Below are 44,708 nucleotides of genomic sequence, written 5' to 3' on the forward strand. Positions count from 1 at the left end.
CGCGGCGATGGCGAGCATCGCGGTGGCAGCGACGGGGCGGTTAAGGCGCACGGAATCCTCCGGAAGATTTTAGGTAAGGATGCCCTTATTCGGGCGCAGTAAGGCCAACCTTACCCAGCCGTTTTCCAGAATGCCAATCCGATCCGACACACACCGCTCGCAGACGACAGCCCCGGCCGATACGGCCGGGGCTGTCGATCACGGATGCCTCGTGAGGCGGCATCCGCTCACTCCTTGGTCTTGTCCGCCTTGCGCACGAGAGCCCAGGCGCCGGGGATGATGGCTGCGGCGAGTGCAGCCTTCACCAGTCCGCCCACGATGAACGGCAGCAGGCCGGCCCCCAGCAGAGCGGAGAACGAGTAGTCGAGGCCCATCACGACGTTCAGGATGAACGCCATGTACGGGATGCCGAAGAGGAACGGCACGGCGCTGGCGGCGGCGAAGCCGAGGAACGCGAGCCCAGGGCGGCGATCCCATGCCCGCTCGGCGAACCAGCCGGCGACGAACGCCGAGAAGATGAAGCCGATCACGAAGCCGAAGCTCGGCTTGCCCACCGCGGCGAGGGTGCCCGTGAAGCCGGCGAAGACCGGGAGTCCCGCGAGGCCGACGAGCATGTAGGTGGTGAGCGCCGCCGCTCCGCGCCAGGCGCCGAGGGCGGCGCCGACGACGATCACGCCAAGCGTCTGACCCGTGATGGGGACCGGCCAGAGCGGGATCTCCACCTGGGCGAGGAGGGCCACGATGGTCGCGCCGGCGATCACGAGACCGGCGTCGAGGGCGAACGCGCGAACGCGCGAGGAGGGGCGGGCGATGACGTCGGCGAGCACGCGACGGGTCCCCGCGGGATTCAGGGGGGCGGAGGGGGTCGGGGCGGCGGCGATGGATGACATGGCACTCAGCCTAGGGGGCGTCGGAGAGGGGTACTTGGACGCCGTCCACCAATGATCGGGCGATCCGCTGTCCGCGTTCTACGACAGCGGTGACGCGCCGTCGAGGCGCGGGACGCCGTGTGACCGATCATGCAGTGCGACGCGGGGCACGCCCACCACCGGCCCGCGGGCAGTCCCCAGGGCCACGCCCAGCAGCGCGACAGCGATCGCGGCGGTGACGACGGAGGTGCCTGCGACCAGCAGCATCGCGACCGCCGCCGTGCCCGCGACGGCGGCCATCCCCACCCGCCAGGCGGCACGCGCGGGCGCCGGTGCCGGCAGCGCCTCGATCGGAGCGAGCCGCCGCGCGACGAGAGCGGTGACGACGAGCGCCACCGCCAGCCACAGCGGCCGGGTGAGCCACCACGAAGGACTGTCCAGAGCGGGCAGCGGCATCCCGGTCATCATCGCGCCCGCGGCGCTCAGCCCCGCCAGGCACAGCAGCACCGGCATGTGCCAGAGGTACACCGTCATCGCGCGGGGGGTTACGAACTCGGTCAGCGCGGACGGCAGGCGCCGCGCGGCGAGCCGACCCAGCGGGCGGCGGAACAGCGACAGCAGGGTCGTGTGCGCGACACCGACCAGCAGCAGCGCCGTCGTGGGCGGGTTGGTGTTGGCGACCAGATCGGGGGAGTGGATGCCGCTGGTGAACGAGAGCACGAGAGCCGCCACCGCTCCGGCGAGCCAGAGCACGCGTGCGCGGCGCGACAGGCCGTCGATCCGACCATCGGCGAGGAAGAACCCGAGCTGCTGCATCGCCAGCCACACGAACGCGAGGTTGAGGAAGCCGAGCGCCTCGACTCCCGTCGTGATGCGAGCGACATCGACGGCGGCGGCCGCGGCGGCGAGCGCCGCGATGCTGCGCAGCGGCGCATTCTCGTGGAGGCGCAGCAAAGCGGGGAGCAGCGCCTGGCAGATCAGGAAGACGCCGAGGAACCACAGCGGCTGCGCGAACCGGAAGCCGGCCAGCGTCACGAGGTCGGAAGGCGCCCCCGCCGCAGCGAGGAGTGCCAGCATCGCTCCGGCCGCGCCGATCGTGACGAGCGCCGGAAGGAGCAGACGGTGGATGCGGCCGGCGACGAAGCCGACGCCGTCGACGCCGCGCGTGCGGGCCCGGCGGAAGGCGGTGGCACCCGAGAATCCGCCGATCACGAAGAACAGCGGCATGACCTGCAGCGCCCAGCTGAGCGGCACGACCCACGCGGTGCCGTCGCTGGCGTTGACGAACGACGGGCCGGCATCGGTCACAGTGACGCCGACCATCATCGCGTGCAGCACCACCACCGCGCTGATGCACAGGGCGCGGACCAGATCGACGGCGCGGTCTCTGCCCGCCGGGATGGTCGGGGTGACCGCGGCGGCGGTGGGGCGGACGATGGTCATGAGGCCTCCTCGGGGGTGCGTCCCGGAAGGCTATGGAGACGGCGACCCCGAGGGCATCGCTCCGTGGTGCTGTTGTCGTCTCACCCCGTGGGGTGATCAGGAGGCGGGCTCGACCAGCCCCGCGTCGTAGGCGAAGATGACGGCCTGCACGCGGTCACGGGCGCCGAGCTTGGCGAGGACCTTGCCGACGTGGGTCTTCACGGTCTGCTCCGAGATGAACAGTTCCGCGGCGATCTCGGCGTTCGCGCGGCCCCGGCCGATGAGCGTGAGCACCTCGCGCTCGCGTTCGGTGAGCTCTCGGAGTGTCGCGGTCGCGCGGCCGGCACGCGGCCGGCGCGCGGCGAAGTGCTCGATCATGCGGCGGGTGACGCTCGGCGCCAGCAGCGCATCGCCCGCGGCGACGACGCGCACTGCGTGCACGAGGTCCTCCGGCAGTGCGTCCTTGAGAAGGAAGCCGCTCGCGCCGGCTTCGAGCGCGTCGTAGACGTAGTCGTCGATGTCGAACGTGGTGAGCATGAGGATGCGCGGCACGCGAGCGGCGGGATACGTCGGGCCCAGGATGCGGCGGGTCGCGGCGATGCCGTCGAGCTCCGGCATCCGCACGTCCATCAGTACGACGTCGGGGTCCAGCCGCGCCGACAGCGAGACGGCCTCGGCGCCGTCGGCCGCTTGGCCGACCACGCGGATGTCCTCCTGCGCGTCGAGCAAGGCGGCGAAGCCGGCTCGCACCATCGCCTGGTCGTCGGCGATGAGCACGGTGATCGTCACTGCAGGCCTCCTCGGGCGGAGTCGATGGGGCCGATGGCCGTGGGGTCGCCGGCGGGGGAGTCGATCACCGGTCCGGTGAGGGGGAGGACCGCACGGACGGTCCAGCCGCCGTCGTCGTCGCGCGCGGCACTGACAGTCCCGCCGACGAGTGCGGCGCGTTCGCGCATGCCCAGTAGGCCGTGCCCGCGCTGCGGCGGAAGGCCTGAGGCGGTCTCAGCGGCTTCAGGCGGATCGTTGCGGACCACGACGCGGACGGCCGCGGCATCCGCCTGCATCGAGAGCAGGATCCTCGTGTGCGGGGCGTGGCGCACCGCGTTGCTCAGCGCCTCCTGCACGATGCGGAAGGCGGCGATGTCGACCGCGCCCGGCACGCCTTCCGGCGAAGGCGCGAGGTCGGCGTCGATCTCGGCACCTGCGCGGCGCAGGGCCCGGACGAGATCCGGGATGTCGCGCAGCCCCTGTTGCGGGGCGAGGTCGGCCTGCTGATCCTCGGTGCGCAGCACGCCGAGCAGTCGTCGCATCTCGGTCAGGCCCTCACGCGCCGTCTGAGCGATCTCGTCGAACTCGTGCCGCGCCTCGTCGGAGAGCCCCGGCACGCGGTAGCGCGCGGTCGACGCCTGAACCTGGATGAGCGACATCCCGTGCGCCACGACGTCGTGCAGTTCCCGCGCGATGCGGGTGCGCTCCTCGACCAGCACCCGCCGGGACTGCTCGATCGCGCTGAGCTCCCTTTCGCGAGTGAGCTCGGCCCCGACCCGCAGCCGGCTCGCCACCAGCACCGCGACCAGGAGCGCGGCACCGGATACGGAGGTCACGATCACGAGGTTCACGATCCCCGCGACCACGGGCACGGTGCCCGACCATGCGATGACCACGATCAGCGTGCCCGCGATGGCCAGCAGCCACGCGGCGAGCGCAAGACGCCAGCCGTGCACGATCGCGAGCACGCCGACGAAGACGATGAGCACCAGCATCGCCGGGACCGACCACGGCCACGGCCAGACGGCGGCACCGGCTTCGGCGACGGGAAGCGGCAGCGCGACCGCCGACACGATGAACAGCGCGATCGACCACCGCGGGAGACGCACCGCCAAGAGGGGAGCCGCGCAGAGCATCGCCCCGAACAGGAACGCGAGGGGTGCCGGCTGCAGGTAGAGGGTGATGTGAACCGGCACGAGCACCGAGAAGAGCGCGACCAGCGTCAGCGCGAGAGCACCGAACGCGAACGTCCGCGGGTTCAGCCGTCGGCCGGTGCCCGGAGCGGGCGGAGCAGGCGGTGCGGGCGGGGGAGTGTCGTGCACGGTGTCATCCTGTCAGCCGTCGGCCGTCAGACGGATGCCGCGACACGGCGCGTGCGCAGGGCGACCACGCGATCGACGGCCAGCCCGATCGCGAGGGCGAGGAGGATGCCGAACCCGGCGCTCAGGAGCGGCTGGTCCTTCAGCCATGCCCCGGCCAGAAGGCCGATCGCGATGCTGTACGCCGACCAGCACAGGCCCGCCGCCACGGTCAGGGGGGCGAACCGCCGCCACGGATAGTGCAGCGCACCGGCCGACAGATTGACCGCCACCCGCCCGACAGGGATGAAGCGGGCGCCGAGGATGAGGCCGGCGCCGCGCCGCTCCAATGCCGCGCCCGCCCACGCGAACGCCCCCGTCACCCGGGCGCGCCGCATCCACGCGAACCTGGTGGTGCCGGTGCGTCTTCCGATGGCGAACGCGATGTTGTCGCCGACCACGGCTCCGGCAGCGGCGACGACACCCAGCAGTGCCAGATCGGGTCCGCCGGTGGATGCCGTCACCGCCGCTGCCGCCACCAGCACGGTCTCGCTGGGCACCGGTGGGAAGAAGCCGTCGATGACCGCCACGACGAACATGGCGAGGTACAGCCATGGCGACGAGACGGCGTGCAGGACGAGGTCGGTGATGAGATCCACTCCCGCAAGCTATGCGGCGGGTGCGGGGCGAGGCATCCCTCTGCGGTATCGACCGTGTCACCCCGTGGAGGTATCCCTGACGAGAACTCGGGCTGCCCTGGGCGGACGACGACGCCCCGTATACTGGATGGCTGGCCACTCGGCCATTCCCCCACTCCACCGACGGAACGGACATCCGCTGTGCTCGCCGTGCACGACCTCGAGATCCGCGTGGGCGCTCGCGTGCTCATGACGGACGTCTCCTTCCGCGTGTCGGACGGCGACAAGATCGGACTGGTCGGCCGCAACGGCGCCGGCAAGACCACACTGACCAAGGTGCTCGCCGGAGACCTCATTCCGGCCGACGGCAGGGTCGATCGCTCGGGAGAACTGGGCTACCTGCCGCAGGACCCGCGCTCGGGCGACCCGGAGATGCTGGCCCGCACCCGCATCCTCGACGCGCGTGGACTGGGCACCCTCGCGATCGGCATGCACGACGCCTCGCTCGCGATGGCGAGCGAGGACGAGGCGGTCGCCGCACGCGCGATGCGCAAGTACGCCAACCTGACCGAGCGGTTCGAAGCGCTCGGCGGTTACACGGCCGAGGCTGAGGCGGCCTCGATCGCGCACAACCTGTCGTTGCCCGACCGGATCCTCGACCAGCCGCTGAAGACGCTGTCAGGCGGTCAGCGGCGTCGCATCGAACTGGCTCGCATCCTGTTCTCGGACGCCCAGACGATGATCCTCGACGAGCCGACCAACCACCTCGACGCCGACAGCGTCGTGTGGCTGCGTGAGTTCCTCAAGGGCTACAAGGGCGGCCTGATCGTCATCAGCCACGACGTGGAGCTCGTCGGCGAGACGGTGAACCGCGTGTTCTACCTCGACGCGAACCGCCAGGTCATCGACGTCTACAACATGAACTGGAAGAACTACCTGCGCCAGCGGGTCGCCGACGAGGAGCGCCGCAAGAAGGAGCGCGCCAACGTCGAGAAGAAGGCGACCGTCCTGCAGCAGCAGGCGGCGCGGTTCGGGGCCAAGGCGTCGAAGGCCGCTGCGGCGCACCAGATGGTCGCGCGCGCCGAGAAGATGCTGGCCGGCCTCGACGAGGTGCGCCAGGAGGAGCGCGTGGCCAAGCTGCGCTTCCCGAAGCCGGCACCGTGCGGCAAGACGCCCCTCATGGCGTCGGGGCTGTCGAAGTCATACGGCTCGCTCGAGATCTTCACCGACGTCGACCTCGCGATCGACCGCGGATCGAAGGTCGTCATCCTCGGCCTCAACGGTGCCGGAAAGACGACGCTGCTGCGCATCCTGGCCGGCGTCGACCAGCCGGACACCGGACAGCTGGAGCCCGGCCACGGCCTCAAGATCGGCTACTACGCGCAGGAGCACGAGAACCTCGACGTCTCCCGGTCTGTGCTCGAGAACATGATGTCGGCCGCGCCCGACATCACGGCGACCGAGGCGCGCAAGGTGCTCGGCTCGTTCCTGTTCACGGGCGACGACGTGCTGAAGCCCGCCGGTGTGCTCTCGGGTGGCGAGAAGACCCGCCTCTCGCTGGCCACGCTGGTCGTGTCGTCGGCGAACATGCTGCTGCTCGACGAGCCCACCAACAACCTCGACCCCGCATCCCGCGAAGAGATCCTCGGTGCGCTCGCGCACTACGAGGGCGCCGTCGTGCTCGTGTCGCACGACGAGGGCGCGGTCGAGGCGCTCAACCCCGAGCGCGTGCTGATCCTCCCCGACGGCGTCGAAGACATCTGGGGCCGCGACTACGCGGACCTCATCGCGCTCGCCTAGCGCCGGCGAGCGCAGGTTCGCGCACAGAACCGGAGATACTGGGCAACGCGCTGCAGACGGATGCCTCGCCCGGCGTTTCGCCGAGGATCTCCGATGCTCGGTTCTCGGCGGTCATCCCGCAGTCAGCGGCAGGCGGCGTCGAGGAGTGCGTCCTCGTCCTCGGCGTCGCGGTCGCGGCCCCTCCGGGGTGCCGGAGCGGCCCCTGGAGCGGCATCCGTTCCCTCCGCCGCGGTCTCGGCGGCCAGGGCATCCTCGGCGTCTTCGCGGCGGTGCCGCCGCTCGGTGCGTATGACGTAGCCGATGAAGATGAAGCCCATCACGGCGAAGAGGATCCACTGGATCGCATACGAGAGGTGCGGGCCGGGGTCGTCGGAAGGCGGCTCGAGGGCGCTCGGCGCGGTCGCCGGCGCCGGGGCCTCCGAGACCATCACGCCGTAGGCGCTCTGCTCGAGGGCGTCGCCCGCGTCGGGGAGTGCGTCGGCGACGAGGCCGAGGTTGATCGTCGGCACCTGACCTTCGGGCGCGGAGCGTCCCGATGACGGCAGCGCCTCGCCCGGTCGCAGCCGGACGATGACGGTCGCCTCGCCGGACGGGGGAGCGGGCACCGCATCGGGTTCGGGCTGGTCCTTCCCGGGCGCCACCCAACCGCGGTCGACGAGCAGCACGCGGCCGTCGTCGAGGCGGAACGGCACGAGCACCTCGAACGCCGACGTGCCGCCGTGCGGACGGTTGCGGGCGAGAAGCTCGTCGTCGGCCAGGTAGGTGCCGGTGAGGACCACCGGACGCCACTCGTCCTGCGGATCGAGTTCGCCGCCGGCAGGGATGAGGTCGGCGAGGGGCACCGGCGGGGCATCGTAGTTCTCCGCGACCAGCGCGAGCTGCCCGGAGCGCTCCTGATTGCGCGTGAACTGCCAGTTCGACAGGAACGCGCACGCGATGGCGAAGACCACGGCGAGCGCGATGTAGATCGCCCAGCGCCCCGCGCGGGGAAGACGCTGCATGCTGACCGAGCGGCCGCTCATCGCGTCGTCTCCGTCTCCGCAGTCGTATCCGACTCCATAGGGGCCAGCGGCGCCACCGAGACGGGAAAGTCGCGGGCGGAGAGGAAATCGCGCAGATACCCGACGTGCTCGTCGCATGCGACCCACGTCTTGCGTCGATCGGCGGCGTGGATGCGCGGGTTCCGCCAGTCGATGCGCCAGCCTGCCGCGGCGCGGCATCCCGCCCGCGAGCAGGTCGCGTCGACGCCCTGCTCGCGGTGGACGTCGCTCATGCGGCCCCATCCCGGGTGCCGTCTGTGGCCGGCCGCGTCTCATCGATGCGGATCACGCGTGCCTCGGGTGCGGCGGCCGCCGAGGGAGCCGAGGGCGCGGCGGGAAGAGCCGCCTCGGGATCCTCGCGCCGGTTGCGCCGGCCCTCCTGGCCGACGTTCGCCGAGACGACCGCGACGTAGGGGAGGAAGATCGCCGCAGCCGCGAACACCCACGTGTACCAGCCATAGGGAGTGATGACCACCATGAGGACGAAGCACGCGATGCGGATGCCCATCGTCACGAGATACCGCATCGACCGCGCGTCGACGTCGTCGCGCGGTGCGCGCGGCAGGGACGTGGCCGATGGGGCGTGGCTCGAACTCTTCACGGTACTTCCAGGGTACGCCGCTTGCACGGCGTAGGCGCCCCGGAATCGTGTCCGGGGCGCCGGGATTCAGTACGTGCCGCCGGTCTCCTGGTAGACCGCGAAGAAGAATCCGAAGAACGCGATCGCCGCGATGATGCCGAGGAGCGCCAGGCCGAGACCGACCCAGCCGACGATGGTGCCGGCCAGCGCCATCCCGCGGCCCTGCTCACCGCTGGTCTTGAGCTGGTTGAGCGACATGTGGCCGGTGATCACGCCCACGATCGACCCGACGAAGGGCACGATGACGAAGGCGGCGATCGACGCGATGAGCGAGACGATCGCGAGGGTGTTGGTCTTGGTCTGCGCTCCGTAGCCATAACCCGCTGCGGTGCCGTAGGCGGGCGCCGCACCGTACGCGGGGGCTGCGCCGTAGGAAGGAGCTGGAGTCGACGCGGGCGCGCCGTAGGCGGCCGGGGGATAGGCGCCCTGCGCGGGCGGCGGGTACGCGCCCGCGGCCGGCTGCGCCGCTGCCGGAGCCGGCGGAACCGGCGGGTACGCGTCGGGCTCGGGTGCGGGGTTCTGGGGGGTGGGGTCGCTCACGGCGGGCCTTTCGTCGATGTCTGTGCCCAGCGTCCCAGCGGCGCACCGAGGGTGTCAAACGGGCCGGGTGCGCAGTTGTGCCGCCGATAGGCTGGTGCTGATCCGTCACAACCCCGGGAGTGCCACCATGTCCACCGATCGCGTCGTCCTCGTCACCGGCGGAAACCGCGGCATCGGCCGTGCCATCGCGGAGCGTTTCGTCGCCGAGGGCTACAGGGTGGCGGTGACCGCGCGCTCTGGAGAAGGTCCCGCGGGCACCCTCACCGTCCGGGCGGACGTGACGGATGCCGCAGCCGTCGACGCGGCGTTCACCGAGGTCGAGAGCGCCCTCGGCCCGGTCGAGATCGTCGTCGCGAACGCCGGCATCACGAAGGACACGCTCCTACTGCGCATGACGGAGGACGATTTCGACAGCGTTGTGGCGACGAACCTCGGCGGCGCGTTCCGCGTGGTCAAGCGCGCGTCGAAGGGCATGCTGCGCGCACGGTGGGGCCGCGTCGTGCTCATCTCGAGCGTCGTCGGCCTGTACGGCTCCGCCGGCCAGATCAACTACGCCGCCTCGAAGAGCGCGCTCGTGGGCTTCGCCCGCTCACTCACACGCGAACTCGGCGGACGCGGCATCACCGCCAACGTCGTGGCACCAGGCTTCATCGAGACCGACATGACCGCAAAGCTCTCAGACGACACGCAGGCGGAGTACAAGAAGAGCATTCCGGCCGGACGGTTCGCCTCGGCGGAGGAAGTGGCCGGCGTCGTCACCTGGATGGCGTCCGACGACGCCGCCTACATCTCGGGCGCCGTCATCCCGGTCGACGGCGGCCTCGGCATGGGTCACTGACCCCGCGCGTCTGCGCTCGACAGGCTCAGCGACCGGGCCAGGTGGTCCCTGAGCCTGTCGCAGGGTCAGCCGATCGCACGCAGGATCGCCTCGGCGACCGCGCCGGGTCGCGAGAACTGCGGCCAGTGGCCGGTGGCGTCTCCGGGTGCTCCGAGTTCGATCACGTCGAGATGCTGCAGCGCGGCGAGTTCGGCCGCCCACGGCGGGGCCTGCTGGATGATCTCCCTGATGTGCGCCTCGGGCACCGTTGCCGTGATGATCGTGGCGGGCACGGCACGCCGTCGCTCGTCGGAGAGTCGGATCGGGTCCGTCGGCACCCTCTCCGGCACGGACCGGGCGCGCGCGGCGACTTCGGCACGTGTCTGCGGGTCGAGGTCGGCGACGTCGGACTCGTCGAAGAAGTCCCAGCCGGGGAACGGAATCACCCCGTCCACGACGGGGAATTCCGAGATGGAACCGCCCTCGCCCGGCGGGAAGGTGTCGAGGAACACCACGCGCCCCACGCGGTCGGGACGCGCGTCGACCGCGCCGTAGGCGACGTTCCCGCCGCCGGAATGGCCGACGATGGCCACGTCACCGTCGAGGCGGTCGAGTTCGTCGACCGTCGCGGCGACCCAATCGGAGATGCCGATGCCGGCCGACTCGGCGCCCGACGCGCCGACGCCGGGCATCGTCAGCGCGTGGGTGCGGTGGCCGGCGGATTCGAGGGCAGGGGCGACCTCGCCCCAGGAAGACGCGTCGAGCCACAGCCCGGGTACGAGGATGATGTGCATGACTCGACGCTAGCGACGGCAGCCGACATCCGGAGCCCCCTACGGCAGCCGATGACGTAGCCGAGATGCGGCCTACGGCAGCAGCGGGATGACCTCGGCGAGGTCGATCGGCCCGACGACGAGGTCGGCGCGGGCGCGCACCGCGGGCTTGGCGTTGAAGGCGACCCCGAGCCCGGCGACGGCCATCATCTCGAGGTCGTTCGCCCCGTCACCGATCGCGATCGTGCGTGCAACGGGCACGCGGCGTTCGGCAGCCCACTCGCGCAGCGCAGCGGCCTTGCCCGCGGCATCCACGATCCCGCCGTCCACGAGGCCGCTCAGCGCGCCGTCCCGCGTCGCGAGGCGGTTCGCACGCCACACGTCCACGCCGAGGTCGGGTGCGACGGTGTCGAGGATCTCGTGGAATCCGCCCGAGACGACTCCGACGGCACCGCCGCGCTCGTGCACGGCCGCGATGAGCTCGCGCACCCCGGGGGTCGGCTCGATGCGCGACAGAACGCGTGCGAACGCCGCGAGCGGCACGCCTTCGAGCGCCTCGACGCGCGACCGCAGGCTGCTCGCGAAGTCGACCTCGCCGCGCATGGCGGCCTCTGTCGCCGCCGCCACCTCGGCCCCGCGCCCCGCCTCGTCGGCGATGAGCTCGATGACTTCGTTGCGGATCAGGGTCGAATCGGCGTCGAGCACCACGAGGAAGCGGGCGGGGGCAGCGGGCATCCCTCCACGCTAGCGAAACCTGGAAGCCCCACCCGACCGTTGCGTCATCGCTCGACGCGGAACCCCTTCCCGACCACGGTGATGCCGCTGTCGGTGATCGTGAACCCTCGGGAGAGGTCCTTCTCCCGGTCGACGCCCACGGTCGCGCCCTCATCGAGGACCACGTTCTTGTCGAGGATCGCGCGGTGCACCCGCGCGCCCGCGCCGACATGCACGTGGTCGAAGAGCACCGAGTCGGTGATCGTCGAGCCGCCGCCGGCGAGCGTCCACGGGCCCACCACGCTGCGCTCGAGGTGCGTGCCCGACAGGACGGACCCGAGCGACACGATCGAGTCGATCGCATTGCCGATGCGGCCCACCGAGTCGCGCACGAACTTCGCAGGCGGGGAGTTGACCGCCTGGGAGTGGATCGGCCAGTCCATGTTGTACAGGTTGAACACCGGCAGCGTCGAGATGAGGTCGCGGTGCGCGTCGAAGAACGAGTCGATCGTCCCCACGTCCCGCCAGTAGTACCGGTCGCGCGGAGTCGACCCCGGCACGTCATTGCGGTTCATGTCGTAGACGCCCGCCTCGCCCCGGCCGACGAAGTAGGGGATGATGTCGCCGCCCATGTCGTGGTTCGAGGTCGGCAGCTCTCCGTCCGCCTCGACCGCCTCGATCAGCGCGTCGGTGTCGAAGATGTAGTTGCCCATCGACGCCAGCACCTGATCGGGCGCATCGCCCAGGCCCACGGGGTTCTGCGGCTTCTCGAGGAACTCGCGGATGCGCATCGGGTCCTCGGGGTCGACGTCGATGACGCCGAACTGGTTGGCGAGCGAGATCGGCTGACGGATGCCGGCGACCGTCGCCCGCGCGCCCGACTCGATGTGCGCCGCGAGCATCTGCCGGAAGTCCATGCGGTAGACGTGGTCGGCGCCGATCACGACGACGATGTCGGGCTGCTCGTCGTTGATGAGGTTGAGGCTCTGCAGGATGGCGTCCGCCGATCCGGAGAACCAGCGCTTTCCGAGTCGCTGCTGCGCGGGAACCGAGGTGACGTACGAATCCAGGAGCGCCGACATCCGCCACGTCTGCGAGATGTGCCGGTCGAGGCTGTGCGATTTGTACTGGGTGAGCACGACGATCTGCCGCAGGCCCGAGTTGATGAGGTTGGAGATGGCGAAATCGATGAGCCGGTACTGCCCGCCGAAGGGAACGGCGGGCTTAGCGCGATCCGCGGTCAACGGCATCAGCCGCTTCCCTTCGCCGCCGGCGAGGATGATTCCGAAGACCTTGGGTGCAGCTGGCATGGCCCCCACACTATGACGCGTTCCGGGCCGTGTACTAGCGTTCGAGACATGCGAGTCGACATCGTCACCAAGGAGTACCCTCCGGAGATCTACGGCGGCGCCGGCGTGCACGTGACGGAGCTCGTGAAGGCCTTGCGGTCGACGATCGATGTGCGCGTGCGCGCGTTCGGGGCCGAGCGCGACGAAGAGGGCACGACGTCGTACGGCGTGCCGGCCGAGCTCTCCGGTGCCAACGCGGCGGTGCAGACGCTCGGCACGGACCTCGAGATCGTGTCGGATGTCGCCGGCGCCGACGTCGTGCACAGTCACACCTGGTACGCGAACCTCGCCGGCCAGCTCGCCTCATTGCTCCACGGCATCCCGCACATCGTGACCGCTCACAGCCTCGAGCCGCTGCGGCCGTGGAAGGCCGAGCAGCTCGGCGGCGGCTACGCCGTCTCGAGCTGGATCGAGAAGTCGGCGTACGAGGGCGCCGCGGCGATCGTCGCGGTGAGCAACGGCATGCGCGAAGACATCCTGCGCAGCTATCCGGCGCTCGATCCGGAGCGGGTGCGCGTGATCTACAACGGCATCGACGTCGAGGCCTGGCACCCGGTCGAGGATCCGGCGCTGCTGGCCGAGCTCGGCATCGATCCGGCGAGGCCCTCGGTGGTGTTCGTCGGCCGCATCACGCGGCAGAAGGGTCTGCCGTACTTCCTCCGCGCCGCCGAGCGACTGCCCGCCGACGTGCAGGTGATCCTCGCCGCCGGTGCTCCCGACACACCCCAGATCATGGCCGAAGTCGAGGGCCTCGTGCGCGGGCTGCAGGACACCCGCGCGGGTGTCGTCTGGCTCGATCGGATGCTGTCGCGCCACGAGCTGTGCACCATCCTCAGCGCGGCCACGACGTTCGTCTGCCCGTCCGTGTACGAGCCGCTGGGCATCGTGAACCTGGAGGCGATGGCCTGCGGTGCGGCAGTCGTGGGGACGGCGACGGGCGGCATCCCGGAGGTCGTCGTCGACGGCGTCACCGGGAGGCTCGTCCCGATCGAGCAGGTGCAGGACGGCACCGGGACGCCGACCGACCCCGAGCGGTATGTGGCAGATCTTGCACGCGTGCTCACCGAGGTCGTGAGCGATCCGGACCGCGCGCGCGAGTACGGCGCCGCCGGACGGCGTCGTGCGACGGAGGATTTCAGCTGGCAGCGCATCGCCGATCAGACGGCCGCGCTCTACGCGGAGGTGGCCGCCGGCGGCCGTTAGGCTGGTCGCATGCCACAGGTGCTCGAGTTCTCCGACGTCGTCGTCCGCCGAAACGCCAGGAACATCGTCGACCACCTGAACTGGACCGTCAACGACGATGAGCGCTGGGTCGTACTCGGACCCAACGGTGCCGGCAAGACCACGGTGCTGCAGATGGCCGACACGCTCCTGCACCCCACCTCGGGAACGGTGACCATCCTCGCGGAGCGGCTGGGCCGCACAGACGTGTTCGAGCTGCGCCCCCGGATCGGATTCGCGTCGTCGGCGATGGCGCGTCGCGTGCCCCCCGAGGAGACCGTGCTGAACGTCGTGCTCACCGCCGCCTACTCGGTGCTGGGCCGCTGGCGCGAGGACTACGAGGACATCGACGAGCGCCGCGCGCTGCGGGTGCTCGCCGAGTGGAAGCTCGACCACCTCGCTGACCGCACCTTCGGCACGCTCAGCGACGGCGAGCAGAAGCGGGTGCAGATCGCGCGAGCCGTCATGACGGACCCGGAGCTGCTGCTGCTCGACGAGCCGACCGCGAGCCTGGATCTCGGCGCGCGCGAAGAGCTCCTCATCCTCCTGGGCGGCTACGCCCAGGCGCCCACGACTCCCGCGATGATCATGGTCACGCACCACGTCGAGGAGATTCCGGTCGGCTTCACCCACGTGCTGCTGCTCCGCGATGGACAGGCCGTGGCATCCGGTCCCATCCGCGAGACCCTCACGTCCGAGACGCTCACCGACACGTTCGGCGTCCCCATCCGCCTCACCGAAGACGGCGGCCGCTACGCCGCACGGGCGACGCACTGACGCCCGCGGAGGGCTGGTTCGGCAACCGGCCGGGAGCCTGGTAGAATTTCTCTTTGGTGCGCTCGCACCCCAGACTTTGACCGCCCTGGCAAAATCCAGGGCATCACCCTCAAAGGACCATCATGAAGACTGACCTCCACCCGGACTACCAGGCCGTCGTGTTCCGTGACCTCGGCTCGGGCGAGACGTTCCTCACCCGCTCGACGGTGAGCAGCGACAAGAAGATCGAGCTCGACGGCGTCGAGTACCCCGTCATCGACGTGGAGATCTCGTCGGCCTCGCACCCGTTCTACACCGGCAAGCAGCGCATCATGGACTCGGCCGGTCGCGTCGAGAAGTTCAACCAGCGCTTCAAGAACTTCGGCGGCGCTTCCAAGTAAGCCCTCCGCGCGTTTCGACGGCGCTCGACGACCGGTCAGCGGTCCGCCTCGGATCAGAAGACCCCGCCTCGGCGGGGTCTTCTGCGTTCCAGCCGCTCAGCGGATCGGCCAGCGGCCGTCGAGCTGCTCGTCGGGATCGAGCCGGCCGATGCGGACGAAGTACTCGGTGAGGCTCTCGGCCTGCGCGCGCGCCCAGCCGATCTGGCGGGTGTGGAGTTCGTGGACGGTGTCGGGCAGCCACGGCGCGAAGCGCTCGGCGAGGGCCTGGGCGACCCGGCCCGCTGCCACCGCGTCGGCGGAGGCCTCGTGGGCGGCGTCGAGCCTCACGGCGTAGTGCGCCGCAACCACTTCCAGCGTGCGCTTGCCCTTGCGCCAGCGGTCGTACGCCTTGTCGACGACGAGCGGGTCGATCACCGGTGACGGCTCGTGGATCGGCGTGATGTCGTGACGAAGCGACTCGTACTTCAGCAAGGAGAAGTCGAAGGGCGCGTTGTAGGCGACGACGGGGATGCCGGCGTCCAGCAGCGCGCGCACCGCCTCGACGACCTCGCTCACGACCTCAGCCGCCGGTCGCCCCTGCGCGCGGGCATGCGCGGTCGATATGCCGTGGATCGCACTCGCACCCTCGGGGATGTCGACGCCGGGATCCGCGAGCCAGTCGCGCGCGCGGATGACCCGGCCCGCGGCGTCCAGCAGTCCGACGTGAGCCGTGACGATGCGGTCGGCGGTGACGTCGATGCCCGTGGTCTCGAGGTCGAACACCCCGATCATGCGCACCCAGTCCGGCACGTCCCACAGCGGCAGCTGTTCGGGACGCGGGCGGCTCATGCCGATCACGGTATGCGCCGCTTCCGACATCGCGGCGCAGGCGCTCCGCGCGCACCGGAGGCGGAGCCGCGCCTCGTAGACTCGACGGGTGACCGCCCCGAATCCGTACGCCCCGCTGCTCGACGCGATCCCCGTCGAGCGGCGCGAGGTCGGCGTGCTGGGCGGCGTGACGGCGTACTGGGTCTACGGCCCGGCCGATGCGGCCGTCACGGTCGTGGCGGTGCACGGCTTCCGGGGCGAGCATCATGGGCTCGAGCCCGTGGTGGCGCACCTCCCGTCGGTGCGGGTGATCTCGCCCGATCTGCCGGGATTCGGCGAGACGGCGCCGGTGCCCAACCGCCGGCACGACCTCGACCTCTACGCCGAGTGGCTGCGCGAGTTCGCCGCCGCCGTGGCACCGGGGGCCGTGATCCTCGGCCACTCGTTCGGCTCGATCGTGGTGGCGGCCGCCGTCGCCGGCGGGCTCGCCACGCCCCGCGTCATCCTGGTGAACCCGATCGGCGCACCGGCGCTCGAGGGACCGCGCGGCGTGCTCACGCGACTCGCCGTCTTCTACTACTGGGTCGGGACGAAGCTGCCGAAGCGGCTCGGCGATGCGCTGCTGCGCAACGGCCTGATCGTCCGGGTGATGAGCGTGTCGATGGCGAAGACCAAGGACCCCGGCATCCGTCGATTCGTGCACGATCAGCACGACACGTACTTCTCGCGCTTCGCCGACCGGGATGTGCTGCACGACGCGTTCCTCGCCTCGGTGTCGAACGACGTGCGCGCGTTCGCTCCGCGCATCGCGCAGCCGACGCTGCTCGTCGCCGCGCAGCGCGACGACATCACGCCCATCGAGGCGGAGCGGCGACTCGCCACGATGTTCCCGGATGCCGAGCTGGTGGAGATCCCCGACGTCGGGCACCTGATCCACTACGAGACGCCGGCTCCCGCCGCCGACGCGATCACGCGCTTTCTCGCGCCTTCCGACGCCGATACGCGTTGACGTTCATGCGGTTGCCGCAGTTGCCGATGTCGCAGTAGCGCTTCGAGCCGTTCTTCGAGAAGTCCACGTAGACGCCGTCGCAGTCGTCGGCGGCGCAGATCCGCACACGGTCGTACTCGTCGGCTCGGATGACGTCGACGAACGCCAGCGCCGCCTCGACCATGATGCGGGTCGCGAGCGGGGCGTCATCGCTCGTCGCATGGATGTGCCAGTCGAATCCGTCGTGAATGACCAGGCGGGGGAGTGCCTGGCCGTCGCGGAGCATCTCGTTGACGAGCGGCACGGCACCGTCGCGGTCGACCTCCCACAGCTGTCGCAGCCGTCGCCGGACCGCGCGGATGGCCGCGAGCTCGGCATCATCACGCCGGATGAGCCCGGTATAGGGGTTGACGCGGAGATAGTCCTCGAAGTCCTCGAGGGTCGAGAGCGTGTCTTCGTCGTCGTAGCCGGGCAGCGTGTTCACCAGGTACGACGCCGCGCGCAGATTCTGCTCGGTGTCATGAATGAAAACCACGTTGACTCCTGACATGCTGGTCCGGTACTGTCACCAGTGTAAGCACGTTTCACCCCTGACAGACGGACGTCGCCATGACCGCCCCGACCGCATCCCCTTCGGTTGCGCTGCTGGGCGCGGCTCCCCGTTCGAGCGCGCGGCTGCGCACCAGCGGATTGTTCATGGGAGTCGCCTCCGCTCTCGCGTTCTCGTCGAGCGGACCGTTCGTCAAGCCGCTGCTCGAGGCCGGCTGGTCCCTCGGTGCGGCCCTGCTCGTGCGCATGGGCGTCGCCGGACTGGTCTTGTCGCCGGCGCTGTTCCTGGCGATGAAGCGACAGCGCGGCTTCCTGCGCCGGCACTGGCGCCTCATCGCCGGCTTCGGCCTCATGCCCGTGCTCGGCTGCCAGCTCTTCTTCTTCTCGGCGATGCAGCGGATGCCCGTCGCCGTCGCCCTGCTGATCCAGTACCTCGCCCCGGTCATGCTCGTCGTGGCGGTGTGGGTCCGGACGCGCAAAGCTCCCTCGGCGCTCGTGCTGTGGGGGTCGGTGGTGGCGATCGTGGGCCTGGTGCTCGTCGTGGACATCTCGGGCGCGTCGTTCGATCTGATCGGCACCCTGTTCGCCCTCGCCGCAGCCGTCTGCGTGTGCGCCTACTTCGTGATCTCGGAACGCGCCGGCGACGATCTGCCGCCGCTGGCGCTCGCGGCGAGCGGGCTGCTGACGGGCGCGATCGTCATGGGGATCCTCTGCGCCACCGGCATCATGCCGTTCCAGGCACCCGCGGTGTCGGTGGTGCTGGCCGGGGTATCGGTGCCGTGGTGGATGCCGCTGCTCTGGGTCGCCGGCATCGCGACGACGCTCGGCTACGCGCTCGGCGTGATGGCGGTTCCGCGCATCGGCTCGCGGGTCGCGTCGTTCGTGGGGTTGTCGGAAGTGCTGTTCGCCCTCATGTTCGCGTGGATCTTCCTCGCCGAGGTGCCGGCGCCCGTGCAGTTCGCGGGGGGCGCGCTGATCCTGGTGGGTGTGGTGCTGGTGCGCGCCGACGCCTCGTCGACGGGCAGCCTCCCACCTACTCCTCCCGCGCCAGGCCCATGAGCGGAGTGACGCGATGGGGGATGACCTCGCCCATCACAAGGGATGTCTCGGTGCGCTCGATGCCTTCGATGGCGAGGATGCGGGCGTCGGTGTCGAACAGGTGCTGCGTGTCGCGGCAGGCCACCCGCACCAGCAGATCGACCTGACCTGACAGGCCGTGCGCCTGCACGACCTCGGGTACACGCGCGAGCTCGATCGCGATGCGGGGGAGATCCGCCTGCCGCACGATGACGCTGATGAACGCCTCGATCGGGAAGCCCAGCGAAGCGGATGAGATCGCCCGTTCATACGACAGGAACACCCCCGCCTTCTCCAGGCGCGACATGCGCGCCTGGACCGTGTTGCGCGAGAGGCCGAGGCGCTCCGCGAGTGCGACGACGGTGGCTCGGGGATCGGCGGAGAGCGCGGCCAGCAGTTCCAGGTCGACATGATCGAGGGCACTCATAGTGCCAAACGTTAGCACGGTATGGGTGGTCGTGACTTATCAACATGCTCAAGCAGAGCGCGAATGCTTGAGCGAGGTGCGATACGGACGTAGCCTCGACGTAGTCGGCGACGAAGCCGGCGCACGCGAAGCGGCTCCTCACGAGGGGGCCCGCAACGAGGAGTGATGACGATGACGCACACCCTGACACCGACAGCGGATCTCGCCACCGACATCGACGATGTCGCGCGACTGCTGACGCCTGACGGCGAGCGCATCGCCGACCCCGAGCTCGATCGCTGGGTCGCCGACGTCGACGCCGCGACGCTGCGCGGCCTGTATCGCGACATGGTGCTCCTGCGACGCATCGACACCGAGGGCGTCGCCCTGCAACGACAGGGCCAGCTCGGCCTGTGGCCGCCCTGCCAGGGGCAGGAGGCGACCCAGATCGGCACGGCGCGCGCGCTGCGTGCCGACGACTTCGCGTTCCCGAGCTACCGCGAGACGGGCGTGGTCTACGCGCGCGGCGGCAAGCCCTCGGACTTCGTGCTCGCGTGGCGCGGCGAGGAGCACTCCACCTACAACCCGTACGACATCAACACCGCGACGCAGCAGATCATCATCGGCGCGCAGGCGCTGCACGCGGTCGGCTACGCGATGGGCGTGCAGCGGGACGGCGGCGACCAGGTCTCGGTCGCGTACTTCGGCGACGGCGCGTCCAGCCAGGGCGACGTGAACGAGGCGATGGTCTTCGCCGCCTCCTTCGGCGCACCGGTCGTCTTCATGTGCACCAACAACCAGTGGGCGATCTCCGAACCCGTCTCCGTGCAGGCGAAGTTCCCCATCGCCGGGCGGGCGCCGGGCTTCGGCATCCCGAGCATGCGCGTGGACGGCAACGACGTGCTCGCCTGCTTCGCCGCGATGCGCTGGGCGCTCGACAACGCGCGCCGCGGCAACGGGCCGGCCTTCATCGAGGCGGTCACGTACCGCATGGGCCCGCACACGACCTCGGACGACCCCACGCGCTACCGCGACAAGGAAGAGGTCGAGAAGTGGCGCCGCCGCGACCCGATCGCCCGCCTTGAAGCGCTGCTGCGCGCGCGTGGCGAGTTCGACGAGGCCTTCGTCGCCACCGTCGAGGCGGATGCCGATGCGCTGGCCTCCGGCGTCCGCGAGGCCGCGATGACCGCCACGACCCGCGCGCCGCTGACCGTGCTCGACAACGTCTACGCCGAGCCGCACTCCGGTCTCGAGGAGCAGCGCGCGTGGTTCGGCGCCTACCTCGACGGATTCGCTCCCGCGACCGAGGGGGTGTGACGATGGTGCAGCTCACGATGGCGAAGGCCATCAACGAGGGACTCCGCCGCGCCATGGCCGACGACCCGAAGGTGCTCGTCATGGGCGAGGACATCGGCAAGCTCGGCGGCGTGTTCCGCATCACCGACGGGCTGCTCGATGAGTTCGGAGCCCAGCGCGTGGTCGACACGCCGCTCGCCGAGGCGGGCATCATGGGCACCGCGGTCGGGCTCGCCTTCCGCGGGTACCGGCCCGTCGTCGAGATCCAGTTCGACGGCTTCGTCTACCCCGCGTTCGACCAGATCGTGTGCCAGGTGGCCAAGCTCCACTACCGCACGCGCGGCAACGTGACGATGCCGATCACCATCCGCATCCCGTGGGCGGGCGGCGTCGGCGCGGCCGAGCACCACTCCGAGTCTCCGGAGGCCTACTTCGTCCACACGTCGGGGCTCCGCGTGATCGCGGTCTCGAACCCGCAGGACGCGTACATCATGCTGCGGCAGGCCATCGCCTCGAACGACCCCGTGGTGTACTTCGAGCCGAAGCGCCTCTACCACTCCAAGGGCGAGGTCGACCTCGACGTGGCGCTGGCGGACGCGCCGCCGATGGGTCTGGCGCGCGTCGCCCGCGAGGGAAGCGACGTGACGCTCCTGACCTACGGCTCGCAGGTCGCGACCGCCATGGATGCCGCCACCGCCGCCGAGGACGACGGCGTGTCGATCGAGGTCATCGACCTGCGATCGATCTCGCCGGTCGACTACCGCACCGTCACGGCATCCGTCCGCAAGACCGGCCGCGTCGTCGTCACCCACGAGGCGGCCCGCGAGGCGGGCGTCGGCGCCGAGCTCATCGCCAGCGTGACCGAGCGCTGCTTCAACTACCTGGAGGCTGCGCCGCAGCGCGTCACGGGGCACGACATCCCGTACCCGCCCGCGAAGCTCGAGAAGCACCACCTGCCCGATCTCGACCGCATCCTCGACGCCGTCGATCGCGTCATGGACCGGCCGAACAGCCTGAGCGGGGTGCTCGACTGATGGCGCAGGACTTCCACCTCCCCGACCTCGGCGAAGGGCTTCCCGAGGCCGAGCTCGTGCAGTGGCAGGTCGCCGTGGGCGACACCGTCGCACTCAACCAGACGATCGCCGAGGTCGAGACGGCCAAGGCCGTCGTCGAGCTGCCCTCTCCGTATGCGGGCACGGTCACGGCGCTGCACGCCGAGGCCGGCGATGTCATCGCCGTGGGCTCGGTGCTGATCTCCTTCGATACGGGGGGAACGGCCCCCACGCCCTCACCGGCCGCATCGGTCGAGGCATCCGCTCCCGACACCGCCGCGAGCGCGCCCGCACCGCCGGCCACGGCATCGGAGCCGAACCTGGTCGGCTACGGCGCCGCGCCGCGCGGAACCGGGCGGCCGCAGCGTCGCGCCCGCGTCGCCGCGTCCCCTGCGCCGGCAGCCGACACCGCGGTACTGGAAGCCGCGCCGCACGACGCGATCCAGTTCGCCGATGTCGTGGAGCGTCCGCTCGAACGTCCGCGGTCGACGCCGCCGGTGCGCAAGTTCGCGAAACAGCTGGGCGTTGATCTCGCCCTCGTCGAGGCATCCGGCGCGTCCGGCGTGATCACCCGCGCCGACGTCGAGGCGTACGCCGAGCGGGTGGGAGCGGTCGCCGCCCCGGTGGTCGACTCCGAGTCGCGTGAGCCGGTCGAGCGGTTCGAGCTGCCCGCACCGGACAGCGCAGGCGAGCGCACGACCCGCACGCCGATCCGCGGTGTCCGGCGCATGACGGCGGAGGCGATGGTGCGCAGCGCCTTCACGGCGCCGCACGTCACGACCTTCCTGACGGTCGACGTCACCGCGACGAGCGAGCTCATCGCCTCGCTGCGAGCCGACCGCCAGCTGCAGGACCACCGGATCGGCGTCATGGCCGTCGCCGCGAAGGCCGTGTGCCTGGCGCTGGCGCGCCACCCCGGCCTCAACTCGAAGTGGGACGAAGACGCCGGCGAGATCGTCGAGCACCATTATGTGAACCTCGGCATCGCCGCGGCTACGGGGCGCGGGCTGGTCGTGCCCAACATCCGCGACGCACAGGAGCTGAACCTGGTGGAGCTGGCCGACGCCATCCGCGGTCTCGCCGAGACCGCGCGCGCCGGCAAGACGGCCCCGGCCGACATGATGGGCGGGACATTCTCGATCACCAACGTCGGCGTGTTCGGCGTCGACGCCGGCACGCCGATCATCAACCCGGGGGAGGCCGGCATCCTCGCGATCGGCGCGGTACGACGCCAGCCCTGGGAGCACCGCGGTGAGATCGCCCTGCGCGACGTGATGACGCTCGCGCTGTCGTTCGACCATCGACTGGTCGACGGGGAGCAGGGCTCCCGCTTCCTGGTCGACGTCGCCGACATCCTCCGCGAGCCCGGGCGGGCGATGCTGCTGCGCTAGCAGGCCACTGACCGGCCGGCACCTTGGGGGTCGGCCGGTCAGCTCCTCTTCGGGTAGAAGAGACCGAGGCCGTGCTGCTGGAGCACGTCGTACGCCTCGGCGTACGACTCGGGCTCCGGTGCGTCCGGCGGTCCGTACCGCGCGAGCAGGAGGCCCAGCAGCCCGCGCCCGGGAGGACTGAGCGGCTTGGCCTGGTGCGCGCCGTCACGGAGGTCGATGCGCTCGTCCTCGTGCGGATTGGGCGGCACATACATCGGGTGCACGAGCGGCCAGGTGGACGGGTCTCGCGGGACGTCGAGGTTGACCACCGAGAACAGGTCGCGGGCGGTCGCGTCGCGGCGCGTGAGCGGGCGCAGGCCGTGCAGACGTGCGAGGGTCGCGATCACGGCGCCGTGGTGCATCTCGTCGTGCACGATGGTGCCGCTGCGCGTGTACGCCGAAACGGCGATCGCGGGAACGCGCACGCCCAGGCGTTCGAACGTGAAGCCCATCTCACCGGGTGCGTCGTCGGCGACGGGCGGCACGGCGACCGGGGGAGGGACGTGGTCGTACGTGCCCCCGTGCTCGTCGAACGTGATCAGCAGGAGCGTGTTCAGCGCGTTCGAGCCGTCCGGCGTGGTGCTGGCCCTGACGGCGTTGTAGACGTCGGCGACGAGCTTCTCGCCGGCGCGCACATCCGAGACGGCGGAATCGAGCACCGGCGCGCCGTCGACCTCGCTCTCGCGGTACACGCCGAAGGGCGGGTGGAAGTCGTTGTGGTTGTAGACCATCCGCGGCTCGATGAACGCGTACGCGGGCAGCCGGCCTGCGGCGGCATCGTCGAAGAACTCCGACATGTGGCCGAAGCGGCCGGTGCGCCAGTACTGCTCGACAGCCGGCGCGTGCATCATGCCGGTGAGCGAGACGAGCTGCATCTCGTCGAAGTACACCTTCCACGGGATCCCGGCCTCTTCGAGGCGGTTGAAGATCGTGGGCGCCGCAGGCGCGTCCAGCCATTTGTCGTAGCCGCCGCCGTGCTTGTTCGTGACGAATCCGTGCGACGTGGAGGCGTGGAAGAAGGACCGGTTGCAGTAGGTCTGCGAGGGCACAGCGGCGAACCAGGCGTCGAAGACCGCGAAGCCCTTCGCGAGAGTGGAGAGCACCGGCAACTGCTCGGGCGAGAAGCCGCCCATGATGTGGGAGGCCTCCTCCAGCGTCGGCGCCTTCCCGCGACGCAGCCGCTCGACGTTGTTCCAGTAGTCGCGGACGAAGCCATCCATCGTCGGGACGGTGCCGGCGGGCGGTGCGTTGAAGGGCGCCGCCATGTCGCCGACCTGACTGGTCGCATTGGTCGCGGGCGTCACGGTGTCGAACAGCTGCGTGTTGACGTGGGGGAACTCCTCGCCGGGATCCGGGTTCGGGCGGCCCATCACCTCATCGGTGGGGCCGCTGTAGGTGTGTGCGGCGATGCGCTCGCCGCCGGGCGCCGAGTTGGCGTAATCGCCGAAAGCGAGCCCGTCGAACGTCTCGCCGTCGGGGACGGTGTCGGGCGTGTAGAGCCACCCGAGCAGGTTGTCGAACGAGCGGTTCTCGCCCATCACGACGACCACATGATCGAAGCCGGGTTCGGAGCGCGCGGGCATGGCGGCCAGGTCGAGCGAACCCTCGCGCACACCGAGCTCATGCCCGATGGCGGCGCCTGCCGCCGCTCCGACCGCTCCACCGACCACGAGCCCGGCCGTCGCGATGCCGCCGAGCTTCAGGAAGTCGCGCCGCGAGCTGTCGATGCCGTCGGAGTGCCGGCGTGCGACGTCGCTCGCCTCGCCGTGAGCCGCCGGCTGCGCGTCGTCCGTGTGGCCATCCCCCGCCATGGTGGGTCCAGATTAGGGCACGCGGGCGGGTCAGGCGGTCAGCGAGGCGTGGGCCATCGAGTGGAGGATGCCGCGCAGGTCGCGTTCGCCGGGGCGCGAGCGTGACGCGTGCACGGTGTGGGGCGTCGAGTTGATGAGCCCGAAGCACGCGTGCGCGCGCACGCGCAGATCGTCGTCATCGCGGTCCGGATGGATGGTGGAGAGGATGCCGATCCACACCTCGACGTATTCGCGCTGGAGGCGCCGCACCGTGTGCCGGTCGTCGTCGCTGAGGCTGGCCAGATCGCGATCCTGGACCCGGATGACGTCGGCGTCACGGAGAGCGAACTCGACGTGGAACGCGATGATGGCCTCGAGCTGATCGGCCGGCTGGTCGAGCGAGGACAGCACGGCCCGTCCGCCCGCCAGCAGCCGCTCGCTCACCTCGAGGAGGATGGCACCCAGCAGCGCCTGCTTGTTGGCGAAGTGACGGTAGAGGGCGGGCCCGCTCACGCCGACGGCGCCGCCGATGTCTTCGAGGCTGACGCCGCTGAACCCGCGCTCGGCGAACAGGGTGGCCGCCTCACGGAGGATGGCGGCGTGGCGGTCCGCCTTCGCGCGGTCGCGGTCGGTGCCGGCGTTCGTCATTTCCGTACTCCGCTTGTCGGTTCCGTCAGGGCTTGTCATTTCAGTTAAGGATCGCTAACCTGAACCTCAGTTAGTGAACACTAACCAATCCGATCGCGTTCCGACAACGGGCGTGATCCGATCGTGACGTCGACGCAGATGACACGGGAGGCGCAGATGAGCGTGCTGAGCACCGCGGCGGTGCGCGACGACGCCTTCGCACGGGCGCATGCCGCCCAGCAGGAGCTGGCACAAGCGCTCCGCGAGCGGCTGGCCGCGGCATCCCTCGGCGGGCCCGCGGCCTCACGCGAGCGCCACGTCGCCCGCGGCAAGCTGCTGCCGCGTGACCGTGTCGCGCGGCTGCTCGACGAGGGGAGCCCGTTCCTCGAGGTCGCGCCCCTCGCCGCGGAGGGTCTGTACGGCGGGGACGCGCCGGCGGCCGGTGTCATCGCGGGCATCGGGCTGGTCCACGGACGCCAGGTGATGGTGGTGTGCAACGACGCGACGGTCAAGGGCGGCACGTACTATCCGCTCACCGTGAAGAAGCACCTCCGCGCGCAGGAGATCGCGTTCGAGAACCGCCTGCCGTGCGTCTATCTCGTCGACTCGGGCGGCGCGTTCCTGCCGATGCAGGACGAGGTCTTCCCCGACCGCGACCACTTCGGGCGCATCTTCTTCAACCAGGCACGGCTCTCGGCCGCCGGCGTCCCGCAGATCGCCGCGGTCCTGGGTTCCTGCACCGCCGGCGGTGCGTACGTCCCGGCTATGAGCGACGAGACGGTCATCGTCCGGGGCCAGGGCACCATCTTCCTGGGCGGCCCGCCGCTCGTCAAAGCCGCGATCGGCGAGGTCGTCACCGCCGAGGAGCTCGGCGGGGGAGAGCTGCACGCCCGCCGCTCCGGCGTCGTGGACCACCTCGCCGAGGACGACGAGCACGCCCTCGAGATCGTCCGCGACATCGTCGCCACCCTGCCGCTGCCGGCCGCGCCCGCATGGGACGTCGTGCCGAGCGTGCCGCCCGCGGTCGACCCGTCCGACCTGTACGGGGTCGTCCCCGTCGACGTCAACCAGCCCTACGACGTGCGCGAGGTCATCGCGCGCCTCGTCGACAGCAGCGAGTTCCACGAGTTCAAGCGCGAGTACGGCGACACGCTGGTCACCGGCTTCGCCCGCCTCCACGGGCATCCCGTCGGCATCGTCGCCAACAACGGGGTGCTGTTCAGCGAGTCGGCGCAGAAGGGCGCGCACTTCATCGAGCTCTGCGACCAGCGCGGCACGCCGCTGCTGTTCCTGCAGAACATCTCCGGCTTCATGGTGGGACGGGATGCCGAGGCCGGCGGTATCGCGAAGGACGGCGCCAAGATGGTCACAGCCGTCGCCACCACGCGCGTCCCGAAGCTCACCGTCGTGATCGGCGGCTCATTCGGCGCCGGCAACTACTCGATGTGCGGCCGGGCGTACTCGCCGCGGTTCCTGTGGACCTGGCCCGCGAGCCGCATTTCGGTGATGGGCGGGAACCAGGCCGCCTCGGTGCTCTCGACCGTCAAGCGCGACCAGCTGGAGGCCCGCGGCGAGGACTGGTCGCAGGCGGACCAGGCGGCGTTCGAGGCGCCGATCCGTGCCCAGTACGAGGAGCAGGGGAGCCCTTACTACGCCACCGCCCGGCTCTGGGACGACGGCGTCGTGGACCCGCTCGACACCCGCGACCTGCTCGGACTCGCGCTGGACGTCGTCTCGCGCACACCGCTGCCCGAACCGCGCTTCGGCGTCTTCCGGATGTGATCCCCGTGACTCCTGCCCCGACCATCGAGCCTGCCGACGGCCCGCCCTTCTCGACCGTGCTGGTCGCCAATCGCGGCGAGATCGCACGCCGGGTGATCCGCACGCTGCGGCGGCTCGGCATCCGCTCGGTCGCCGTCTACAGCGATGCGGACGCCGACGCGCCGCACGTGCGCGAGGCCGACGTCGCGGTGCGGATCGGGCCGGCTGCGGCATCCGCGTCCTATCTCGACATCGCCGCGGTGATCGCCGCCGCCTGCGAGACGGGTGCCGAGGCGATCCATCCCGGCTACGGGTTCCTCTCCGAGAACGCGGGTTTCGCGCGCGCCTGCGCCGACGCCGGGATCGTGTTCATCGGTCCGGGGGAGCGCGCCCTCGACGTGATGGGCGACAAGATCCGCGCGAAGGAGCACGTCACCGCGCACGACGTGCCGACCGTCCCCGGCTTCAGCGCCCTGAGAGACGACGGCACTGCGATGACCGACGCCGACATCGCCGCGGCGGCGGGCGAGGCGGGGTACCCGCTGCTGGTCAAGCCTTCAGCGGGCGGGGGTGGCAAGGGCATGCAGGTGGTGCGCGCGGCGACCGAGCTGCCGGAGGCGCTGGCCACGGCCCGGCGGGTGGCCGCCGCGGCATTCGGCGACGACACGCTGCTGCTGGAGCGTCTCATCGAGCGCCCGCGTCACATCGAGGTGCAGGTGCTCGCGGACGCGCACGGCACCGTCATCCATCTCGGCGAGCGCGAGTGCACGCTGCAGCGCCGGCATCAGAAGGTCATCGAGGAAGCGCCTTCGCCGGTGGTGGATGCCGCCACCCGCGCGCGCCTCGGAGCCGCTGCCTGCGCGGCTGCCGCCAGCGTGGACTACCGGGGCGCCGGCACCGTCGAGTTCCTCGTGGCGGGCGACCGCCCCGACGAGTTCTTCTTCATCGAGATGAACACGCGCCTGCAGGTCGAGCACCCGGTGACCGAGCTCGTGACCGGCGTCGACCTCGTCGAGCAGCAGCTCCTGGTCGCCGCGGGCCGCCCGCTCGCGCTCGCGCAGGACGACATCCGCCTCGACGGGCACGCGATCGAGGCCCGCGTGTACGCGGAGAGTCCCGAGCGCGGCTTCCTGCCGGCGACCGGCGACGTGCTCGTGTGGCGTGAGCCCCGCGGGGTGCGGACGGATGCCGCGGTCCAATCGGGCAGCGTCGTGTCGTCCGACTACGACCCGATGATCGCCAAGGTCATCGCCCACGGCGGCGACCGCACCGAGGCGATCGCGCGGCTGGACGCCGCGCTCGCCGAGACCGTGCTCCTCGGCGTCGACAGCAACCTCGGATTCCTGCGAGCGCTGCTGGCCGATCCCGGCGTCCGCGCCGGTGACATGGACACCGGACTCATCGACCGCCTGCCCGCGTACGCGGCCCCGATGCCGGGTGAGGCGGCGCTCGCCGCGGCAGCCGTGGCGGGGGAGCTCGCTCGCGTGCGGGGCGCGGAGCCGGTCCGATCGGCGGCCGGCCCGCTGTGGCTCGCCGGCACCGGTTGGCGCGCGGGAAGCGCACCAACCGGCCGAACGGTCGCGATCGAGGAGGAGAGTGGTGCCGTGGTCGCCGTCTCCGCTCCCGACCTCGGCCCCGCGTCGTTCTCCGCCATGGATCCGCGGCGGGTGAGCGCGTCGCCGGAGGGTGCCGGCGCCGACGCCGCGCACCGCGTGCCGTCGCACGCCGCCTCGACGGGGTACGCCACCGTCCCCGGCGTGACGGTGGCGACAGATCCGACGGGGTGGATCTGGGTGCACGCCGACGCCGCGACTCACCGGCTTCGCCCCCTCACCCGTCGCCAGGCGATGGAGAAGCGCCTCGCCGCACGTGAGCGCGATGCCGCCGCCACCGATCCCGAGCTGCGTGCCCCGATGCCTGGCGCGGTCGTCGCGCTCCACGTCGCCGACGGCGCGACCGTCGCTTGCGGCGACCGCATCGTGACCATCGAGGCCATGAAGATGGAGCACCCCGTCGTCGCCCCCCACGCGGGCGTCCTGCGCCTCGACGTCTCGACCGGTGACCAGGTGCGCCGCGACCAGGTGCTCGCGCACGTCACCGCCGCAGAACCCGCCCACGAGGCATCCGACACCCCCTCCTGAAACCGAGGAACCCATGGACCACTCCAACCTGACCGACGACGAGCGAGAGCTCGCCCGCATGGTGCGCGACTTCGCCGACCAGGTCGTCGCGCCGCAGGCCTACGAGGCCGACCGCACGAAGACGCTGCCGATGGACGTCGTCGCCCAGATGGGGGAGCTGGGCCTGTTCGGCCTGCCGTTCCCCGAGGAGTACGGCGGGCAGGGTGGCGACTACTTCGCCCTCTGCCTCGCGATCGAGGCGCTCGGCCGCGTCGATCAGTCCCTCGCGATCACGCTCGAGGCCGGCGTGAGTCTCGGCGCCATGCCGGTGTTCCGCTTCGGCACCGAGGAGCAGAAGCAGGCGCTGCTGCCCGATCTGCTGGCGGGCCGTGGGCTCGCCGGCTTCGGGCTGACCGAGCCGGAGGCGGGCTCCGACGCGGGCGCGACCCGCACCACGGCGATGCTGGAGGGCGGGGAGTGGGTGATCAACGGCTCGAAGCAGTTCATCACCAATTCGGGCACGTCCATCACCCGGTTCGTGACCGTGACGGCGGTCACGGGGGAGCAGGACGGCCGCAAGCAGATCTCGACGATCATCGTGCCGTCCGGGACTCCGGGGTTCACCGTGGAGCCCGGCTACGACAAGGTCGGCTGGCACGCCTCCGACACGCACCCGCTGACCTTCCAGGACGCGCGGGTGCCCGAGGGGAACCTCCTCGGCGAGCGCGGTCGCGGCTTCGCGAACTTCCTGCACATCCTCGACGAGGGACGCATCGCCATCGCCGCGCTGTCGACCGGTGCCGCGGAAGGATGCCTGGAGGCCGCCGTCGACTACGCCAAGAAGCGCACGGTGTTCGGCGACGCGCTGGCGACGCGACAGGGCATCCAGTTCCTGCTCGCGCGCATGCAGCTGCGCGTGCACAACGCGCGCCTGGCCTGGCACCACGCGGCCCGGTTGCGCGACGCCGGCAAGCCGTTCAAGACGGAGGCCGCGATCGCCAAGCTCACGGCGAGCGACGCCGCGATGGACAACGCCCGCGACGCGACCCAGGTGTTCGGGGGCAACGGGTTCATGAACGAGTACCCGGTCGCGCGTCACTACCGCGACTCGAAGATCCTCGAGATCGGCGAGGGCACGAACGAGGTGCAGCTGCTCGTGATCGCGCGGGCGCTCGGAGTGGCGTGAGGGTAGCGTGACAGGCGTGACCGAAGAGACGCGGGCGATCATCCAACGCGGCCTGTACTACGACGAGCTCGAGCTGGGCGCCCGCTACCTGCATCGCCCCGGCCGAACGGCCACCGAGGCCGACAATGTGCTGTTCTCGTCGCTGACCATGAACACGCAGGCCCTCCACCTGGATGCCGCGTTCTCCGAGTCCCAGCCGTTCGGTCAGCGCCTCATGAACTCGATGTGGACGCTCGCGACGATGGTCGGGGCATCCGTCTCGCAGATCACGCAGGGCACGCTGGTCGCCCAGCTCGGGCTCTCCGACATCTCGTTCCCCGCACCGCTGTTCCACGGCGACACGCTCTACACCGAGACCGAGGTCGTCGACAAGCGGCTGTCGGCATCGCGGCCGGGGCAGGGCATCGTCACCCTGCGCCACACCGGCCGCAACCAGCGCGACGAGATCGTCGCCGTCGCCACGCGGACCGCCCTGATGTGGTGCGCGCCGTCGACCCCGGAGAGGACCCCATGAGCTTCGACCTCGGCCCCGCACTGCTGTTCTGCCCGGCCGACCGTCCCGAGCGCTACGCCAAGGCCTTCGATCGCGCCGACGCCGTCATCCTCGACCTGGAGGACGCCGTCGCACCCGGCGACAAGACGGCGGCACGCGGCCACCTCATCGAATCGGAGCTCGACCCCGCGCGCGTCGTCGTGCGGGTGAACCCGCCGGAGACGGATGCGTTCATCGCCGACATGGCGACTCTTTCGCAGACCGACTACCGGCGCATCATGGTGGCCAAGTCCGAGTCGCCCAAGCGGATCGCCCGCATCGATGCGCGCTTCGAGGTCGTCGCCCTCTGCGAGACCGCGAAGGGCGTCGCCCAGGCCGACCGCATCGCTGCGCTCGACAACGTCGTCGCCATGATGTGGGGTGCCGAAGACCTCGTGGCGAGCCTGGGCGGCACGTCCAGCCGTAAGCCCAACGGCCGCTATCGCGACATCGCGCGCTACGCACGGTCGCGCGTGCTGCTGGCGGCGGGCGCACGCGGCAAGGCGGCGATCGATGCCGTGCACCTCGACATCGACGACGTGAAGCGCCTGGCCATCGAGGCAGCGGATGCCGCGGCATCCGGATTCCGTGCCACCGCCTGCATCCATCCGAGCCAGGTGCCGGTCATCCGCTCCGCGTACCGTCCCGATGAGAAGACGGTGGCGTGGGCGCGCGCGGTGCTCTCGGCCGCCGAGCGCGAACGAGGCGTGTTCTCGTACGACGGGCGCATGGTCGACGAGCCGGTGCTGCGGCACGCGCGCGGCGTGCTGGCCCGCGCCGACTCATGAGCGCCGAATCCGAGCTCACCCCGCGCCTCGGCAAGGTCGCGCGACGAGAGCTCGCCCTTCACGGCATCACCCGGTACGACCAGCTCGGCGCCCGCTCGCGCGCGGAGATGCTGGCGATCCACGGCGTCGGTCCCAAGGCGATCCGGATCCTCGACGAGGAGCTCGCCGCCCGCGGTCAGTCCTTCGCGGACTGACGCACCCGCTCGTCGGCGACCTCGCGTGCCACACGGCCGATGAGGTCGTACGGGATGTCCTTCGCGTGCGGGAAGACGACCGAATCCTTCTCGGCGCGGTAGGGGGCGATCTCGGACTCCATCGGCTCCGGGAGGCGCGGCACGGGGTACAGGCCGATGTGCTTCTTCCAGCCGGCGAAATGCAGCGCATAGCGGCCGCCGAGCATGATGGCGGCGATGCCGTAGCGCATCTTCTCTTCAGGCCTGCTGCCGGATGCCGCCGTGACGGCGTCGACGATCTCCGTGCGGATGCGGGCCAGTCGTGCCGAGACGTCGGGCGGGAAGCCCTCGATGTACTCGTCGACGGTGGCGGGAGCGGCCATGGCGCCGAGCCTAGGCGATGAGCCCGGCGTACGCGACGAGCCGGAGGTGATCGCGCTCGTAGACGAAGTCGTGGGCGGATCCGTTGAGGAGCCGCTCGCCGGCAGGAGGCAGTTCGTCGGCGGTGGCGTGGCGGATCATCTCGCGGATGAGCGCGCCGTGGCTGACCACGATCAACGATGACGCGGCGGGTGCGGTCGCGCGGCGGTGATCCCGCACGGCGCGGCCGAGCGCGGCGATCCCGCGCGTGCGCAGGTCGGTCCACGGCTCCGCGCCGGGCACCTCGGCGGTGTACGAGTCGCCCCACCGCTCGCGGAACTCGTCGAGGCCGACGCCTTCGGCCTCGCCGTACGAGCGCTCCCGGAGCCCGCGGTACGCCCGCGGAGCGGCCAGGCCCAGGTCGGCGGCGATGATCTCGGCCGTCTCGCGGGCCCTCGCGAGATCGCTCGACACGATCGTGGCAGGGACGCCAGGGTCGAGGCGATCGCGGAGCAGCGCGGCGGTCGCCCGCGCCTGGGCGCGCCCGGTGTCGTTGAGGGGGATGTCCGTCGCGCCCTGAATGCGCCGGTCGCGGTTCCAGTCGGTCTCGCCGTGGCGGATCAGGATCAGGGCGGTCACCCTCCGAGCCTACCCGGGCAGGATCAGGCGAGCTCCGGCAGCCGGTCGGCGAGCGCGCGGAGCACCTCGCTCGTGCCGGCGTCGATCTTGACCGTCGCGCGGGCGTCGGCGCGCGTCGCGCCGCGGTTCACGATGATGACGGGGAGGCGGCGACGTCGCGCGCGCTCGAGGAGGCGGATGCCCGAGTTGACGACGAGCGACGACCCCGCCACGATGAGCGCCTCGCTGGTGTGCACGAGCTGCTCGGCCTCGCGGAACTTCTCGGCGGGGATGAACTCGCCGAAGAACACGACGTCGGGTTTCAGCATCCCGCCGCAGATGCTGCAGGACGGGATGCGGAAGCCGTCGGTGCTCTCGGGGAGCACATCGCCGTCGGGGCCGAGCGGGACGTTCTCCGGCACCCGGATCCACGGATTGTCGTCTTCGACGCGACGTGCGAGATCACGCCGGTCGAACACCTGACCGCAGTGGGTGCAGAAGACGCGGCGCATCGTGCCGTGGAGCTCGACCACGCGCCGGCTGCCTGCGCGCACGTGGAGGCCGTCGACGTTCTGCGTGATGACCCCGGTGGCGAGGCCACGCGCCTCGAGGTCGGCGAGCGCGCGATGCCCGCCGTTCGGCTCCGCCGCCGCGAACGCCTTCCAGCCGAGGTGGCTGCCCACCCAGTACCGCCGTCGCGACGCGTCGCTCGAGAGGAACTGCTCCGCGGTCATCGGGGTGCGCACGGGCGCGCCCTCTCCGCGGTAGTCGGGGATCCCGGAATCGGTGGAGACGCCCGCACCCGTGAGCACCGCGATCCGGCGGCCGGCGAGCGTGGCGATCGCCTCGGCGACGGCATCCGTCGCACGGGCGTCGAATCCGGTCGCGATCGTCGTCACTGTGCACCCCCTTCGGGGTCAGTGTAGGCCCCGAGGTTTTCGGGGATGTTACGCCGGCGCACTGCGTGCCAGGATGAGCGCGGGGGCAGCTTCCAGGGCGCCAGCGCCGAGGAGTACGCGCGCTTCCTGGGGCGATTCTCCGCGCCCCTTGTCGTGCCGCTCGCCGTCGCCGGTCTCGGCGACGTCGCCTTCTCGATCACCGCACGGGCTGGACGGCGGTCGGCCTCGCCGGATGAGTCTCGTCGCCCCCATGCGACGATAGGACGCGATGCGCGCGACCAAGATCACCGACCCCGCCGACGACCGGCTCGCGGACTATCGCGATCTCACGGATGTCGCCCTTCGGCGCGTGCTCGAGCCCGAGGGCGGCCTGTACATCGCCGAGTCGGCCAAGGTCATCGCGCGGGCGATCGCGGCCGGGCACCGCCCCCGGTCGGTGCTCGTGCAGGAGAAATGGCTCGCCGACATCGAGGAACTCGTGACGGACCCCGTGCCGGTGTACGTCGTCACCCCCGACATCGCCGAGGCGCTGACGGGGTATGCCGTGCACCGCGGCGCCCTCGCGGCGATGCATCGGCCGGTGCTGCCCGCCGTGGCCGAGGTCGTGGCAGGGGCCCGGCTCGTCGTCGTGCTGGAGGACATCGTCGATCACACCAACGTCGGCGCGATCTTCCGCGCGGCGGCAGGACTCGGCGCCGACGCCGTGCTCGTCAGCCCCCGGTGCGCCGATCCGCTGTACCGGCGGAGCGTGCGGGTGAGCATGGGCACGGTGTTCCAGGTGCCCTGGACGCGTCTGCCCGAGTGGAGTGAGGCGCGCGGCGCGCTGCATGACGCCGGCTTCGAGCTCGCGGCCCTCGCTCTCGCCGACGGTGCGGTCCCGCTCGACGCGTTCAGCGCCCGCCGGCCCGAGCGTGTCGCCCTCATCCTCGGGGCCGAGGGCGACGGCCTCTCCCGGAAGGCCCTCGAGGCCGCCGACACGGTGGTGACGGTTCCGATGGCCGGCGGCGTCGACTCGCTCAACGTCGCGGCGGCGAGCGCGGTGGCGCTGTGGGAGCTCCGCGCTCGCTGAGCCGGCGCCCCTCGGCCGAGGCGAGCAGACGCGGGGCGCTCACACGCCGGGGCGGACGGTCACCTCGGTGAGTTCGGCGTCGCGCGGCAGATCGAGCGCCGCAAGGATCGTCGTCGCGACCGAGGCGGGGTCGATCCAGCGGGAGGCGTCGTAGTCCGCCCCCTCCTGCTGGTGCACCTTCTCCTGCATCGGAGTCGCCGTGCGCCCCGGGTACACCGTCGTCACGCGGATGCCGTTCGCGCGCTCCTCCTCGCGCAGCGCGTCGGCAATGGCGCGCACCGCGAACTTGCTCGCGGCGTACGAGCCCCACTCGGGGCTCACGCGAAGACCGGCGCCGGAGTTGACGAAGATCACCTGACCGCGCGAGATCCGCAGCGCGTGGATCAAGAGACGGGTGAGCTCGGCAGGGGCGATGGCGTTCACGGCGAGCTGCTGCTGCCACGTGGCGACGGGCGTCTCGGCGACGGCGCCGAGTTCGACGACGCCGGCGACGTGGATGAGCGAGTCGAGCCGGGCAGGGGTGCTCTGATGGCTGAACGCCCAAGACAGCCGCGCGGGGTCGGCCAGATCGCCCGCCAGCGTCTGTGCCCCGGGGAACCGCTCGCGCAGCTGCGCGGCCCGCCCGGCGTCGCGTGCGAGGAGCCACAGGTCGTCGCCGCGCTCGGCGAGACGGTCTGCGAGCGCGGCGCCGATGCCGGAGCCCGCTCCGGTGATGAGATGCGTCGCCATGTCAGTCCTCCTCGTCGCGGGAGGCGGCTGCCCCTGGGCTGAGCGAGGGGAGGGAAGCGGCGTCAGGCGGGGACGTCAGGGTCGTGACCGGCAACGGGTCAGGGCGCTTGGCGGTGACGGTGTCGCCCGAGGACTGGTGACGGAGGCGACGAAGCACCCAGGGCACCAGATGCGCGCGCGCCCACACCAGGTCGACGGCGCGCGCCTCGCGCCACGTGCGGATCGGGAGCGGGCCGGGCTGCATCGGCTGCAGGTCGTTGGGGACGTTGAGCGCGCGCAGCACCATTCGCGCGACCTCGTGGTGACCGAGCGAGTTGTAGTGCAGGCGGTCGTCGTCGAAGAAGCGCATGTCCTGCACTTCTTTGAGCGCCCACTGGTCGGCGACGATGCAGTCGTACCTGTCGGCGATCGAGCGGATGTTCTCGTTGTAGATCGCGACCTTGCCGCGGATGCCGCGGAACACCGGTGTGAATGCGGTGTCGATGCCGGTGAAGACCACGACCGTCGCACCGTCGCGCGAGAGCCGCACGACCGCGTCCTCGAACAGCTGCGCTGCCTTGTCGGGATCGCCGTTGGGACGGATGACGTCGTTGCCGCCCGCCGAGAACGTCACGAGATCGGGCTTGAGCGCGATCGCCGGCTCGATCTGCTCCTGCACGATCTGGCCGATGAGGCGCCCGCGGATCGCCAGGTTCGCGTACGCGAAGTCGTCGACCTGCTCCGACAGCACCTCCGCCACGCGGTCGGCCCACCCGCGGAGACCGTTCGGCGCCGCCGGCTCCGGGTCGCCGACGCCCTCGGTGAACGAGTCGCCGATGGCGACGTAGCGCCGCCACGGGTGCGGCCCCGCGTTGTCGGCGTAGTTGGGCGTGGGGGCATCTTCTGTCGTCGGCATCCGTCGTCCGTTCCTCGGCTCGCGGCCGGTGCCCAGGGTATCGCGCACAGCGGACGTCCGACGGTTCGACGGCTCCTGCGCCCGCCGCCCGGGGCGTGGCGGGCAACCCACGCCGGGAGCCGGGCCGCCACCCGGGGGTCGGCACCCTGATGTCGTCCGGGTCGTCTATCGTGGTGACTCGTTGTCTACGGGGGAGGTGCATTCGGTGACGGACGAAACGGCGGTCGAATCGCCGCCCGCGCTCACCGAACCGCCGACGCACGACCTGACCGCATCGCGCACTGCTGAGCCCCGCATCGCCGAGCCCGACACGGCCGAGCCCCGCACCGCCGAGCCCCACACCGCCGAGCCCCACACCGCCGAGCCCCATATCGGCAGCTTCGCGGCGGAGCACCTGTCGCCCACGTATCCCCAGCGCGCGCCGTGGGGCACGGCGCAGCGCCTGCGCGCGTGGCAGGCCGAAGCGCTCGACCTGTACTTCGGGATGGATGGCCCCGACGGGCCCGGCGGCGGTCCGCGCGACTTCCTCGCGGCGGCGACCCCGGGCGCCGGCAAGACGACGTTCGCCCTCCGCCTGGCGAGCGAGCTCCTCCGGCGCCGCATCGTGAACCGCGTCGTCGTGGTCGCCCCCACCGAGCACCTCAAGACACAGTGGGCGGATGCCGCGGCCCGCGTCGGCATCCGCCTCGATCCCGCGTTCAGCAACCGGCACGTCGCCCCGGCCCGCCAGTACCACGGCGTCGCCGTGACCTACGCGCAGGTCGCGGTGAAGGCATCCGTCCATCAACGCCTCACGATGGATGCGCGCACCCTCGTGATCCTCGACGAGGTGCACCACGGCGGTGACGCGCTGAGCTGGGGCGACGCGCTGCGCGAGGCGTACGCGCGGGCGACGCGCCGGCTGCTCCTCAGTGGAACGCCGTTCCGCAGCGACACCGCCCCGATCCCGTTCGTCGAGTACCACCCCGACCCGAAGGGGATCCGGGTCTCGCGCAGCGACTACGCGTACGGGTACAAGCGCGCGCTCGAAGACGGCGTGGTCCGCCCCGTGATCTTCCTCGTGTACGCCGGCCACATGCGCTGGCGCACCAAGACCGGCGACGAGATGGAGGCGCATCTCGGTCAGGACAACACGAAGGACATCACCTCGCAGGCGTGGCGCACCGCGCTCGACCCGGAGGGCGACTGGATTCCCGCGGTGCTGCGGTCCGCCGACCGGCGCCTCACCGAGGTGCGCGAACACGTTCCGGATGCCGGCGGGCTCGTGATCGCGACCGATCAGACGGCCGCGCGGGCCTATGCCGCGATCCTGAAGGAGATCAGCGGCGAGACTCCGACCGTCGTGCTGTCGGACGAGGCCGAGGCGTCGAGCCGCATCGAGGAGTTCTCCGCGTCGACGAGCCGGTGGATGGTCGCGGTGCGGATGGTGTCGGAAGGGGTGGATGTGCCGCGCCTCGCGGTGGGCGTCTACGCGACGAGCGCGTCGACGCCGCTGTTCTTCGCCCAGGCCATCGGCCGCTTCGTGCGCGCCCGCCGACGCGGCGAGACGGCGAGCGTGTTCCTGCCGAACGTGCCGCAGCTGCTCGCGCTCGCCAACGAGATGGAGCGGCACCGCGATCACGCGCTCGACCGCGACTCCGACGGCGAGGACGAGTGGAACGCCGAAGAAGACCTGATGGATGCGGCCGAGCGCGAAGACAAGGCGTCGGACGCGCTCACCGAGGAGTTCACGTACCAGGCGCTCGGCTCGCGCGCGCACTTCGACCGCGTGCTGTTCGACGGCAAGGAGTTCGGTCAGCTCGCCGTTCCCGGCACGCCGGAGGAGGAGGAGTTCCTCGGCATCCCCGGCTTGCTCGAGCCCGAGCACGTGCACGAGCTGCTCATGCAGCGCCAGTCGAGGCAGACGCGCCACCGCCACGTCCGCGAGGCCCACGAGGCATCCGCACCCGCGGACGCGGAGCCCGCCCTGCCGCAGGCCCTGCACCGGACGCTCAAAGAGCAGCGGCAGCTGCTGAACAGCCTGGTCGGGCTCTATGCCCGCCAGGCGGGCGAGCCGCACGGGCTGGTGCACGCCGAGCTCCGCCGCATCTGCGGCGGTCCCGCCGTGTCGCACGCCACGGTCGCCCAGCTGCAGTCGCGCATCGACGTGCTCCGCAAGCGCGTGCACTCCTGACGCGCCACGGACGCGTACCCGGCTGTTCGGATCCCCGAAATGCTGGCAATCCCCGGTTTCGCGGGGGTCGGGCTGCGCGCGATGACTAGCGTTGACGGGTCCCGCACCGCCGACTGGAGGCTCGAGTGAGCACGCCCCCCGCACCCACCGACCGCGATCGACGCCGCTGGGCGACCTACCTCGTGAACGAGCGGGCCGAGGCGCGCGTCTACCGCGAGCTCGCCGGCCGCCGCACCGGCGAGGAGCGGGAGATCCTCCTCGCCCTCGCCGAGGCCGAGGGACGGCACGAGGCGCACTGGCTCGCGCTGCTGGGTGCAGAGCCTGCCCGGCTACCGCGGCCCGACGTGCGCACCCGACTGCTCGGCTCGATGGCGAAGAGCTTCGGGTCGATCTTCGTGCTCGCCCTCGCCCAGAACGCCGAGGCGCGCTCGCCCTACGACGACGAGCCGTATGCCACGGCCACGATGGCTGCCGACGAGAAGGTGCACCACGAGGTCGTGCGCGGCCTCGCGGCGCGCGGGCGACGCCGCCTGTCGGGCACTTTCCGGGCCGCGGTCTTCGGCGCGAACGACGGGCTGGTGTCCAATCTCGCCCTCGTCATGGGCATCGGGGCGACCGGCGTGTCGAGCCAGTTCGTGCTGTTCAGCGGCATCGCCGGCCTTCTGGCGGGCGCCCTGTCGATGGGGGCGGGGGAGTTCGTCTCGGTGCGGTCGCAACGTGAGCTGCTGACGGCCACCGAGCCGAGCGACTTCGCCGACAGCGGGATCCCGCACCTCGACATCGACGCCAACGAGCTGGCGCTCGTGTACCGGACGCGCGGGATGCCGGAGGCCGAGGCATCCGCTCGCGCACGGCGCGTCGTCGAAGCGGCACGGACGGCGGGGAAAGGCCGCGCCGACACCGGGCCGATCGCCGTCGCCGATCATGGCGAAGTGGTCGGCAGCGCCTGGGCCGCCGCGCTGTCGAGCTTCCTGTTCTTCGCCTCCGGCGCGATCATCCCGGTGCTGCCCTGGATCTTCGGGCTCTCGGGCATCACCGCCGTTGTTCTCGCGCTGGTCCTCGTCGGGATCGCGCTCATGTCGACGGGGGCCGCAGTGGGGGTCCTCTCCGGCGGTCCGCCGCTGCGCCGCGCCCTGCGTCAGCTCGCGATCGGCTTCGGCGCGGCCGCCGTGACATACGCCCTCGGGCTGCTGTTCGGCGTCTCGATGGGGTGACGCGCCCGAGCGGCCCGCGATTCGTTGAACGTCGGGTGACGTGGTAATGTCATTCCTCGGTTGCGAAACCGGAAATCACCTGCGCGGGTGGCGGAATAGGTAGACGCGCTAGCTTGAGGTGCTAGTGCCCGTAAAGGGCGTGGGGGTTCAAGTCCCCCCTCGCGCACAGAACGAAGAAGGCCCCCGAAAGGGGGCCTTCTTCGTTGCGGGGACACGCTGGCGGGGTTCAGATCCAGCCGCGCTCCTCGGCGTGCAGGACCGCCTGCTGACGTGTGCTCACGCCGAGCTTGCTCAGTACCGCCGACACGTGGTTGCGCACGGTTCCGGGCGCGAGCGAGAGCGTGCGCGCGATCTGCCCGGTGGTCTCGCCGCGGCGCCCGGCGCGAAGAACGTCGAGCTCGCGATCCGTCAGCGGGGAGCGTTCGTCGCTCAGTGCATCGGCGGCGACCTCGGGGTCGACATAGCGTCCGCCCGCCGCGACACGTCGGATGACCGCCGCCACTTCGTCGGCCCCCCGCGACTTGGGGAGGAATCCCGACACGCCTGATGCGAGTGCCCGCCGCAGCACACCGGGGCGCGCATGCCGCGTCACCACGATGCAGCGCGTGGCGCCGGCGCGGGTCACCCGCGCGGCGACCTCCACGCCGTCGAGGCCGGGCATCTCGAGGTCGAGAAGGCAGACATCGGGGGAGAGGCGCAGGGCCGAGGCGAGAGCCTCCTCTCCGTCGGCGCACTCCGCGACGACGTCGATGTCGGCCTCGAGGCGCAGCAGGGCGGCCAGCGCGGAGCGGATCATCGCCTCGTCGTCCGCGAGGAGCACCCGGATCACCGCGTCTCCTCCGGCGAGACGGGGACGCGCACCACGACGGCGAACTCCTGCGCGCCGCGCCGTGTCTCGACCGACCCGCCGCCGTCCTCGACGCGACGACCGATCCCCTCCAGCCCCGCGCCGTCGGCGCTCGGCAGCGCATCCGCGGAGTCGTTCTCGATCTCGTAACGCCAGGCGTCCGTCTCGCGCGTGAGCGAGAGGCGCGCCCACCGGCCGCCGCCGTGGCGCAGCGCGTTGGTGGTGGTCTCACGGATGACAGGACCGAGAACGGATGCCGGAGCCCGGTCTGCGTCGGCATCCACCGTCACCTGCACCGATGTGCCCGCGGCACGCAGCAGATCGGCGGCGTTCGCGATCTCATCCGGCAGCGGCACCGAGCGGAAGCGCAGGGCGAGGTCTCGGGTGCCCTGGCGCGCCTCGTCGACACTGCGCCGAGCCGCCTGCAGCTGAGTGAGAGCCGCATCGGGATCGTTCGGCATGAGGCGCTCGGCGAGCTCCAGCTGAAGGGCGATGACCTGCAGGTGGTGACCCTGCAGGTCATGGACGTCGGTGGCCACGCGCAGGCGTTCCTGCGTGGCTGCGAGGCGGGATTCGGAGGCGCGGGCGCGATCGACCGTCATGAGGACGTCCCACCACCACAGCGTGAGTACCGTCATGCCCGGAAGCGACACGGAGAAGAAACCGAGCAGCGGCCAGGTCGATCCCGCGTCGGGAGGATCGACCAGGCGGCCGTCGATGAACCACAGCACGACGAGCAGGGCGGTCGCGGCGATCACCACGCGCAGCCGCACCCCCGACGGCCAGTTGAGGAACATCGATGTCTGGACGAGGGGGACGACGCCCAACAGCCAGAGCCCCGACACGAGCCCGGCGATGAGGCCGAAGCACGCGGCGACCACGAGGGACACGAGGACCAGCGGCCGGGGAACGAACTGCTCGTGCTCGGTGCGCTGCCGGTAGTCGCGCATGAGCAGGAAGGTCGAGACCCACCACAGGAGGCCGCCGAGGCCGACCGTCGCGACGGCCGCGGTGCTGCGACCCGCTTCGGCGAGCGCCGCCGTCCAGACCACCACGATCATCAACTCGAGGAACACGACCGCAGAGACGGTGTACCACCAGGTCGCGGTGATTCCGCGCGACAAGCGCAGCCTTCCGCGCCGCTGCGCCGCCGTCTCGGTGTCCGCAGCCAGCGCGGGGGAGGTGCTCATGGGTCCCACCATAGATCCATGACACATGTCACCCACGGCGCGTGCGAACCGCACGGAAGGCGGTGACACCGCGGCACTTCCCGCACCGGCGGTGCGCCGATGGACTGGTCTTGCGACGGAGGACGCCGGGCACCGTCGCCATCAGGATCGGCCCGCATCTACCATCAGGAGCACGTCATGAGTCTCGTCGACACCTTCCAGGACCTCGTCGCCCAGGTGCCCGACCTCGTCCAGCCGCTCATCGTCGCCGCGGCAGGCGCTGTCCCCTTCATCGAGGGCGAGGGCGCGGCCGTGATCGGAATCATCGGCGGCATCCACCCGGCGATCGCCGCCGCGGCCGGCATCATCGGCAACTTCGTGTGCGTCACCGTGCTCGTCCTGCTGACGGCGCGGACGCGCTCGGCGGTCGTCACACGCACTCGCACGCGCCGCCTCGTCGCCGCAGGCGGAGGTGACGTCGCCGAGGTCTCGTCGCCGGAGGTCGGCGACGAGCGCGGGTCGGCGCGCAGGGCCAAGTTCCAGCGGGCTTTCGAGCGGTACGGCGTCCCCGGCGTCAGCCTGCTCGGACCGCTGCTGCTGCCCACGCAGTTCACGGCGACGATGCTCGCCGGCGCGGGCGTGAAGACCGCACGCATCCTCTTCTGGCAGGGCCTGGCCATCGTCGCGTGGACGACCCTGCTGACCTTCGTCGTGGGCGGCGCGATGTACGTCGTCCACTGATCGGCGAGACGTGGCGTGGTTTCGAGGCGGCGCCGCAGGCGACCGCCTCGAAACGCGTCCGTCACGCGCGGTCCGGTAGGTTTGTCCGCATGCCTTCTCCCGATCTCGGCCTCCCCGAAGTCGCTTCGGTGGCACGGGATCTCATCCGCTTCGACACGACGAACCATGGTGGCGGCCGCGCCGCGGGCGAGCGGGAGGCAGCCGAGTACGTCGGCGCCTATCTGTCGGACCTCGGTCTGCAGCCCGAGTTCTACGAGCCGATCCCGCGTCGCACCAACGTGATGGCGCGGGTGCCCGGCCAGAACCGCGACAAGCCTGCCCTCGTGCTGCACGGCCACCTGGACGTCGTCCCCGCGATCGCCGAGGACTGGAGCGTCGACCCGTTCGAGGGCGTCATCCGGGACGGGATGCTGTGGGGCCGCGGCGCCGTCGACATGAAGGACATGGACGCCATGATCCTCACGTCGGTCGCCGACCTCCTCCGCGCCGGCGAACAGCCCGAGCGCGACCTCGTGCTGGCGTTCTTCGCCGACGAGGAGAACGGCGGCGTCGAAGGCTCCGCGCTCGTCGTCGAGCACCGCCCGGACTGGTTCACGGGGGCGACCGAGGCCATCAGCGAGGTCGGCGGGTACTCCATCCCGCTCGGCGATCGCCACGCGTACCTCCTCCAGGTGGGGGAGAAGGCGCTGGTGTGGATCCGGCTCGTCGCGCGGGGCCGTGCCGCCCACGGCTCCAGCTTCCACTCCGACAACGCGGTGACGCGGCTCGCCGAGGCTGTCGCGGCGCTCGGACGCACCGCATGGCCGGTGACGCTCACCGACACCACCCGCGAGATGACCGAGCGCCTGGCTGAGCTCACGGGACTGGCTCCGGACGACCCGGACGCGGTCGCCGCTGCCACGGGCGCGGCATCCGGATTCCTCCGCTCGACGCTGCGCACCACGACCAATCCGACCGGCCTCGTCGCCGGCTACAAGCACAACGTCATCCCCGACCGCGCCGAGGCGCTCATCGACGTGCGCGTGCTGCCGGGCACCGAGGAAGTGGCCCTGGCCGACATCCGCCGCATCGTCGGCGACGGCGTGGACGTGGAGGTGGTCCACCAGGACATCGGCCTCGAGGTGCCGTTCTCGGGAGACCTCGTCGACGCCATGGTCGCCGCGCTCGGCCGCCACGATCCCGGAGCACCGGTCGTGCCGTACCTCATGGGCGGCGGAACCGACAACAAGGCGCTCGCGACGCTCGGCATCGCCGGGTATGGCTTCGCACCGCTGCGCCTGCCGGCCGACCTCGACTTCACGGGCATGTTCCACGGCGTGGACGAGCGCGTGCCGATCGACGCGTTGGTGTTCGGCCAGGCCGTGCTCACCGACCTGCTCCGCACCTACTGAACATCCGACGGATGCCGCGGCTCGCGGCATCCGCCATGCCCGGCTGAAAGGCGTCCATGCTCCTCGAAGCGATCATCCTCGGCTTCGTCCAGGGACTGACCGAGTTCCTGCCGATCTCGTCGAGCGCGCATCTGCGCATCCTCGGCGAGTTCCTGCCGTCGGCGCAGGATCCCGGTGCCGCGTTCACCGCGATCACGCAGATCGGCACCGAGGCGGCGGTCGTGGTGTTCTTCTGGCGCGACATCGTGCGGATCATCGGGCACTGGTTCCGAGCGCTGGTCGGCCGCATCCCGCGTAACGACCCCGACGCGAAGCTCGGCTGGCTCATCATCATCGGCTCGATCCCGATCGTCGTGCTGGGCCTGCTCTTCCAGGATCAGATCGAGACCGTGCTGCGGTCGCTCTGGATCACCGCGGGCATGCTGATCTTCTTCGGCGTGCTGCTCGGCATCGCCGATCACGTGGGCGCCAAGAAGCGCAAGCTCCAGGACATCACGATCGGCCACGGCGTGATCTACGGCTTCGCGCAGTCACTCGCGCTCATTCCGGGCGTATCGCGCTCTGGCGGCACCATCACCGCCGGGCTCTTCATGGGGTACGAGCGCGCAGCCGCCGCCCGGTACGCGTTCCTGCTCGCGATCCCGGCCGTCTTCGGCAGCGGTTTCTTCCAGCTGTTCAAGAGCCTCGGCGAGCCGGGGATGTTCACGCTCGGCGAGACGGCGGTCGCCACGGGCATCGCGTTCATCGTCGCGCTCGGCGTGATCGCGTTCTTCATGAACTGGATCTCCAAGCACAGCTTCCTGCCGTTCGTGGTGTACCGCGTCGCGCTGGGCTCACTCCTCCTGGTGCTGCTGAGCATGGGCGTCATCAACCCGTGACTTCGATCTCGGTCGTTGAGCGAGCGAGGCACGAGCGAGACGAAACGCCCGCACCCGGTGTTCAGCGTCGGATCAAGACGTTTCGTCTCGCAAGCTC

The 44,708-nt window shown here is 71.0% G+C and carries 47 protein-coding genes and 1 tRNA gene (1 of these 48 only partly in view); 23 read left to right on the forward strand and 25 right to left on the reverse strand.

Annotation, left to right across the window (positions count from 1 at the left end; translation table 11 throughout):
* The 6 genes from B1729_RS08470 to B1729_RS08495 all read right to left on the reverse strand — a co-directional run.
* Positions 1 to 51, reverse strand: the 5' portion of a protein-coding gene (locus B1729_RS08470; RefSeq protein WP_163631989.1) for an iron-siderophore ABC transporter substrate-binding protein. Its footprint begins 978 nt before the window's first position; only the first 51 of its 1,029 coding nucleotides appear in the window; the start codon lies at positions 49 to 51; its stop codon lies beyond the left edge, outside the window.
* Between the two features lie 176 nt (positions 52 to 227).
* Positions 228 to 890: a biotin transporter BioY gene (locus B1729_RS08475; protein WP_163631992.1), complete on the reverse strand. Its 663-nt coding sequence runs from the start codon at positions 888 to 890 to the stop codon at positions 228 to 230.
* 78 nt (positions 891 to 968) lie between these two features.
* The gene (locus B1729_RS08480) at positions 969 to 2,312 is read right to left on the reverse strand and encodes an acyltransferase (protein ID WP_163631995.1); all 1,344 of its coding nucleotides are present in this window, start codon (positions 2,310 to 2,312) and stop codon (positions 969 to 971) included.
* Positions 2,313 to 2,408: 96 nt separating this feature from the next.
* A complete protein-coding gene (locus B1729_RS08485) occupies positions 2,409 to 3,080 on the reverse strand; it encodes a response regulator transcription factor (RefSeq protein WP_163619491.1) in 672 nt (223 codons plus the stop codon).
* Positions 3,077 to 4,381, reverse strand: a complete 1,305-nt coding sequence (locus tag B1729_RS08490; RefSeq protein WP_163631998.1) for a histidine kinase — start codon at positions 4,379 to 4,381, stop codon at positions 3,077 to 3,079. The genes B1729_RS08485 and B1729_RS08490 overlap by 4 nt, the downstream gene beginning before the upstream one ends.
* Positions 4,382 to 4,407: 26 nt before the next feature.
* Positions 4,408 to 5,016, reverse strand: a complete 609-nt coding sequence (locus B1729_RS08495) for a VTT domain-containing protein (protein WP_163632002.1) — start codon at positions 5,014 to 5,016, stop codon at positions 4,408 to 4,410.
* A 180-nt stretch (positions 5,017 to 5,196) separates the two neighbouring features.
* On the opposite strand from B1729_RS08495, the gene B1729_RS08500 reads away from it, so the two are divergent.
* The gene (locus B1729_RS08500) at positions 5,197 to 6,795 is read left to right on the forward strand and encodes an ABC-F family ATP-binding cassette domain-containing protein (protein ID WP_163619495.1); all 1,599 of its coding nucleotides are present in this window, start codon (positions 5,197 to 5,199) and stop codon (positions 6,793 to 6,795) included.
* Between the two features lie 122 nt (positions 6,796 to 6,917).
* On the opposite strand, the gene B1729_RS08505 is transcribed toward B1729_RS08500, so the two are convergent.
* The 4 genes from B1729_RS08505 to B1729_RS08520 form a co-directional block, all read right to left on the reverse strand.
* Positions 6,918 to 7,817 carry an SURF1 family protein gene (locus tag B1729_RS08505; protein WP_163632005.1) on the reverse strand — a complete coding sequence of 300 codons (900 nt, stop codon included), beginning with the start codon at positions 7,815 to 7,817 and terminating at the stop codon, positions 6,918 to 6,920.
* On the reverse strand, positions 7,814 to 8,068 hold the full coding sequence (locus B1729_RS08510; protein WP_163632008.1) for a hypothetical protein: 255 nt from the start codon (positions 8,066 to 8,068) through the stop codon (positions 7,814 to 7,816). Before B1729_RS08510 ends, B1729_RS08505 begins: the two co-directional genes overlap by 4 nt.
* Positions 8,065 to 8,436: a DUF3099 domain-containing protein gene (locus tag B1729_RS08515; protein ID WP_163619498.1), complete on the reverse strand. Its 372-nt coding sequence runs from the start codon at positions 8,434 to 8,436 to the stop codon at positions 8,065 to 8,067. The genes B1729_RS08510 and B1729_RS08515 overlap by 4 nt, the downstream gene beginning before the upstream one ends.
* A gap of 66 nt (positions 8,437 to 8,502) precedes the next feature.
* Positions 8,503 to 9,015 (reverse strand): DUF4190 domain-containing protein, encoded by a 513-nt coding sequence (locus B1729_RS08520; protein ID WP_163632010.1) that lies wholly within the window; start codon positions 9,013 to 9,015, stop codon positions 8,503 to 8,505.
* A gap of 127 nt (positions 9,016 to 9,142) precedes the next feature.
* Between B1729_RS08520 and fabG the strand changes: the two genes are divergently transcribed.
* Positions 9,143 to 9,853: a 3-oxoacyl-ACP reductase FabG gene (fabG, locus tag B1729_RS08525; RefSeq protein ID WP_163632013.1), complete on the forward strand. Its 711-nt coding sequence runs from the start codon at positions 9,143 to 9,145 to the stop codon at positions 9,851 to 9,853.
* 65 nt (positions 9,854 to 9,918) lie between these two features.
* Here the strand turns inward: fabG and B1729_RS08530 are convergent, their stop codons facing one another.
* From B1729_RS08530 to B1729_RS08540, 3 genes are all read right to left on the reverse strand, one after another.
* Complete coding sequence (locus B1729_RS08530; RefSeq protein ID WP_163619503.1) at positions 9,919 to 10,626, reverse strand: alpha/beta hydrolase; 708 nt, start codon at positions 10,624 to 10,626, stop codon at positions 9,919 to 9,921.
* A 72-nt stretch (positions 10,627 to 10,698) separates the two neighbouring features.
* Complete coding sequence (gene serB, locus B1729_RS08535; RefSeq protein WP_163632015.1) at positions 10,699 to 11,340, reverse strand: phosphoserine phosphatase SerB; 642 nt, start codon at positions 11,338 to 11,340, stop codon at positions 10,699 to 10,701.
* A gap of 44 nt (positions 11,341 to 11,384) precedes the next feature.
* Positions 11,385 to 12,629: a glucose-1-phosphate adenylyltransferase gene (locus B1729_RS08540; protein ID WP_163619507.1), complete on the reverse strand. Its 1,245-nt coding sequence runs from the start codon at positions 12,627 to 12,629 to the stop codon at positions 11,385 to 11,387.
* Positions 12,630 to 12,677: 48 nt separating this feature from the next.
* Here B1729_RS08540 and glgA point away from each other — a divergent pair, with 48 nt between their 5' ends.
* The 3 genes from glgA (at position 12,678) to B1729_RS08555 (ending at position 15,046) form a co-directional block, all read left to right on the forward strand.
* Entirely contained in the window at positions 12,678 to 13,871 is a 1,194-nt protein-coding gene (gene glgA / locus B1729_RS08545; protein WP_163619509.1) for a glycogen synthase, read from the forward strand.
* 9 nt (positions 13,872 to 13,880) lie between these two features.
* Entirely contained in the window at positions 13,881 to 14,666 is a 786-nt protein-coding gene (locus B1729_RS08550) for an ABC transporter ATP-binding protein (RefSeq protein WP_163619511.1), read from the forward strand.
* 122 nt (positions 14,667 to 14,788) lie between these two features.
* Positions 14,789 to 15,046 (forward strand): type B 50S ribosomal protein L31, encoded by a 258-nt coding sequence (locus B1729_RS08555; protein ID WP_163619513.1) that lies wholly within the window; start codon positions 14,789 to 14,791, stop codon positions 15,044 to 15,046.
* A gap of 96 nt (positions 15,047 to 15,142) precedes the next feature.
* On the opposite strand, the gene B1729_RS08560 is transcribed toward B1729_RS08555, so the two are convergent.
* Positions 15,143 to 15,874, reverse strand: a complete 732-nt coding sequence (locus B1729_RS08560) for an exonuclease domain-containing protein (protein WP_239539557.1) — start codon at positions 15,872 to 15,874, stop codon at positions 15,143 to 15,145.
* Between the two features lie 88 nt (positions 15,875 to 15,962).
* On the opposite strand from B1729_RS08560, the gene B1729_RS08565 reads away from it, so the two are divergent.
* Positions 15,963 to 16,862, forward strand: a complete 900-nt coding sequence (locus tag B1729_RS08565) for an alpha/beta hydrolase (protein ID WP_163632021.1) — start codon at positions 15,963 to 15,965, stop codon at positions 16,860 to 16,862.
* On the opposite strand, the gene B1729_RS08570 is transcribed toward B1729_RS08565, so the two are convergent.
* The gene (locus tag B1729_RS08570; RefSeq protein ID WP_163619518.1) at positions 16,822 to 17,376 is read right to left on the reverse strand and encodes a CGNR zinc finger domain-containing protein; all 555 of its coding nucleotides are present in this window, start codon (positions 17,374 to 17,376) and stop codon (positions 16,822 to 16,824) included. The genes B1729_RS08565 and B1729_RS08570 overlap by 41 nt on opposite strands.
* A 74-nt stretch (positions 17,377 to 17,450) precedes the next feature.
* On the opposite strand from B1729_RS08570, the gene B1729_RS08575 reads away from it, so the two are divergent.
* Complete coding sequence (locus tag B1729_RS08575; RefSeq protein WP_163632024.1) at positions 17,451 to 18,449, forward strand: DMT family transporter; 999 nt, start codon at positions 17,451 to 17,453, stop codon at positions 18,447 to 18,449.
* Here B1729_RS08575 and B1729_RS08580 read toward each other — a convergent pair.
* Entirely contained in the window at positions 18,424 to 18,894 is a 471-nt protein-coding gene (locus B1729_RS08580; RefSeq protein WP_163619523.1) for an Lrp/AsnC family transcriptional regulator, read from the reverse strand. The genes B1729_RS08575 and B1729_RS08580 overlap by 26 nt on opposite strands.
* 165 nt (positions 18,895 to 19,059) lie before the next feature.
* On the opposite strand from B1729_RS08580, the gene pdhA reads away from it, so the two are divergent.
* Genes pdhA through B1729_RS08595 form a run of 3 tightly spaced genes read left to right on the forward strand, consistent with a single transcriptional unit; the run spans position 19,060 to position 22,612 of the window.
* A complete protein-coding gene (gene pdhA, locus B1729_RS08585; RefSeq protein ID WP_163632027.1) occupies positions 19,060 to 20,190 on the forward strand; it encodes a pyruvate dehydrogenase (acetyl-transferring) E1 component subunit alpha in 1,131 nt (376 codons plus the stop codon).
* 2 nt (positions 20,191 to 20,192) lie between these two features.
* Positions 20,193 to 21,203 (forward strand): alpha-ketoacid dehydrogenase subunit beta, encoded by a 1,011-nt coding sequence (locus B1729_RS08590; RefSeq protein ID WP_163619527.1) that lies wholly within the window; start codon positions 20,193 to 20,195, stop codon positions 21,201 to 21,203.
* Complete coding sequence (locus B1729_RS08595) at positions 21,203 to 22,612, forward strand: dihydrolipoamide acetyltransferase family protein (protein WP_163632029.1); 1,410 nt, start codon at positions 21,203 to 21,205, stop codon at positions 22,610 to 22,612. Before B1729_RS08590 ends, B1729_RS08595 begins: the two co-directional genes overlap by 1 nt.
* Positions 22,613 to 22,650: 38 nt before the next feature.
* Here the strand turns inward: B1729_RS08595 and B1729_RS08600 are convergent, their stop codons facing one another.
* Entirely contained in the window at positions 22,651 to 24,462 is a 1,812-nt protein-coding gene (locus tag B1729_RS08600) for an alkaline phosphatase family protein (RefSeq protein WP_163632031.1), read from the reverse strand.
* A 30-nt stretch (positions 24,463 to 24,492) separates the two neighbouring features.
* Entirely contained in the window at positions 24,493 to 25,089 is a 597-nt protein-coding gene (locus B1729_RS08605) for a TetR/AcrR family transcriptional regulator (protein ID WP_163617048.1), read from the reverse strand.
* 156 nt (positions 25,090 to 25,245) lie between these two features.
* Here B1729_RS08605 and B1729_RS08610 point away from each other — a divergent pair, with 156 nt between their 5' ends.
* The 6 genes from B1729_RS08610 to B1729_RS08635 are packed head-to-tail and all read left to right on the forward strand — an operon-like array spanning position 25,246 to position 31,649.
* Positions 25,246 to 26,850: a carboxyl transferase domain-containing protein gene (locus B1729_RS08610; RefSeq protein WP_163632085.1), complete on the forward strand. Its 1,605-nt coding sequence runs from the start codon at positions 25,246 to 25,248 to the stop codon at positions 26,848 to 26,850.
* A gap of 5 nt (positions 26,851 to 26,855) precedes the next feature.
* Positions 26,856 to 28,970 carry a biotin carboxylase N-terminal domain-containing protein gene (locus B1729_RS08615; protein ID WP_239539559.1) on the forward strand — a complete coding sequence of 705 codons (2,115 nt, stop codon included), beginning with the start codon at positions 26,856 to 26,858 and terminating at the stop codon, positions 28,968 to 28,970.
* Positions 28,971 to 28,983: 13 nt separating this feature from the next.
* Positions 28,984 to 30,135, forward strand: coding sequence for an acyl-CoA dehydrogenase family protein (locus tag B1729_RS08620; protein ID WP_163617049.1), 1,152 nt, complete (start codon positions 28,984 to 28,986; stop codon positions 30,133 to 30,135).
* A gap of 16 nt (positions 30,136 to 30,151) precedes the next feature.
* Positions 30,152 to 30,649, forward strand: a complete 498-nt coding sequence (locus B1729_RS08625; protein WP_163632034.1) for a MaoC family dehydratase — start codon at positions 30,152 to 30,154, stop codon at positions 30,647 to 30,649.
* Positions 30,646 to 31,455, forward strand: a complete 810-nt coding sequence (locus B1729_RS08630) for a CoA ester lyase (protein ID WP_163617051.1) — start codon at positions 30,646 to 30,648, stop codon at positions 31,453 to 31,455. The genes B1729_RS08625 and B1729_RS08630 overlap by 4 nt, the downstream gene beginning before the upstream one ends.
* Positions 31,452 to 31,649 carry a hypothetical protein gene (locus B1729_RS08635; RefSeq protein ID WP_163632037.1) on the forward strand — a complete coding sequence of 66 codons (198 nt, stop codon included), beginning with the start codon at positions 31,452 to 31,454 and terminating at the stop codon, positions 31,647 to 31,649. The genes B1729_RS08630 and B1729_RS08635 overlap by 4 nt, the downstream gene beginning before the upstream one ends.
* Here the strand turns inward: B1729_RS08635 and B1729_RS08640 are convergent.
* Genes B1729_RS08640 through B1729_RS08650 form a run of 3 tightly spaced genes read right to left on the reverse strand, consistent with a single transcriptional unit; the run spans position 31,631 to position 33,496 of the window.
* Complete coding sequence (locus B1729_RS08640; RefSeq protein WP_163632040.1) at positions 31,631 to 32,011, reverse strand: DUF1801 domain-containing protein; 381 nt, start codon at positions 32,009 to 32,011, stop codon at positions 31,631 to 31,633. The two genes, B1729_RS08635 and B1729_RS08640, sit on opposite strands and share 19 nt — an antisense overlap.
* 10 nt (positions 32,012 to 32,021) lie before the next feature.
* Positions 32,022 to 32,627, reverse strand: coding sequence for a histidine phosphatase family protein (locus B1729_RS08645; protein ID WP_163632043.1), 606 nt, complete (start codon positions 32,625 to 32,627; stop codon positions 32,022 to 32,024).
* Positions 32,628 to 32,650: 23 nt separating this feature from the next.
* Positions 32,651 to 33,496 (reverse strand): Sir2 family NAD-dependent protein deacetylase, encoded by an 846-nt coding sequence (locus tag B1729_RS08650; protein WP_163632091.1) that lies wholly within the window; start codon positions 33,494 to 33,496, stop codon positions 32,651 to 32,653.
* A 277-nt stretch (positions 33,497 to 33,773) separates the two neighbouring features.
* Between B1729_RS08650 and B1729_RS08655 the strand changes: the two genes are divergently transcribed.
* Positions 33,774 to 34,574, forward strand: a complete 801-nt coding sequence (locus tag B1729_RS08655) for an RNA methyltransferase (protein WP_163632046.1) — start codon at positions 33,774 to 33,776, stop codon at positions 34,572 to 34,574.
* 39 nt (positions 34,575 to 34,613) lie between these two features.
* On the opposite strand, the gene B1729_RS08660 is transcribed toward B1729_RS08655, so the two are convergent.
* Positions 34,614 to 35,303, reverse strand: coding sequence for an SDR family oxidoreductase (locus B1729_RS08660; protein ID WP_163632049.1), 690 nt, complete (start codon positions 35,301 to 35,303; stop codon positions 34,614 to 34,616).
* 1 nt (position 35,304) lies between these two features.
* Positions 35,305 to 36,198 (reverse strand): SGNH/GDSL hydrolase family protein, encoded by an 894-nt coding sequence (locus tag B1729_RS08665; RefSeq protein WP_163617057.1) that lies wholly within the window; start codon positions 36,196 to 36,198, stop codon positions 35,305 to 35,307.
* 370 nt (positions 36,199 to 36,568) lie between these two features.
* Here B1729_RS08665 and B1729_RS08670 point away from each other — a divergent pair, with 370 nt between their 5' ends.
* From B1729_RS08670 to B1729_RS08680, 3 genes are all read left to right on the forward strand, one after another.
* Positions 36,569 to 38,371: a DEAD/DEAH box helicase gene (locus tag B1729_RS08670; protein WP_163632094.1), complete on the forward strand. Its 1,803-nt coding sequence runs from the start codon at positions 36,569 to 36,571 to the stop codon at positions 38,369 to 38,371.
* Between the two features lie 125 nt (positions 38,372 to 38,496).
* Complete coding sequence (locus B1729_RS08675; RefSeq protein ID WP_163617058.1) at positions 38,497 to 39,585, forward strand: VIT1/CCC1 family protein; 1,089 nt, start codon at positions 38,497 to 38,499, stop codon at positions 39,583 to 39,585.
* A gap of 81 nt (positions 39,586 to 39,666) precedes the next feature.
* Positions 39,667 to 39,751 (forward strand) — tRNA-Leu (locus tag B1729_RS08680).
* A gap of 60 nt (positions 39,752 to 39,811) precedes the next feature.
* Here B1729_RS08680 and B1729_RS08685 read toward each other — a convergent pair.
* Positions 39,812 to 40,414 (reverse strand): response regulator transcription factor, encoded by a 603-nt coding sequence (locus B1729_RS08685; protein WP_163617059.1) that lies wholly within the window; start codon positions 40,412 to 40,414, stop codon positions 39,812 to 39,814.
* Complete coding sequence (locus tag B1729_RS08690; RefSeq protein ID WP_163632052.1) at positions 40,411 to 41,622, reverse strand: histidine kinase; 1,212 nt, start codon at positions 41,620 to 41,622, stop codon at positions 40,411 to 40,413. The genes B1729_RS08685 and B1729_RS08690 overlap by 4 nt, the downstream gene beginning before the upstream one ends.
* 177 nt (positions 41,623 to 41,799) lie before the next feature.
* Between B1729_RS08690 and B1729_RS08695 the strand changes: the two genes are divergently transcribed.
* The 3 genes from B1729_RS08695 (at position 41,800) to B1729_RS08705 (ending at position 44,611) form a co-directional block, all read left to right on the forward strand.
* Positions 41,800 to 42,342, forward strand: coding sequence for a small multidrug efflux protein (locus tag B1729_RS08695; protein WP_163632055.1), 543 nt, complete (start codon positions 41,800 to 41,802; stop codon positions 42,340 to 42,342).
* An 89-nt stretch (positions 42,343 to 42,431) separates the two neighbouring features.
* Positions 42,432 to 43,733, forward strand: coding sequence for a M20/M25/M40 family metallo-hydrolase (locus B1729_RS08700; protein ID WP_163632058.1), 1,302 nt, complete (start codon positions 42,432 to 42,434; stop codon positions 43,731 to 43,733).
* A gap of 56 nt (positions 43,734 to 43,789) precedes the next feature.
* Positions 43,790 to 44,611 carry an undecaprenyl-diphosphate phosphatase gene (locus B1729_RS08705; RefSeq protein ID WP_163617063.1) on the forward strand — a complete coding sequence of 274 codons (822 nt, stop codon included), beginning with the start codon at positions 43,790 to 43,792 and terminating at the stop codon, positions 44,609 to 44,611.
* Positions 44,612 to 44,708: the final 97 nt, after the last annotated feature.

This window comes from Microbacterium sp. B35-04, assembly GCF_010634885.1.
Classification (GTDB): domain Bacteria; phylum Actinomycetota; class Actinomycetes; order Actinomycetales; family Microbacteriaceae; genus Microbacterium.

Bases quoted from the DNA above. Each gene is read 5' to 3' on its own strand.
- B1729_RS08475 (WP_163631992.1), bottom strand. From the start codon at position 890: ATGTCATCCATCGCCGCCGCCCCGACCCCCTCCGCCCCCCTGAATCCC.
- B1729_RS08480 (WP_163631995.1), bottom strand. From the start codon at position 2,312: ATGACCATCGTCCGCCCCACCGCCGCCGCGGTCACCCCGACCATCCCG.
- B1729_RS08505 (WP_163632005.1), bottom strand. From the start codon at position 7,817: ATGAGCGGCCGCTCGGTCAGCATGCAGCGTCTTCCCCGCGCGGGGCGC.
- B1729_RS08510 (WP_163632008.1), bottom strand. From the start codon at position 8,068: ATGAGCGACGTCCACCGCGAGCAGGGCGTCGACGCGACCTGCTCGCGG.
- fabG (WP_163632013.1), top strand. From the start codon at position 9,143: ATGTCCACCGATCGCGTCGTCCTCGTCACCGGCGGAAACCGCGGCATC.
- B1729_RS08530 (WP_163619503.1), bottom strand. From the start codon at position 10,626: ATGCACATCATCCTCGTACCCGGGCTGTGGCTCGACGCGTCTTCCTGG.
- serB (WP_163632015.1), bottom strand. From the start codon at position 11,340: ATGCCCGCTGCCCCCGCCCGCTTCCTCGTGGTGCTCGACGCCGATTCG.
- B1729_RS08540 (WP_163619507.1), bottom strand. From the start codon at position 12,629: ATGCCAGCTGCACCCAAGGTCTTCGGAATCATCCTCGCCGGCGGCGAA.
- glgA (WP_163619509.1), top strand. From the start codon at position 12,678: ATGCGAGTCGACATCGTCACCAAGGAGTACCCTCCGGAGATCTACGGC.
- B1729_RS08550 (WP_163619511.1), top strand. From the start codon at position 13,881: ATGCCACAGGTGCTCGAGTTCTCCGACGTCGTCGTCCGCCGAAACGCC.
- B1729_RS08555 (WP_163619513.1), top strand. From the start codon at position 14,789: ATGAAGACTGACCTCCACCCGGACTACCAGGCCGTCGTGTTCCGTGAC.
- B1729_RS08560 (WP_239539557.1), bottom strand. From the start codon at position 15,874: ATGAGCCGCCCGCGTCCCGAACAGCTGCCGCTGTGGGACGTGCCGGAC.
- B1729_RS08575 (WP_163632024.1), top strand. From the start codon at position 17,451: ATGACCGCCCCGACCGCATCCCCTTCGGTTGCGCTGCTGGGCGCGGCT.
- B1729_RS08580 (WP_163619523.1), bottom strand. From the start codon at position 18,894: ATGAGTGCCCTCGATCATGTCGACCTGGAACTGCTGGCCGCGCTCTCC.
- pdhA (WP_163632027.1), top strand. From the start codon at position 19,060: ATGACGATGACGCACACCCTGACACCGACAGCGGATCTCGCCACCGAC.
- B1729_RS08590 (WP_163619527.1), top strand. From the start codon at position 20,193: ATGGTGCAGCTCACGATGGCGAAGGCCATCAACGAGGGACTCCGCCGC.
- B1729_RS08595 (WP_163632029.1), top strand. From the start codon at position 21,203: ATGGCGCAGGACTTCCACCTCCCCGACCTCGGCGAAGGGCTTCCCGAG.
- B1729_RS08600 (WP_163632031.1), bottom strand. From the start codon at position 24,462: ATGGCGGGGGATGGCCACACGGACGACGCGCAGCCGGCGGCTCACGGC.
- B1729_RS08605 (WP_163617048.1), bottom strand. From the start codon at position 25,089: ATGACGAACGCCGGCACCGACCGCGACCGCGCGAAGGCGGACCGCCAC.
- B1729_RS08610 (WP_163632085.1), top strand. From the start codon at position 25,246: ATGAGCGTGCTGAGCACCGCGGCGGTGCGCGACGACGCCTTCGCACGG.
- B1729_RS08620 (WP_163617049.1), top strand. From the start codon at position 28,984: ATGGACCACTCCAACCTGACCGACGACGAGCGAGAGCTCGCCCGCATG.
- B1729_RS08630 (WP_163617051.1), top strand. From the start codon at position 30,646: ATGAGCTTCGACCTCGGCCCCGCACTGCTGTTCTGCCCGGCCGACCGT.
- B1729_RS08635 (WP_163632037.1), top strand. From the start codon at position 31,452: ATGAGCGCCGAATCCGAGCTCACCCCGCGCCTCGGCAAGGTCGCGCGA.
- B1729_RS08640 (WP_163632040.1), bottom strand. From the start codon at position 32,011: ATGGCCGCTCCCGCCACCGTCGACGAGTACATCGAGGGCTTCCCGCCC.
- B1729_RS08655 (WP_163632046.1), top strand. From the start codon at position 33,774: ATGCGCGCGACCAAGATCACCGACCCCGCCGACGACCGGCTCGCGGAC.
- B1729_RS08660 (WP_163632049.1), bottom strand. From the start codon at position 35,303: ATGGCGACGCATCTCATCACCGGAGCGGGCTCCGGCATCGGCGCCGCG.
- B1729_RS08665 (WP_163617057.1), bottom strand. From the start codon at position 36,198: ATGCCGACGACAGAAGATGCCCCCACGCCCAACTACGCCGACAACGCG.
- B1729_RS08690 (WP_163632052.1), bottom strand. From the start codon at position 41,622: ATGAGCACCTCCCCCGCGCTGGCTGCGGACACCGAGACGGCGGCGCAG.
- B1729_RS08695 (WP_163632055.1), top strand. From the start codon at position 41,800: ATGAGTCTCGTCGACACCTTCCAGGACCTCGTCGCCCAGGTGCCCGAC.
- B1729_RS08700 (WP_163632058.1), top strand. From the start codon at position 42,432: ATGCCTTCTCCCGATCTCGGCCTCCCCGAAGTCGCTTCGGTGGCACGG.
- B1729_RS08705 (WP_163617063.1), top strand. From the start codon at position 43,790: ATGCTCCTCGAAGCGATCATCCTCGGCTTCGTCCAGGGACTGACCGAG.